The 56,296-nt window shown below is 70.7% G+C and carries 52 protein-coding genes and 1 tRNA gene (2 of these 53 only partly in view); 40 read left to right on the top strand and 13 right to left on the bottom strand.

What is annotated here, in order from left to right; translation table 11 throughout:
• Together xdhC and BJ986_RS05460 are read left to right on the top strand one after the other, a co-directional pair.
• Positions 1-81 carry the 3' portion of a xanthine dehydrogenase accessory protein XdhC gene (gene xdhC, locus BJ986_RS05465; protein WP_179423519.1) on the top strand. The gene continues 735 nt to the left of window position 1, outside the view, so 81 of the gene's 816 nt are visible here — the last part of the coding sequence; its start codon lies beyond the left edge, outside the window; its stop codon occupies positions 79-81.
• Positions 78-1,388 carry a guanine deaminase gene (locus BJ986_RS05460; RefSeq protein ID WP_179421072.1) on the top strand — a complete coding sequence of 437 codons (1,311 nt, stop codon included), beginning with the start codon at positions 78-80 and terminating at the stop codon, positions 1,386-1,388. Before xdhC ends, BJ986_RS05460 begins: the two co-directional genes overlap by 4 nt.
• Positions 1,389-1,550: 162 nt before the next feature.
• Here the strand turns inward: BJ986_RS05460 and aceB are convergent, their stop codons facing one another.
• Complete coding sequence (gene aceB / locus BJ986_RS05455) at positions 1,551-3,197, bottom strand: malate synthase A (RefSeq protein WP_420372036.1); 1,647 nt, start codon at positions 3,195-3,197, stop codon at positions 1,551-1,553.
• A 108-nt stretch (positions 3,198-3,305) separates the two neighbouring features.
• On the opposite strand from aceB, the gene BJ986_RS05450 reads away from it, so the two are divergent.
• From BJ986_RS05450 to BJ986_RS05440, 3 genes are all read left to right on the top strand, one after another.
• Positions 3,306-4,121, top strand: coding sequence for an IclR family transcriptional regulator (locus BJ986_RS05450; protein ID WP_179421070.1), 816 nt, complete (start codon positions 3,306-3,308; stop codon positions 4,119-4,121).
• A gap of 182 nt (positions 4,122-4,303) precedes the next feature.
• Entirely contained in the window at positions 4,304-5,095 is a 792-nt protein-coding gene (locus BJ986_RS05445) for a glycerophosphodiester phosphodiesterase family protein (RefSeq protein ID WP_179421069.1), read from the top strand.
• Positions 5,096-5,134: 39 nt separating this feature from the next.
• Positions 5,135-5,491 (top strand): VOC family protein, encoded by a 357-nt coding sequence (locus BJ986_RS05440; RefSeq protein ID WP_179421068.1) that lies wholly within the window; start codon positions 5,135-5,137, stop codon positions 5,489-5,491.
• 40 nt (positions 5,492-5,531) lie between these two features.
• Here BJ986_RS05440 and BJ986_RS05435 read toward each other — a convergent pair whose 3' ends face one another.
• Together BJ986_RS05435 and acs are read right to left on the bottom strand one after the other, a co-directional pair.
• Positions 5,532-6,041, bottom strand: a complete 510-nt coding sequence (locus BJ986_RS05435; RefSeq protein WP_179421067.1) for a hypothetical protein — start codon at positions 6,039-6,041, stop codon at positions 5,532-5,534.
• A 59-nt stretch (positions 6,042-6,100) separates the two neighbouring features.
• A complete protein-coding gene (acs, locus tag BJ986_RS05430; RefSeq protein ID WP_179421066.1) occupies positions 6,101-8,155 on the bottom strand; it encodes an acetate--CoA ligase in 2,055 nt (684 codons plus the stop codon).
• Between the two features lie 67 nt (positions 8,156-8,222).
• Between acs and BJ986_RS05425 the strand changes: the two genes are divergently transcribed.
• Entirely contained in the window at positions 8,223-9,131 is a 909-nt protein-coding gene (locus tag BJ986_RS05425) for a hypothetical protein (protein WP_179421065.1), read from the top strand.
• Here the strand turns inward: BJ986_RS05425 and BJ986_RS05420 are convergent.
• Positions 9,106-9,672 carry an AMIN-like domain-containing (lipo)protein gene (locus tag BJ986_RS05420; RefSeq protein ID WP_179421064.1) on the bottom strand — a complete coding sequence of 189 codons (567 nt, stop codon included), beginning with the start codon at positions 9,670-9,672 and terminating at the stop codon, positions 9,106-9,108. The genes BJ986_RS05425 and BJ986_RS05420 overlap by 26 nt on opposite strands.
• 104 nt (positions 9,673-9,776) lie before the next feature.
• The gene (locus BJ986_RS05415) at positions 9,777-10,229 is read right to left on the bottom strand and encodes a LytTR family transcriptional regulator DNA-binding domain-containing protein (protein ID WP_179421063.1); all 453 of its coding nucleotides are present in this window, start codon (positions 10,227-10,229) and stop codon (positions 9,777-9,779) included.
• Positions 10,230-10,296: 67 nt separating this feature from the next.
• Between BJ986_RS05415 and BJ986_RS05410 the strand changes: the two genes are divergently transcribed.
• The 8 genes from BJ986_RS05410 to BJ986_RS05375 all read left to right on the top strand — a co-directional run bounded on the left by BJ986_RS05410 (position 10,297) and on the right by BJ986_RS05375 (position 16,177).
• The gene (locus BJ986_RS05410) at positions 10,297-11,139 is read left to right on the top strand and encodes a Fic family protein (protein WP_179421062.1); all 843 of its coding nucleotides are present in this window, start codon (positions 10,297-10,299) and stop codon (positions 11,137-11,139) included.
• A gap of 603 nt (positions 11,140-11,742) precedes the next feature.
• Positions 11,743-12,483 carry a CpaE-like family protein gene (locus tag BJ986_RS05405; protein WP_179421061.1) on the top strand — a complete coding sequence of 247 codons (741 nt, stop codon included), beginning with the start codon at positions 11,743-11,745 and terminating at the stop codon, positions 12,481-12,483.
• A 4-nt stretch (positions 12,484-12,487) separates the two neighbouring features.
• The gene (locus BJ986_RS05400; protein WP_179421060.1) at positions 12,488-13,615 is read left to right on the top strand and encodes a TadA family conjugal transfer-associated ATPase; all 1,128 of its coding nucleotides are present in this window, start codon (positions 12,488-12,490) and stop codon (positions 13,613-13,615) included.
• Between the two features lie 263 nt (positions 13,616-13,878).
• Positions 13,879-14,403 (top strand): type II secretion system F family protein, encoded by a 525-nt coding sequence (locus tag BJ986_RS05395; RefSeq protein ID WP_179421059.1) that lies wholly within the window; start codon positions 13,879-13,881, stop codon positions 14,401-14,403.
• Entirely contained in the window at positions 14,400-15,026 is a 627-nt protein-coding gene (locus BJ986_RS05390) for a type II secretion system F family protein (RefSeq protein WP_238338250.1), read from the top strand. Before BJ986_RS05395 ends, BJ986_RS05390 begins: the two co-directional genes overlap by 4 nt.
• A 271-nt stretch (positions 15,027-15,297) precedes the next feature.
• Complete coding sequence (locus BJ986_RS05385) at positions 15,298-15,435, top strand: DUF4244 domain-containing protein (RefSeq protein WP_202881184.1); 138 nt, start codon at positions 15,298-15,300, stop codon at positions 15,433-15,435.
• 14 nt (positions 15,436-15,449) lie between these two features.
• On the top strand, positions 15,450-15,815 hold the full coding sequence (locus BJ986_RS05380) for a TadE family type IV pilus minor pilin (RefSeq protein WP_179421056.1): 366 nt from the start codon (positions 15,450-15,452) through the stop codon (positions 15,813-15,815).
• Positions 15,812-16,177 (top strand): Rv3654c family TadE-like protein, encoded by a 366-nt coding sequence (locus BJ986_RS05375; protein WP_179421055.1) that lies wholly within the window; start codon positions 15,812-15,814, stop codon positions 16,175-16,177. Before BJ986_RS05380 ends, BJ986_RS05375 begins: the two co-directional genes overlap by 4 nt.
• Before the next feature lie 28 nt (positions 16,178-16,205).
• Here the strand turns inward: BJ986_RS05375 and BJ986_RS05370 are convergent, their stop codons facing one another.
• Positions 16,206-17,078 carry a hypothetical protein gene (locus tag BJ986_RS05370; protein ID WP_179421054.1) on the bottom strand — a complete coding sequence of 291 codons (873 nt, stop codon included), beginning with the start codon at positions 17,076-17,078 and terminating at the stop codon, positions 16,206-16,208.
• An 84-nt stretch (positions 17,079-17,162) separates the two neighbouring features.
• Complete coding sequence (locus BJ986_RS05365; protein WP_179421053.1) at positions 17,163-19,550, bottom strand: DEAD/DEAH box helicase; 2,388 nt, start codon at positions 19,548-19,550, stop codon at positions 17,163-17,165.
• Positions 19,551-19,623: 73 nt separating this feature from the next.
• Between BJ986_RS05365 and BJ986_RS05360 the strand changes: the two genes are divergently transcribed.
• The 10 genes from BJ986_RS05360 to BJ986_RS05315 all read left to right on the top strand — a co-directional run bounded on the left by BJ986_RS05360 (position 19,624) and on the right by BJ986_RS05315 (position 32,182).
• A complete protein-coding gene (locus tag BJ986_RS05360; RefSeq protein WP_179421052.1) occupies positions 19,624-19,968 on the top strand; it encodes an anti-sigma factor antagonist in 345 nt (114 codons plus the stop codon).
• Between the two features lie 151 nt (positions 19,969-20,119).
• Entirely contained in the window at positions 20,120-22,588 is a 2,469-nt protein-coding gene (locus BJ986_RS05355; protein WP_179421051.1) for a sodium-translocating pyrophosphatase, read from the top strand.
• A gap of 138 nt (positions 22,589-22,726) precedes the next feature.
• Positions 22,727-23,203: a GNAT family N-acetyltransferase gene (locus tag BJ986_RS05350; protein WP_179421050.1), complete on the top strand. Its 477-nt coding sequence runs from the start codon at positions 22,727-22,729 to the stop codon at positions 23,201-23,203.
• A gap of 9 nt (positions 23,204-23,212) precedes the next feature.
• The gene (locus BJ986_RS05345; RefSeq protein ID WP_179421049.1) at positions 23,213-23,926 is read left to right on the top strand and encodes an AIM24 family protein; all 714 of its coding nucleotides are present in this window, start codon (positions 23,213-23,215) and stop codon (positions 23,924-23,926) included.
• Positions 23,923-25,422 (top strand): N5-glutamine methyltransferase family protein, encoded by a 1,500-nt coding sequence (locus BJ986_RS05340; RefSeq protein ID WP_179421048.1) that lies wholly within the window; start codon positions 23,923-23,925, stop codon positions 25,420-25,422. The genes BJ986_RS05345 and BJ986_RS05340 overlap by 4 nt, the downstream gene beginning before the upstream one ends.
• A 134-nt stretch (positions 25,423-25,556) precedes the next feature.
• Positions 25,557-26,213, top strand: a complete 657-nt coding sequence (locus BJ986_RS05335) for a TetR/AcrR family transcriptional regulator (RefSeq protein ID WP_179421047.1) — start codon at positions 25,557-25,559, stop codon at positions 26,211-26,213.
• The gene (locus tag BJ986_RS05330) at positions 26,213-27,949 is read left to right on the top strand and encodes an ABC transporter transmembrane domain-containing protein (RefSeq protein WP_179421046.1); all 1,737 of its coding nucleotides are present in this window, start codon (positions 26,213-26,215) and stop codon (positions 27,947-27,949) included. Before BJ986_RS05335 ends, BJ986_RS05330 begins: the two co-directional genes overlap by 1 nt.
• Complete coding sequence (locus BJ986_RS05325) at positions 27,946-29,979, top strand: ABC transporter ATP-binding protein (RefSeq protein ID WP_179421045.1); 2,034 nt, start codon at positions 27,946-27,948, stop codon at positions 29,977-29,979. Before BJ986_RS05330 ends, BJ986_RS05325 begins: the two co-directional genes overlap by 4 nt.
• A 105-nt stretch (positions 29,980-30,084) precedes the next feature.
• Positions 30,085-31,851, top strand: coding sequence for a sodium:solute symporter family protein (locus tag BJ986_RS05320; RefSeq protein WP_179421044.1), 1,767 nt, complete (start codon positions 30,085-30,087; stop codon positions 31,849-31,851).
• 13 nt (positions 31,852-31,864) lie between these two features.
• The gene (locus BJ986_RS05315; protein WP_179421043.1) at positions 31,865-32,182 is read left to right on the top strand and encodes a hypothetical protein; all 318 of its coding nucleotides are present in this window, start codon (positions 31,865-31,867) and stop codon (positions 32,180-32,182) included.
• 27 nt (positions 32,183-32,209) lie between these two features.
• Here BJ986_RS05315 and BJ986_RS05310 read toward each other — a convergent pair whose 3' ends face one another.
• Both BJ986_RS05310 and BJ986_RS05305 read right to left on the bottom strand, forming a co-directional pair.
• A complete protein-coding gene (locus BJ986_RS05310; RefSeq protein ID WP_179421042.1) occupies positions 32,210-32,611 on the bottom strand; it encodes a VOC family protein in 402 nt (133 codons plus the stop codon).
• The gene (locus BJ986_RS05305) at positions 32,608-33,342 is read right to left on the bottom strand and encodes a TetR/AcrR family transcriptional regulator (protein WP_337794870.1); all 735 of its coding nucleotides are present in this window, start codon (positions 33,340-33,342) and stop codon (positions 32,608-32,610) included. The genes BJ986_RS05310 and BJ986_RS05305 overlap by 4 nt, the downstream gene beginning before the upstream one ends.
• A 132-nt stretch (positions 33,343-33,474) precedes the next feature.
• Between BJ986_RS05305 and BJ986_RS05300 the strand changes: the two genes are divergently transcribed.
• Positions 33,475-34,506, top strand: coding sequence for an NAD(P)-dependent alcohol dehydrogenase (locus BJ986_RS05300; protein WP_179421041.1), 1,032 nt, complete (start codon positions 33,475-33,477; stop codon positions 34,504-34,506).
• 3 nt (positions 34,507-34,509) lie between these two features.
• On the opposite strand, the gene BJ986_RS05295 is transcribed toward BJ986_RS05300, so the two are convergent.
• Positions 34,510-35,313 carry a dioxygenase family protein gene (locus BJ986_RS05295; RefSeq protein ID WP_179421040.1) on the bottom strand — a complete coding sequence of 268 codons (804 nt, stop codon included), beginning with the start codon at positions 35,311-35,313 and terminating at the stop codon, positions 34,510-34,512.
• A 179-nt stretch (positions 35,314-35,492) separates the two neighbouring features.
• Between BJ986_RS05295 and topA the strand changes: the two genes are divergently transcribed.
• The 7 genes from topA (at position 35,493) to BJ986_RS05260 (ending at position 44,572) form a co-directional block, all read left to right on the top strand.
• The gene (gene topA, locus BJ986_RS05290) at positions 35,493-38,309 is read left to right on the top strand and encodes a type I DNA topoisomerase (RefSeq protein ID WP_179421039.1); all 2,817 of its coding nucleotides are present in this window, start codon (positions 35,493-35,495) and stop codon (positions 38,307-38,309) included.
• A 6-nt stretch (positions 38,310-38,315) separates the two neighbouring features.
• Positions 38,316-39,674, top strand: coding sequence for a serine hydrolase domain-containing protein (locus BJ986_RS05285; RefSeq protein ID WP_179421038.1), 1,359 nt, complete (start codon positions 38,316-38,318; stop codon positions 39,672-39,674).
• A 19-nt stretch (positions 39,675-39,693) separates the two neighbouring features.
• Positions 39,694-40,287, top strand: coding sequence for an ABC transporter ATP-binding protein (locus BJ986_RS05280; RefSeq protein WP_179421037.1), 594 nt, complete (start codon positions 39,694-39,696; stop codon positions 40,285-40,287).
• Positions 40,288-40,374: 87 nt separating this feature from the next.
• Positions 40,375-41,148, top strand: coding sequence for a MerR family transcriptional regulator (locus BJ986_RS05275; protein ID WP_179421036.1), 774 nt, complete (start codon positions 40,375-40,377; stop codon positions 41,146-41,148).
• 94 nt (positions 41,149-41,242) lie between these two features.
• Complete coding sequence (tmk, locus tag BJ986_RS05270; RefSeq protein ID WP_179421035.1) at positions 41,243-41,860, top strand: dTMP kinase; 618 nt, start codon at positions 41,243-41,245, stop codon at positions 41,858-41,860.
• Positions 41,857-42,996, top strand: coding sequence for a DNA polymerase III subunit delta' (locus tag BJ986_RS05265; RefSeq protein ID WP_179421034.1), 1,140 nt, complete (start codon positions 41,857-41,859; stop codon positions 42,994-42,996). The genes tmk and BJ986_RS05265 overlap by 4 nt, the downstream gene beginning before the upstream one ends.
• Before the next feature lie 34 nt (positions 42,997-43,030).
• Complete coding sequence (locus tag BJ986_RS05260; protein WP_179421033.1) at positions 43,031-44,572, top strand: alpha/beta hydrolase; 1,542 nt, start codon at positions 43,031-43,033, stop codon at positions 44,570-44,572.
• Between the two features lie 26 nt (positions 44,573-44,598).
• On the opposite strand, the gene BJ986_RS05255 is transcribed toward BJ986_RS05260, so the two are convergent.
• A complete protein-coding gene (locus BJ986_RS05255) occupies positions 44,599-45,390 on the bottom strand; it encodes an SIMPL domain-containing protein (RefSeq protein WP_179421032.1) in 792 nt (263 codons plus the stop codon).
• Between the two features lie 151 nt (positions 45,391-45,541).
• On the opposite strand from BJ986_RS05255, the gene BJ986_RS05250 reads away from it, so the two are divergent.
• From BJ986_RS05250 to BJ986_RS05215, 8 genes are all read left to right on the top strand, one after another.
• Positions 45,542-45,615 (top strand) — tRNA-Thr (locus tag BJ986_RS05250).
• Positions 45,616-45,824: 209 nt separating this feature from the next.
• On the top strand, positions 45,825-46,433 hold the full coding sequence (locus tag BJ986_RS05245) for a hypothetical protein (RefSeq protein ID WP_179421031.1): 609 nt from the start codon (positions 45,825-45,827) through the stop codon (positions 46,431-46,433).
• Between the two features lie 54 nt (positions 46,434-46,487).
• Positions 46,488-46,796 (top strand): nuclear transport factor 2 family protein, encoded by a 309-nt coding sequence (locus BJ986_RS05240; RefSeq protein ID WP_179421030.1) that lies wholly within the window; start codon positions 46,488-46,490, stop codon positions 46,794-46,796.
• Between the two features lie 81 nt (positions 46,797-46,877).
• On the top strand, positions 46,878-48,359 hold the full coding sequence (locus tag BJ986_RS05235) for a GMC family oxidoreductase (protein WP_179421029.1): 1,482 nt from the start codon (positions 46,878-46,880) through the stop codon (positions 48,357-48,359).
• An 88-nt stretch (positions 48,360-48,447) separates the two neighbouring features.
• Positions 48,448-51,396: a helix-turn-helix transcriptional regulator gene (locus tag BJ986_RS16595; protein ID WP_179421028.1), complete on the top strand. Its 2,949-nt coding sequence runs from the start codon at positions 48,448-48,450 to the stop codon at positions 51,394-51,396.
• 141 nt (positions 51,397-51,537) lie between these two features.
• Positions 51,538-52,800 carry an RNA polymerase sigma factor gene (locus BJ986_RS05225; RefSeq protein WP_202881182.1) on the top strand — a complete coding sequence of 421 codons (1,263 nt, stop codon included), beginning with the start codon at positions 51,538-51,540 and terminating at the stop codon, positions 52,798-52,800.
• Positions 52,801-52,917: 117 nt separating this feature from the next.
• Positions 52,918-53,121 (top strand): hypothetical protein, encoded by a 204-nt coding sequence (locus BJ986_RS05220; RefSeq protein ID WP_179421026.1) that lies wholly within the window; start codon positions 52,918-52,920, stop codon positions 53,119-53,121.
• A 99-nt stretch (positions 53,122-53,220) separates the two neighbouring features.
• Entirely contained in the window at positions 53,221-55,026 is a 1,806-nt protein-coding gene (locus BJ986_RS05215) for a GAF domain-containing SpoIIE family protein phosphatase (RefSeq protein WP_179421025.1), read from the top strand.
• Positions 55,027-55,030: 4 nt separating this feature from the next.
• On the opposite strand, the gene BJ986_RS05210 is transcribed toward BJ986_RS05215, so the two are convergent.
• Together BJ986_RS05210 and BJ986_RS05205 are read right to left on the bottom strand one after the other, a co-directional pair.
• Positions 55,031-55,714, bottom strand: a complete 684-nt coding sequence (locus BJ986_RS05210) for a phosphatase PAP2 family protein (RefSeq protein WP_179421024.1) — start codon at positions 55,712-55,714, stop codon at positions 55,031-55,033.
• Between the two features lie 124 nt (positions 55,715-55,838).
• Positions 55,839-56,296, bottom strand: the 3' portion of a protein-coding gene (locus BJ986_RS05205; RefSeq protein ID WP_179421023.1) for a DUF4118 domain-containing protein. 286 nt of this gene lie beyond the right edge of the window; the window shows 458 of its 744 coding nt (coding positions 287-744); its start codon lies beyond the right edge, outside the window — the gene reads right to left on this strand; its stop codon occupies positions 55,839-55,841.

The following is a 56,296-nucleotide window of genomic DNA, read 5'->3' as shown; positions in this document are numbered from 1 at the left end:
GACCCCGCCACGATCGCACTCAGCGTCGCCGCCGACCTGGTCCGCGTCGTCGAGTCCGAGCGGTCGCAGGTTGCGCGATGACCCTCTTCCGGGCCACCGTGCTCGACACCCCGGACGACCCCTTCGAGGGAGGGGCACTGCGCGCCCAGGAGGACTGCGGGCTGCTCGTCGAGGGCGGCGTGATCGTCGCGCGGGGAGACTTCGCGGAGCTGCGCGCCCTGCACCCCCACGCGGACGTGATCGACCTGCGCGAGGGCATGGTGCTGCCGGGTCTCGTGGACACGCATGTGCACTTCCCGCAGGTGCGCGTGATCGGCGGACTCGGAATGCCGCTGCTCGACTGGCTCGACCAGTGTGCGCTGCCCGAGGAGATGCGGCTGGCCGACGTCGACATGGCACGTGGGGTGGCCAGGGACTTCGTCACCGGCCTCGTCGACGCCGGCACCACCACCGCTCTCGTCTTCGGATCGCATTTCGCCCCGGCGGTGGACGTGATGTTCGAGGCAGCGGACTTGTGGGGCCTGCGGGTCACCACGGGCCTGGTCACCTCCGACCGGATCCTGCCCGAGCCGCTGCTCACCACGCCGCAGCGCGCCTACGAGGAGTCGCGTGACCTCGCCTCCCGCTGGCACGGCAAGGGCCGCCTGCGGTATGCCGTGACACCTCGCTTCTCGTTGTCCGCCAGCGACGCGATCCTCGAGTCGTGCGCCACGACGTTCCGTGAGGTGGAGGGATCCTGGTTCACGTCCCACGTCAACGAGAACACCGCCGAGGTCGCGGAGGTCGCACAGCTGTTCGGCGGCGCGGCATACGTCGACACCTATGACCACCACGGGCTGCTGAGCCCCCGCTCGGTGCTGGCGCACAACGTGCACCCCACCGACCCCGAGCTCGCGACCCTCGCCGCACGTGGGGCATCGGTCGCGCACTGCCCGACCAGCAACTCCGCGCTGGGGAGCGGGCTGTTTCCGCTGCGCAGGCACGTCGAGGCCGGGGTGCAGGTCGCGATGGGCTCCGACGTCGGCGCCGGCACGGGCTTCTCGATGCTCAAGGAGGGTCTGCAGGCCTACTTCATGCAACGCCTACTCGGCGACGTCGGGCTGCCGCTGACGTCCGCGCACCTGCTCTGGCTGTGCACGTCCGCGGGCGCCCGCGCGCTCGGCCTGGGTCACGAGGTCGGGGACCTGTCGGTGGGCAAGCAGTTCGACGCCATCTGGCTGCTGCCGCAGGCGGGGGACCCGCTCGCCGTCGGGATGGGCAACGCCAAGTCGGCCGACGACGCGCTCTCCAAGGTGTTCGCCCTCGGCACGACCTCCGACATCGGTGGCGTCTGGGTGGGCGGCGACCAGATCGCGGCCGGCCGCTGGCGGATGCCCCGCCGCACCTGACGCACCCACCCGTCCCTCGGTCCCCGCCCTCCGCCCCGCCCCTCCGCTGCTCCGTCCCCTGCCCCTAACCTCTGCTAGCAGAAGTTCGCCGACTCAGCAGAGGTTGCAGCTTCTGCCGAGCCGACCCAGGTCTGCTAGCAGAGGTTAGGTGTGGGGTCGTTGTCAGGCGCGTTCGGCGCGAAGGACCTCGGCGTATGCCGGGAGGGTCAGGAAATCGGGGAAGTCGGGGTCGAGGGCGCACTCGACGAACAACCGGCGCGCCGTCTCCAACGCACCACGCGCGGTCTCGTCGTCGGCCACGGACTCGGCCAGGGCGGCATACTCGCTCTCCACCACCTGGTCGACGAGCTCGCGGGTGACGGTCTCACCCGAGGCGAGCGTGGCGCCGGAGTTGAGCCACTGCCAGATCTGGCTGCGGGAGATCTCGGCGGTCGCGGCGTCCTCCATGAGGTTGTGGATCGCGACCGCGCCGTTGCCGAGCAGCCAGGCCTGGAGGTACTGGATGCCCACGGAGACGTTGCCCCGCAAGCCATCCAGCGTCCGGTCGCCGGGAGTCGAGGCCGCGTCGAGCAGGTCAGCGCCGGTGACCGAGACCTCGTCGCGCTGCTTCCCGAGCTGGTTGGGCGAGTCGCCGAGGACGCCGGTGAAGATCTCCTGGCAGAGCTCGACCATGCCGGGGTGAGCGACCCACGACCCGTCGAACCCGGCGCCGACTTCACGCTCCTTGTCGGCACGCACCTTGGCGAACGCTGCCTCGTTGACGGCCGGGTCCTTGCTGGGGATGAACGCCGCCATGCCACCGATCGCGAAGGCTCCGCGCTTGTGGCAGGTCTGCACGAGCAGGTCGCTGTAGGCCTTCATCATCGGCGCGTTCATCGTCACGGCGTTGCGGTCGGGGAGGGTGAACGACGGCCCGGAGTCCCTGAAGTACTTGATGATCGAGAACAGGTAGTCCCACCGGCCGGCGTTGAGCCCGGCCGCGTGGTCGCGCAGCTCGTAGAGGATCTCGTCCATCTCGAAGGCCGCGGGGATCGTCTCGATGAGCACCGTCGCGCGGACCGTGCCGTGCGGGATGCCGAGCGACTCCTGCGCGAAGGTGAAGACGTCGTTCCACAGCCGGGCCTCGAGGTGCGACTCCATCTTGGGCAGGTAGAAGTACGGGCCGCTGCCGCGTGAGAGCAGCTCGGCGGCGTTGTGGAAGAAGTAGAGGCCGAAGTCGACGAGCGCACCGACCAGCGGCCGCCCGTCGAGGGTGAGGTGCTCCTCGTCGAAGTGCCAGCCGCGCGGGCGAGGCACGATGACCGGTATGCCGTTCGGATCGGTGAGCTCGTAGTGCTTGCCCTGCGGGGTGGTCAGGGAGATGGTGCGGCGGACCGCGTCGTAGAGGTTGACCTGACCGCCGATGACGTTGTCCCAGTGCGGGGTGTTGGCGTCCTCGAGGTCGGCGAGCCAGACCTTGGCGCCGGAGTTGAGGGCGTTGATCGCCATCTTGCGCTCGGTCGGTCCGGTGATCTCGACCCGACGGTCGGCGAAGTCGGCAGGCGCGGGGGCCACCGTCCAGTCACCTTCGCGCACCTCTCGGGTCTCGTCGAGGAAGTCCAGCAGGCCTGTCCGCGACACTTCCTCGCGGCGGGTCCGACGCGCCTCGAGGAGCTCGTCCCTGCGGGCCCCGAACCTCGTCTGGAGCCCAGCCAGGAAGGCCAGGGCTTCGGGGGTGAGGATCTCTGAGCTCCGCTCCACCTCGTGGGGGGCGTCGACGACGACGGCGGCCGGGTGCGTGGTGGGCGCGGCGGACTGGGACATGCGCATCCTCGGGAGAAGTCGGTGGTGTCGCGTGCCGCAGCGGCGGCTCGCAGACTAGGATTGTTCCATGATACGAAATCTTCTTCTCATTCGGGAAGGACTGGGGAGAGATATATGAGCGCCGACCACCCTGTCGCAGACCTGGCCGAACCCCCCGCACTGGCCCCTCCCAAATCGGCCGGTGGTGGCGTCCAGTCACTGGAGCGTGCCTTCGCCATCCTCGAGACCATGGCCGACGCCGGCGGTGTGATCAGCCTGTCCCAGCTCGCGAACGACGCCCAGCTGCCGCTACCGACGATCCACCGGCTGGTACGCACCCTGGTCGACCTTGGCTATGTCCGGCAGGAGGCCTCCCGTCAGTACTCGCTGGGACCGCGGCTGATCCGGCTGGGGGAGACCACCTCGCGCATGGTCAGCCGGTGGGCTCGTCCGCACATGGAGCGGCTGGCCCACGAGCTCGGGGAGTCGGTCAACCTCGCGATGCTCGACGGCGACCAGGTCGTCTACATCGGCCAGGTGATGGCCAGTCGCAACTCGATGCGCATGTTCACCGAGGTGGGTCGTCGGGTGCTCCCGCACTCCACCGGTGTCGGCAAGGCGATCATGGCCGACATGGACCCCGAGGCCGTGCGCGCGATCCTCGCCCGCACGGGCATGCCGGCCGGCACCGAGCACACCATCACCGACCCGGAGGCTTTCGCGGCCGAGCTGGGTCGCACCCGTGAGCGCGGCTACGCGCTCGACGAGGGCGAGCAGGAGGTTGGCGTCCGCTGCGTGGCCGTCGCCATCCCCGGGTCACCCCAGCCGTTGGCGCTGTCCGTCTCCGGCCCGCTGCCGCGCATGACGGACGCGTTCATCGAGAGCGCGACGACGCCGATGCACGCGGTTGCGGCAGCGATCTCGGCCGAGATGCGGGGCGCGACCTCCTAGCCGGCGCGACCGGCGGCCGCCGCAGGCGCCGAGCCAGGTGCCTGCCGCAGTCATCGGCGGCCGGCGCCTGACAGGTGGCCGCACGTCAGCATCGGGCGAACGGTTGCCCTCCGTGGGGTGAACAGTGGTGCCAGAGGCCGTTTCCTGCGCCGGAGCCCGCAGGCGTTCGGCAGGCTGGGGCCATGCCCTACGGCACGGAGTCCGTCCCGCTCGCCCTCGCCCACCGCGGGGGTGCCGCCCTGGCCCCCGAGAACACCATCGCCGCGTTCGCCCTCTCGTCGGCCCTGGGGGTGAGGTACCTGGAGACCGACGTGCGCCTCACCGCCGATGGCGCGCTGGTCTGCTTCCACGACTCGACCCTCGACCGGGTGACGCAGGCCCGCGGCCCGCTCGCGCGGCATACCCTCGGTTCGTTGCGCGAGGTGCTCGTGGACGGCCGCGAACCGATCCCGACGCTGGCCGAGGTCCTCGAGATGTTCCCGGACGCCAACATCACCGTCGACCTCAAGGGCCGTGAGGCGATCGGTCCGTTGGGGAAGCTGTTGCGGCACAAGGACTTCCGAGACCGGGTGTGTGTCGCGGGCGCGTGGGACGGGTGGCTCGACGTGGTGCGGGCGGCGGTGCCGGGGGTGCGGACCGCGCTGGGCTGGCGCTCCCTGACCGCCGTGGTCACCACGGCTCGAGCCGGTATGCCGCCGGCGCGCCGGTTCGCGACGGCGGAGTTCGCCCACGTGCCGCTCAAGCTCGGCCGGGTGCCGGTCTTCGTCGAACGGCTCGTGGATGGCGCGCACCGGATCGGCGTGCGGGTCGTGGTCTGGACGGTGAACGACCCCGCGACGATGGGGCTGCTGCTGGACGCCGGGGTCGACGGGATCATCACCGACCGTCCCGACCTGCTACGCGAGGTGCTGGTCGCCCGCAACCAGTGGCTGCCCATGCCCGGCACCGCGGTCGCGCGGACCCTGGCGCTGTGAGGCTGCCGGTTGTCAGAGCCTGGCCGTAACGTGCCCGGCATGGCTATCGCACGCTTTCCCACCATCGTCCTCGACTGCCCGGACGCCGCCGCCCTCGCGACGTTCTACGGCACGATGCTCGACTGGACCATCAAGGACGACGGCGACTGGTTCGAGGTCCGCGCCGACTACGGCCAGTGCATCTGCTTCCAGCAGGTCGCCGACTACCGCGCCCCTGTCTGGCCCGGCCAGGACGTCCCCCAGCAGATGCACCTCGACGTGGTGGTCGACGACCTCGACACCGGCGAGGCCGAGGTCATCGCGCTCGGCGCCACCAAGCACGACCACCAGCCGGGGACGACGTTCCGGGTCTTCCTCGACCCGGCCGGCCACCCGTTCTGCCTCTGCACCAGCTGAGCAAGGGCACCCGCCCGGCTGCGGGTCGGTCGTCCATGGGTCACCAGTAGCGTCCGCCGAACGTGTCGTTCATGCCGGGCGTTCTGTGGTCGCGGGCTTCCTTGTACGCGTGCCAGCGTTCGCCGTACTCGCTGTCGTCGTGCTCCACAGGCGGTTCGGGGTCGATACCGTCCCACGACGCGTAGCCGGAGAACAGGCCGAACGCAGGCTCGCTCAGGATGACGGCACGGGCCAGCCCGGACAGGGCCGGATGCGGGATCGACGAGGTGAGCACGCCCGGGCTCCTGCGCTCGCCCAGGGTGATCAGGTGCGCCAGCGGGCCGACATCGTCCTCGTGGAGGTGGGCACCCGCCACGAGCTCGTCCTGAACCGTCCGCAGGACGGTCTCCCGGTGGAGCGACCCCAGGGCCGAGAGCGCCTCGACGTGAGCGGCCTCGAGCGCGTCGAGCGGCGCGGTTCGGAGCAGGTACCGGTACTGGCGGACCGTCTGGTCCTCCGATCCGTCATGCAGTGGTGCCCCGCTCCGTCGGCGCGTGGGCTTGAGGCCCATGGGTGCCACGATAGAACGGCGGCGCGGTCCGGCATACCGGGTCAAGCCGGTCGCGGTGCTCAGTCCTCCGCGCCGGAGCTCATGCCCTCCTTGATCAGGCCCATGACGGACGAGTCGGCCAGCGTCGTGACGTCGCCGACCTCGCGGTTCTCGGCGACGTCGCGCAGCAGCCGGCGCATGATCTTGCCGGAGCGGGTCTTGGGCAGCTCGGACACGACCATGATCGAGCGCGGCTTGGCGATGGGCCCTATCTCCTTGGCGACGTGGTTGCGCAGCTCCTGGACGGTGGCGTCGCCGTCGTCGTGGGCGCCGCCGCGCAGGATGACGAACGCCACCACCGCCTGGCCGGTCGTGTCGTCGCTGGCCCCGACCACGGCCGCCTCCGCGACGGACGGGTGCGACACGAGCGCTGACTCGATCTCGGCGGTCGAGAGCCGGTGGCCCGACACGTTCATGACGTCGTCGACGCGACCGAGCAGCCAGATGTTGCCCTTCTCGTCGTACTTGGCGCCATCGCCGGCGAAGTAGTACTTCGGCCCGAACCGCGACCAGTAGGTCTCCTTGTAGCGCTCCTCGTCGCCCCAGATGCCACGCAGCATGCCCGGCCACGGCTTCGTGAGGACGAGGTATCCCACCGCCTCGGGGTCGTGCAGCGGCTGGCCCTCGTCGTCGAGGATCTCGGCGCTGATGCCGGGGACGGGTCGCTGGGCGGAGCCGGGCTCGAGCGTCGTGACGCCGGGCAGCGGGCTGATCATGATGCCGCCGGTCTCGGTCTGCCACCAGGTGTCCACGATGGGGCAGCGGTCAGCGCCGATGTGCTTGCGGTACCAGAGCCACGCCTCGGGGTTGATCGGCTCCCCGACCGAGCCGAGCACCCGCAGCGACGACAGGTCGAACTTCGCCGGGATGTCGTCGCCCCACTTCATGAACGTCCGGATGGCCGTGGGCGCGGTGTAGAGGATCGAGACCTTGTACTTGTCGATGATCTCCCACCAGCGGCCGTGGTGCGGGGTGTCCGGAGTGCCCTCGTAGATCACCTGGGTCGCGCCATTGGCCAGCGGGCCGTAGACGATGTACGAGTGGCCCGTCACCCAGCCGATGTCGGCGGTGCACCAGTAGACGTCGCTCTCCGGGTGCACGTCGTGGACGACCGAGTTCGTGTATGCCGCCTGGGTCAGGTAGCCGCCGGTGGTGTGGAAGATGCCCTTGGGCTTACCGGTCGTCCCAGAGGTGTAGAGGATGAACAGCGGGTGCTCGCTGTCGTGGGGCACCGCCTCGTGCTGGTCGCTCGCCGCGTCGACGACCTCGTGCCACCACACGTCGCGGTCGTCGTCCCAGGCCACGTCGTCGCGGGTCCGCTGCACGACCAGGACCTTCTCGACGGTCGTCTCGCCCTCGACGGCCGCGTCGACGGCGGGCTTCAGCGGCGCCGACTTGCCGCGCCGGAACTGGCCGTCGGCGGTGATGACGAGCTTGGCCTCGGCGTCGGCGATCCGGGTGCGCAGGGCATCGGCCGAGAACCCGCCGAACACCACCGAGTGAGGGGCGCCGATCCGGGCGCAGGCGAGCATCGCCGCCACCGCCTCGGGAATCATCGGCAGGTAGATCGCCACCCGGTCACCCTTCGAAACCCCTAGGGACTCAAGGGCATTGGCGGCCTTGGCCACGTCACGCTGCAGCTCGGCATACGTGATGGTGCGGGTGTCGCCACCCTCGCCCTCGAAGTGGATGGCGACGCGGTCGCCGTTGCCCGCCTCCACGTGCCGGTCCACACAGTTGTATGCCGCGTTGAGCTCACCCCCCACGTACCACTTCGCGAAGGGCGCGCCGCTCCAGTCGAGCGTCTGGTCGAAGTCCTTGGCCCAGGTGAGGCGCTGCCGGGCCTGGTCGGCCCAGAAGCCCTCGAAGTCCGCGGCTGCTGCGTCGTAGAGGTCCGCCTGACCGTTGGCGTGCGCGGCGAACTCGGGAGTCGGGGACAGGTCCCGACCCTCGGCCTGGCTCGTGGACAGGGTGTCGGACACGGTGGCTCCTCCTGGCGGCGTTGGCAGGCGACTGCGTCGGCATGGCCGAGGTCGCGGTGACCCCCCAAGCCAACCCGCATCCGGCCCGCGCATCAAGGGCAGGGGTCGCCGTGTTCCGGACAACGGACGTCCGCGACGTGAACGGCTAGCCTCTGCAGACGTGAGCACCACGAGGAAGTCCCGTGCCGAAGCCCGTGCCCAAGCCCGTGCCGACGCTGCGGCGCAGACCCCCCTCGAGCGCGGGAAGGTCCTCCTGGTCGGCGTCTGGCCAGAGGTGGCCATGCTGCTCGCGGCGGTCCTGTGGTGGCCGGTGGGCTTCTGGGGGCTGACCTCCTGGCTGCACCTGCCACTGCGGGCTCTGGACGGGGACCTCGTGCTGCTCGGCGCCACGTCGGCCGCGGCGTCGGTCTCCCTACTGGTCCGGTCGGCGTGGCCCCGCTTCGTCATCGTCGTCGTGCTCTGCGCCGTCGGGTGGCTGCTATCGGCTCCCGCCGTCGACACCTACCCCGACGAGCGGGTGGTGCTGGCGATCCTGCTGGGCGTCGCGGCGTTCCTCGGCATCGCGCTCGGGGTCCGGGGGCACCGAGGGCCACTGGGCGCCGCCACCGTCCTCGCCGTGGCGGCCGGCCTCTCGCCCGCCACCTGGCCGCACGGACTCCCACTGGCCGTGGCCCTTGCCCTGCCGTTCGCGGTGGCCTCGGTGCAGCGGGTTGCGCCGACCCTCCTCGGCGTGGGCCGAGTCCTGCTGACCTGGCTGGTGTTTGCGCTCGTGGCCAGATCGATCAGTGCCGGCTGGGACACGCTGCACCCTGGCAAGAAGGCGGGGTTCAAGCACGAGGAGCTGCCGCTCGTCGTCCGGGCGGCGTGGGGCTTCCTTCGCACGCACTGGTGGAGCTACTCCGAGAGCCTGCTCCGGTCCACGAGCGGGTGGTTCGTCGTCGCCCTCGTGCTGGCCGTGCTGATCGCGGCAGCGCGGGCGCTGCTCGGCGGGATGCGTCGCCGGACAGCGTCCGCACAGACGGCTCGCGGAGAGCGGACCGTCCCTACCAGTGGTGGGCCACGTCGATGACCAGATGGCTACCGGTGGCGTCGTGGATCGTGAACGCCCGGAAGGGCAGTCGGGCCCTGACCCCGAGCCCGATCGACGTCTGACCCTCGAACGTCCCGGCCCACGCGACCTGCCGGAACGTCGTGTAGCCCGTGACGTCCACCAGCTCTCGACGGTTGGCGGGGTGGTAGCTCGAGGCTCCCGTGCTGGTGTAGGCCGGTGCCCGCGTCACGACGAGGAGCTTGGCCCCGCCTCGAAGAGGCACCACTGTGCCCCGGCCCTCCGTGAAGACGTTGGAGACGTACTTCACCGTGTAGCCCGGCGCGCTTCCCCTCACGTCGACCACGAGGCGGTCGAAGCAGGTGTGCCGACCCGCCCGGACGTTCGTGAGCGGGCCGGGAACCATCGTGGCGGAGCTCTTGGCCGCCGAACCCCAGGTGATCCCGCAGTATGGTGCGGCCTCTGCGGCGGTGGTCGCCGCGACGACGGGGACCAGCCCGGCCGCCAGGGCGATCACGAGCGACCGGATGGCCAGTCGCGTGGTGTGCTTGGTGACATTCATGATGTCCTCCCTTCGGACACGCCACTGACGCGCCCCACTGCACTGGGGTTGACCCGGGGGTTGACCCGGTCAGCCTCGCGACCGTGTCGTCCCGAAACGTCCGTTCACGAGGTGGCGGGAGGAGCGGCCCCCAGCAGGCGGGCTCGCAGCTCGCGGCCCTGTCGCCGGCTGACCTGGAGCTCGGCGTCCTTGAGGACCACGCTGACGCGGCCGCGCTCCGTGCGCACCTCCCTAATGTGGGCCAGCGACACCAGTGTGCTGCGGTGGATGCGGACGAATCCCGCTGACGCCCACCGCTCCTGGAGCGCGGTCAGGGGGATGCGGACCAGGTGCGAGCCGGCCTCGGTGTGCAGGCGGGCGTAGTCGCCCTGCGCCTCGGCGTAGCGGACCTGGCTCCTGGTGATGAACCTGGTGACCCCGGCCAGCTCCACCGGGATGGTCTCGTCCTCGGCTGCGGCCGCTTCCGGTTCGGCCGCAGGGTCGGTCGCGCCCGGGGAGCCGGTGCTGGCCACCTTCGGGCGGCGGGGCTCCGCATCAGCGGGGGGCGCGCCGGCCATGGGGGAGAGCCTACGTCGTGGCGGGAGGGGGGCGCCCGGCGTCGCAGCCGGGACCTAGGCTGCTCCCGTGGTCGACGTCCTCGCTTCGCTCAGTTCCCTGGCCGACCTGCCCGGAGTGCCTGCCAAGGTGGCAGCCGCCCGCGAAGCCTGCGAGCAGCTGCGCTGGCACGAGGCCCTGCGGCGGCGCATCCCGGAAGCGGCCGCCGAGTCGCGGGTCCGGGGGGCCCAGGCCAGCGCCGCGCTCGAGGGGGCGACAGTGCCCCTCGACCTGGTGCGTGACGTCATGCGCGGTGCGGCGCAGTGGCCCCTGGAGCCCGACCCTGTCGAGCGGGTGGCCCGCGGAGCAGTGACCGCGACCGCGGAGACAGAACACGTGCGGGGCCTGGTCTCCAGTGCCCCGCTGCAAGCCCTCGCACGACTTCACGTGGCAGCTGCCTCGGGGCTCCTCCCATCAGACCAGCTCGGTCGCCCACGGGTCGACGGCGAGCCCAGCGAGGAGCTTCTCGACCTCGGGGAGGCGCCGAGCGCGAGTGCCATGCGTGACCGGCTCGAGCTCCTCGTCGCCGTGATGACGGCGGGGTCGGTGGTCCCCGGCCTGGTCGTGGCGGCGGTGGCGCACGCCGAGGTCGCGACCCTGCGCCCGTTCGTGCGCGGCAACGGTGTGGTGGCCAGGGCCGTCGAGCGGGCCCTCGTGCAGGGCACCGGCCTCGACCCCACGGGGGTCGTCGTCACCGAGGCCGGGCACGCCACCCAAGGGGGGCCGGCCTACCTCGGTGCCCTCGCGGCATACGGGACGGGCACCCCGCAGGGGCTGGCGCTGTGGATCGGGCACTGTGCCGATGCCGTCGTTGCCGGTGCTGCGCAAGGTCAACAGATCTGCGACGCGGTGCGGGCGGGACGGCTCAGCTAACCCGGAGGACCGGGACACGCGCAGCCCCCACTGACGGGTGAAAGTCAAGGGTTTCCTTTGCGCCGGAGCGGGGGTACACATGGAGGCAAGTCGACGGTCGTGAGACCGACGACCACCGTGACTCCATCGGGCACCCACGCGCGGGCAGTCCACTGGTGGACAGATCGTGGCGGGCTTGCCCCGCTGCGACAACTACAGAATGCACGCCTGGTAACCCGTGGCGGATCACGGTGCGATGGCACCCCGCGGCGCGGGGTGCCATCCTTCGGTTGACGGCGGGTTGCACTCGCTCGGTGCACATCGCGAACTTTCCGCGCCGAAGTCGCCATCGAAACGCGCCGGAGCGAGTTGCGATTGATGGGTAAATGGGCCACCATGAAGACGTCCGCTCCCCCTTGTGGGTAGAGCGGATCGGCGCACCGGCTCCTCCCCCCCGGAGCTTGGCGCGTCGACGGCCCCGGTTGTCCCCCCGACCGGGGCCGTCCCCTTTCCTCCTTCAGTTCTGGCGCCGCTCTTCCACAGCTGACGCTGAGACGGCCGGATGTCCACAGCACGTCCCGGGCGGTCTGGGCCCCTGGCCGGTTTCGACGCAGGCTGACCCTCATGGACCACAGGGTGATGGGCGTGATCGGCGCGTCGGGCGGCGTGGGAGCGTCGACCCTCGCGGTCGCACTCGCCGTGCGGGCCGGCCCGCAGGTGGGCGCCACGGTCGCCATCGACGGAGCACCCGACGGCGGGGCGCTGGACGTGACTGCCTGCCTCGAGCACCTGCCCGGCCTGCGTTGGCCCGACCTTGCCGCGGCGCAGGGTGCCCTGGACGGTGCAGCGTTGCTGCGGTCCCTGCCGACTGAAGGGGCGACCAGGGTCCTTGCCGGCGACCGCCCGGACCTGGACCGCAGTGTGGTTGCCGCCGCAGTGACGGCACTGGCGCGAGTATGCGGTGTGGCCGTGGTCGACCTCGGCCGCTCGCTGTGGTTGGCGGACCGCTGCGATGAGCTGGTGGTCCTGGTGGGCACCTCGGCCCGCCAGCTCGCCGACGCTGCTGCGCTGGTCGACAGGGTCCACGAGCTCCGTTGCCGTGCGGTGCTCGTGGTGCGCCAGGGCCGGGGTGACCCGGTCAGCCCCGAGGAGGTGGCGGTGCACCTCGACCTGCCCCTGGCCGGAACGCTTCGCGACGACTCGCGGATCCAGGCCGACGCCGATCGCGCTCGGACTCCGGGCACTCGCTCCCGCGGCGGACTCGGGGAGCTGGTCGACGACCTGTTGACGGCCGCCCCCGCCGCGTTCGGCACGGGACCGGAGCTCGCGGCGCCCGCACGGGGCGTCGGCGCAGGAGGGGCGTGAGCCGATGAGCCAGGAAGCGCTGATCGCTGACCGGATCCGCCGCGGGCAAGGCCCCGACCCGGCCGCGGTCGCCGACGTCGCCATCGCCGACGTCGCCCGGCTCGGTGAGCGCGGCGTCGAGATGGCGCGGACCCTGCTGGCTTCGGAGGTCCTGGGGCTGGGTCCCTTGGAGGCCTTCCTGACCGACCCTGACGTCACCGACGTCCTCGTCAACGGTGACGGCTCGGTGTGGCTCGACCGAGGGTGCGGCGGGGTGGAACGGGCCGAGCTCGTGCTCGCGCCGTCTGCCGCCCGGCGGTTGGCCGTGCGCCTGGCCGGGCTGGCGGGGCGGCGACTCGACGAGAGCCAGGCCTGGGTGGACGGACTGTTGCCCAACGGCCTCCGGCTGCACGCGATCCTGCCGCCCCTGGTCGACGGCGGCGCCCACGTCAGCCTGCGGGTCCCCCGAGCCGGTGGTGTCGGCCTGTCGGGTCTGCGGGAGCGGGGGATGTTCGATGCAGTGGTCGAGGAGCTGCTTCGGGCGCTCGTGCGGGCACGATGCTCGTTCGTGGTGAGCGGGGGGACCGGCTGCGGAAAGACGACCCTGCTCGCGGCCATGTTGGCCGAGGTGCCCGTGGTCGAGCGGATCGTCGTCGTCGAGGATGTGCGCGAGCTGGCGGTGTCGCACCCCCACGTGGTGCGACTGCAGGGCCGTGGGCCCAACGTCGAGGGCCAGGGTGGGGTCGGACTGGTCGACCTCGTCCGCCAGGCGCTGCGGATGAGGCCGGACCGGCTCGTCGTGGGTGAGGTGCGGGGAGCCGAGGTGCGAGAGATGTTGGCTGCGCTCAACACCGGCCATGAGGGCGGCTGCGGCACGCTCCACGCGAATGCCCCGGCGGACGTTCCACGCCGGTTCGACGCATTGGGTGCCTTGGCCGGGATGCCACGGGACGCCGTCCAGACCCAGCTGTCCAGCGCCGTGCAGGCGGTGGTCCACGTCGATCGTGGAGCGAGAGGGCGCCGCGTCGCCGCAGTGTCCGTGATCCGGTGGACGGGCGCAGAGGTTACCTGCGACCTGGCTCTGGATGCGGAGTCCGGTACGCGGGGACCCGGGTGGGCCCGGCTGACCACCTTGACCGGGGGCCCGGTGTGAGTGTCGCCCTGACGGTCGGGCTCCTGGCGGCCGCGCTGGTGCTGTGGCCCGGGTCCGGTGTGCGACTCCCGGCGCGCGAGGAGAGCTCGTCGCGTCGGAGCGACCCGTCGCGCGACCAGTCGGGTCACCGGTCTGGGCAACCGTCTGGGCAACCGTCTGGGCAACCGTCTGACCACCCGATGGCCCGCGAGGGGCGGCGGACACGCAGGTCCACGCTCCTGGCCCGGCGTGGCCGCTCCCGCTCCCGGGCGTTGGACATCGCCTTGGCCGAACTCGTGGCCACCCTGGCTGCTCCTCTGCGTGCAGGGGTCGTTCCCTCGGCAGCGCTGGCTGCCGCCGAGCCGAGCTTCGCCGATGACCCCGCGCTCGCATCCCTGCTCGCGGAGCTGGTTGCGGCCGCGAGAACGGGAGCACCGGTGGCCGAGGTCTGGTTGGGCCATGTCGACGCGAACCGCAGCCCGGATCTGCAGTTCGTTGCGCAGGCCTGGGCGCTCACGGAACGCACCGGGGCGCCGCTGGCCGATGCCCTCGACTCGTGCGAGGCAGTCCTGCGAGCCAGGGAGCGAGGTCGTGCACGGGTCGCCAGCGCTGCGGCGGGCCCGCGAGCCTCGATGGCCGTGTTGTGCCTGCTCCCCGCGAGCGGTCCGGTCGTGGGGGCGGCTGTCGGGGTCGACCCCGCCACGTTGTACTTCTCCTCGACGGCCGCGACAGTCAGCCTCGCTCTCGGACTGGTGCTGGCCGCCGGGGGCTGGTGGTGGAGTCGGCGGATCCTCCGGTGCGCAGCATGACCGTGCTCACCTGCCTCCTGCTGGCGCTGGCCACCGTCCTGTGGCCCTCGCGCTCCCCGGGTTCCGGCGCGCCAGGACGGCTCGGATGGACGCCACCACGGGGTCAGGTCGAGAGGGCGGGGGGCAGGGCGCCGCCTCTGGCGGCCTTCCGCACGCGTTGGCCAGTGCGTCAGCGAGACCTCGCAGCCACCGAGGACGTGGCAGACGCCCTGGTCCTCATCAGCCTGGCCCTTCGAGCTGGCCTTCCGTTGGTCGAGGCCCTGCAGCACGTCCAGTCGGGCGCGGTCGGCCGGGTCCGTGTCGAGCTGGGGGCCGTCGTCGCGGCGTTGCGCTGGGGATGCTCAGCACACGAGGCCTGGTCCTACGCGGGGGCCCGATGGCGTGCGGCGGCGTTGGCGACCCACCTGGCCGAACAGACCGGGGCCGCCCCTTCGGCGCTCATCGAACGCGCCGCCGGACGTCTTCGCGAGGAGCGTGAACGCGAGCGCGAGCGAGCCGCAGCTCGGGCCGGGGTGCTGCTCGTGCTGCCCTTGGGGCTTGGCTTCCTGCCGGCCTTCGCCTGCACCGCCGTGGTGCCCGTCGTCCTGAGCCTGGCCACGGGTGTCCTGGAGTCTGGGGCGTGACCAGCCGCCCTCGTGATCGCCGGGGGCTCCCCGAGCGCGCGCCTCGTGGCGGATCCCGCTCGGATGCGGGCCCGGGCTGGTGTGCACTGTCCACAGGACCCGCCTCCCGCGGATCGCCTCCACAGGGTGGGACGCAGTCGTGGCGGCTGACTTGCCGTTCCGCTGGACTCGGTGGACCAGGGCTCAAGGCCCGACCCACCACTGAGGAGTCAGCGTGAGATGCAAGCTGGTGCACCGAGTTTCGACCCTGCGACGACGCGCCGAAGCAGGCATGACCACCGCGGAGTATGCCGTCGGCACGCTGGCCGCATGTGCCTTTGCGGCCGTCCTGCTCGCCGTCGTCAGGTCGGGGACCGTCAAGGCGGCCCTCGCGTCCGTGATCGCCGCCGCCCTCAGGTCGGCCGGATAGCAGGCGAGAGGGGGATGGCCACGGCCGAGTTCGCCTGCGCCGTCCCCGCCCTCATCGTCGTGGTGGTCCTCGCGTTGTCGGCCATCACCACGGTGACCGACCAGGTGCGCTGCGTGGACGCGGCGCGTGCCACGGCTCGCGCCCTGGCGCGCGGCGACAGCGAGGCCGGCGCGTTGCTGGTCGGCCGACGGCTGGCGCCTGCGCAGGCGACGTTCTCGCTGGCAGGGTCCGGGCGAGAGGTGTCCGTCGTGGTTCGGGGAAGACCATCGCCGGGACTTGGCTGGCTGGGCTCTCGGGCGTCCCCGACCGGACGTGCGGTGGCCGTGCGCGAGGACGTCGACCCGGTGGTCGGACTACCTCCTCCGCAGGCCGTTCCGTGAACAGGCGGGGGGAGGACGGCACCGTCACGGTGGTCGTCGTGGCTGTCATGGGGTTGGCGCTGACCCTCCTCCTGGGCGGACTGGCGCTGGCGAGTGCAGTCATCGCAACGCACCGTGCGCGGGCGGCCGCAGACCTGGCCGCCCTGGCCGCGGCGCAGGCCCTCCAAGCGGGTGCGGCCCCGCGGGAGGCGTGCGCCGTCGGGGCATCCATCATGGGGAGGAATGGCGCCCGAGCTCAGCGGTGTCTGGTGGCGGCGGACGGTTCCGTCACGGTCTCGGCGACCACCACTGCGGGCTTCGCACTGCCGGGGATGCCGCCGGGGATCACCACGGCGACGGCCCGCGCTGGGCCGTCGCCGTAAGTGTGTCGCTGGTCAGTCGCGGGCCGAGTCAGTCGCGGGCGACCGGGTCACGACCCATGATCTTGTCGGCCACGGTCCGGTATCCCGGCTCCGGCGACTCGTCGGAGGGTAGGCCACCCTCGGCGGTCTCGTCCCTCGACCCGTCCGCGGTCTCGTCCCTCGAACCGGCGTCGCCTTCGTGGAGCAGTTGGGTGGAATCCGTCGTGGGCTGGTCTGAGCCGAGGTGGTCGGCCGTGTCGGCATCGGCCGCGTGGCGACCGGGGGTCTCGACCGATGCCGCATCCGTGGTCGGTGAGGCCGCCGAGGTCTCGGCGGATCCAGCGGCAGCGCCCATGCCGACGCCGGTGGCAGCCGCGGTGCCCACACCAGCGCCAGCCGCGGCGCCTGCACCCGGCCCGGCCGCGCGGGAGGCGAACTCCTGCTCGACCTTTCGGCGTTCGTCAGCTCGCACCCGCTCCTCCGTCGCCCGCTCGCGAGCGGCGAACTCCTCCTCGCGCGAGGCGAGCTCGCTGTCGCGCTCGCGGTCACGGTCGGCCAGGCGGGTCTGGTACTCCTCGTCCCGGACGCGGTCCCGTTCGGCGAGGGTGCTCTGGTGGGTCTCCTCGGCGCGGGCCCGCTCGTCGGCGCGGATGCTCTCCTCGAGCTTGGCCTGCCGTTCGGCGTCCTTTGCCTCACGGATCGGGCGACGCCGGCGCACGACACTCCCACGGATGGCCGCCAGCCCGAGCCAGAACAGGAGCATCGCCACGGCACCCGTCACGAGCAGCGCCAGCGGGGTCATCCCCCAGTGGTAGCCGGCGAGCTCGAGGTCCACCGGGTGGGTGATCGACCGGGTCGCGAGGAAGAGCACGACACCTGCCGCGAGAGCGAGCAGAGCAAGGATCAGTCCGAACACGATCACGGGTCGAAACCTCCGACACATCAAGGGTGCGTGGTGCACCGTCCGCTTCGACCCTAGCCGCTGGCCTGCGGTTTGCCCCTTTCGTCACCTCTGCGCTTCCGGCTGAAGGGCATCGCCCGCCGCGCCATGCGCACCCCTTGGTGCGTGGGCCAGCACGGCCCGCAGCAGGCTCACGGCCTTTGCCTTGTCCAGCGGCTCGTTGCCGTTGCCGCACTTGGGTGACTGGACGCAGGCCGGGCAGCCGCTCTCGCAACGGCACGAGCGGACGGTCTCCAAGGTCGACTGAAGCCAGACCTCGAACGAGTCGAAGGCCCGCTCGGCGAAGCCCGCCCCGCCGGGGTGTCCGTCGTAGACCATGATCGTCGGCAGCCCCGTGTCGGGATGCAGGGCGGTCGAGACGCCCCCGATGTCCCATCGGTCGCAGGTCGCCACGAGTGGCAGCATGCCGATCCCCGCATGCTCGGCCGCATGCGCGGCGCCAGGGATGTCGGCCTCCTCCACGCCCACCTCCCCCAGCCACTCGACGGGCATGGTCCACCACACGGCGCGGGTGGTGAGTGTGCGTTGGGGCAGGTCGAGCGGGTGGGTGCCGATCACCTCGCCGCTGGCCAAGCGGCGCAGGAACGAGGTGACCTGGGTGTGCACCTGGACCGTCCCGAACGAGACGCGCACCGGACCCCAGTCCTCGCTGCGTTCGGCCGCGACGATGTCGAACGCGCTCACCGACTGGGCGAACGTGCTCCAGCCGGGGTCGCCCCTGACCACCGTGGCTGTTCCGTGGGCGAGGTCGAGGTCGGTCACGACATAGCTGTCGCCCTGGTGCACGTGCACGGCACCGGTGTGCACCTGGGTGTGCGCCGACGCCTCGTCGATGGTGCCCAGCACCCGCCCGGTGCGCTGGTCGACGATCCCCACGACCTCACCGGCTCCCCGCAGCGACACGTGGTCCGTGGCGCGGTCGGTCCTGGCCCAGTACCAGCCGGTCGGTCGCCGGCGCAGGATCCCCCGTGCCACCAGGGCGTCGACCAGCCCACGTGCGTGGTCGCCGAACATCGGGAGGTCCTCCTCCCGCAGCGGCAGCTCGGCCGCCGCCGCGGCGAGGTGCGGCCCCAGGACGTGCGGGTTGTCGGGATCCAGGACGGTGGCCTCCACCGGCTGCCCGAAGACCACCTCGGGATGGTGCACGACGTACGTGTCCAGCGGGTCGTCGGCGGCGACGTAGATCGCCAGTGACCGGGTGCCGTCCCGACCGGCGCGACCGGCCTGCTGCCACAGCGATGCCCGCGTGCCGGGCCACCCGGCGAGCAGCACGGCGTCGAGCCCGCTGATGTCGATCCCGAGCTCCAGCGCGTTGGTCGCCGCCAGTCCCAGGATCGCGCCCGAGCGCAGCGAGCGTTCCAACGCGCGCCGCTCCTCCGGCAGGTAGCCGCCGCGGTATGCCGCGACGGCACCTCCCAGCGCGGGTTCCAGGTCCATCAGGGTGCGCCGGGCACTGGTCGCCAATGCCTCCACGCCGGCACGGGACTTGGCGAACGCCACCGTCTGCACGCGCTCGGAGACCAGGGACGCCAGCAGGTCGGCGGCCTCCGAGGTGGCCGAGCGGCGACCAGCCCCCTCGCCGAGCAGTCCCGGTTCCCACAGGGCGAACGTCATCGCCTCGCGAGGGGAACCGTCGTCGGTGACGGGCGCGACCGGCATACCGACGAGGCGCGAGGCGTGGGCGCCGGGGTCGCGCACCGTGGCCGAGGCGAGCACGAACGTGGGGTGGGAGCCGTAGCGCGCGCACACCCGTCGCAGCCGGCGCAGCAGCGCCGCAAGATGGGAGCCGAAGACGCCGCGGTAGGTGTGGCACTCGTCGATGACGACGTAACGCAGCGCTCGCAGGAACGGCGCCCAGCGCTCGTGCAGCGGTAACAGGGAGTGGTGCACGAGGTCGGGGTTGGTGAGCACGAGATGGGCGTGGTCGCGGATCCAGCGCCGCTCCTCGGTGGCCGTGTCGCCGTCGTAGGTCGCGGCCCGCACGCCGGGGACGGCCATCGCCTGCACGCGGGCGAGCTGGTCGGCCGCGAGGGCCTTGGTGGGGGAGAGGTACAACGCCGTGGCACCGCGACCCGACGGTGCGAGGGCCCCGTCCACGACCGCGGACAGCACGGGCAGGAGATAGCCGAGGCTCTTGCCCGACGCGGTGCCCGTGGCCATCACCACGTGCGAGCCCTGATGGGCCAGGTCGGCCGCCTCCCGCTGGTGCGACCAGAGCGAGGTGACCCCTGCCCCGGCGCACGCGGCATACACGCTGGGGTGGACCCAGGCAGGCCACTCGGCGAGCGCCGCGGACCTCGCGGGCACCTCGTGGACGTGCAGCAACCTCTCTGAGCGCGCTCCGGCCGCCAGGGTGGCCAGCACCGACTCCGGGTCGAACGCGGGGCGACTCGCCGCCGCCGAACCGGGTGCGATGGGACCGGAGGTGGACATTGCCGCTACCGTAATCCCGAGGGCAGACGGTGCACCCGTCTGCTCAACGTCGATCGCAACCAAAGGGGTGAGCGTGGACCTGTCGGTCTCCAGCAGCGAGCAGGGCGCCGTGACGATTGTCCACGTGGCAGGCGAGATCGACGTGTACACCGCTCCGCTGCTCCGCGAAGTGCTCGACAAGCAGGTTGCCGCGGGCCGCACCGACCTCGTCGTCGACCTCGAGAAGGTCACGTTCATGGACTCCACCGGGCTCGGCGTGCTCGTCGGGCGCCTCAAGCTGGTCCGTGGACAGAACGGCACGCTGCGCATCGTCAGCGCCCAGGAGCGGATCCTCAAGGTCTTCAAGATCACCGGGCTGGACAAGGTGTTCCACATCTACCCCACCGTGGACGACGCCGCCGCGGCCTCCAGCGCCTGAGGCTGCCGGAATCGAATTTCTGTGACCCTGCTCACGCGGCGTCACATAGGCTGTGACGTGCATTACCCTCGCCACCAACGTCCCCTCTGCGGTGTGCCGTCGTGGCGCGCCTTTGGGCGGTCCTGAATGATTCCCCATCGAGGAGGATGGAATGTCGCGCCTCGCGCCTGCCGCCACAGCTGCCCTGCAGCTTGACGGCACCAATCTCACCCTGGTCATCGCGGTGCTCGCGATCGCGATCATCGCGCTGGTCATGGGTGTGTTCTTCCGTCAGCAGGTCCTGGCGGCCGACCCCGGCACCGAGAAGATGCAGGAAATCGGCGCTGCCGTGGAGGAAGGCGCCCAGGCGTACCTCGCCCGCCAGTTCAAGACCCTCGGCATCTTCGTCGTCCTGGTCTTCGGCCTGTTGCTCCTGCTCCCCGCCGACACGGCCGGCGTCCGGTGGGGCCGCTCCGGCTTCTTCGTCGTCGGCGCGCTGTTCTCCGCCGCGATCGGCTACTTCGGCATGAGCCTGGCCGTCAAGGCCAACGTCCGCGTGGCGTCCGCAGCCCGCGAGGGCAGCCGCGACAACGGCATGCGGATCGCCTTCCGCACGGGTGGCACCGTGGGCATGGCGACCGTGGGCCTCGGCCTGCTCGGCGCCTCCGTGGTCGTCCTGCTCTACCGGGGCGACGCCCCCAAGGTCCTCGAGGGCTTCGGCTTCGGTGCCGCCCTCCTCGCGATGTTCATGCGTGTCGGCGGCGGAATCTTCACCAAGGCCGCGGACGTCGGCGCCGACCTCGTCGGCAAGGTCGAGGCCGGCATCCCCGAGGACGACCCGCGCAACGCCGCCACCATCGCGGACAACGTGGGCGACAACGTCGGCGACTGCGCCGGCATGGCGGCCGACCTCTTCGAGTCGTATGCCGTGATGCTGGTCGCCGCCCTGATCCTGGGTTCCGCCGCGTTCGGCGCCTACGGCCTGGTCTTCCCGCTGATCGTGCCTGCCATCGGTGCGGTCACCGCCCTCATCGGTGTCTTCATCACACGGGTCAAGCCCGGCGAGAACGCGCTGTCGGCGATCAACCGCGGGTTCTACATCTCGGCCGTCATCGCCGCCGTGCTCTCCGGGGTGGCCGCGTACACCTACCTGCCGGACACGTTCAAGGCGCTCGGCTCCACCGACCAGACCGTCACCGCGCTCACCGGCGACCCGCGTCGGTCGGCCATCCTCGCCGTGGTCATCGGCATCGTGCTGGCCGCGGTCATCCTCTGGCTGACCGGCTACTTCACCGGGACCGACAAGCGCCCCACCAAGGACGTCGCGCGCACCTCGCTGACCGGCGCGGCCACGGTCGTCCTGTCCGGTATCGGCGTCGGCCTCGAGTCTGCCGTCTACACCGCGGTCATCATCGGCGCCGCCGTGTACGCCGCGTTCCTGCTCGGTGGCGGCTCGGTCATCCTGTCGCTGTTCCTCATCGCGCTGGCCGGCTGTGGCCTGCTCACCACGGTGGGCGTGATCGTGGCGATGGACACCTTCGGCCCGGTCTCCGACAACGCGCAGGGCATCGCCGAGATGTCCGGTGACGTCGACGGCGAGGGCGCCCAGATCCTCACCGACCTCGACGCCGTGGGCAACACCACCAAGGCGATCACCAAGGGCATCGCCATCGCGACGGCCGTGCTTGCGGCCACCGCGCTGTTCGGGTCCTACTCCGACGCGTGGCAGACCAAGTACCGCCCGATCCTGCAGGGCCTGGAGCAGAAGGCACAGGCGGGGGCCCTGTCTCCGCAGCAGATCGCCGAGATCCGCAGCCAGCTCACGCAGTTCGACCTCCAGATCGTCACGCCGAGCGTGCTGGTGGGCCTGCTGCTCGGTGCGGCCGTCGTGTTCCTGTTCTCCGGCCTCGCCATCAACGCGGTGACCCGCGCTGCCGGCGCCATCGTCTTCGAGGTGCGTCGCCAGTTCCGCGACCACCCCGGGATCATGGACTACACCGAGAAGCCCGAGTACGGCCGCGTGGTCGACATCTGCACCAAGGACTCGCTGCGTGAGCTCGCGACGCCGGGTCTGCTGGCCGCGCTCACCCCGGTTGCCGTCGGCTTCGGCCTCGGCATCGGGCCGCTCGCCGGCTTCCTGGCCGGTGCCATCGGCACCGGGTGCCTCATGGCGGTGTTCCTCGCCAACTCCGGTGGGTCGTGGGACAACGCCAAGAAGATCGTCGAGGACGGCACGCACGGCGGCAAGGGCAGCGACGCCCACGCGGCCACCGTCATCGGTGACACCGTCGGCGACCCGTTCAAGGACACCGCCGGTCCGGCCATCAACCCGCTGATCAAGGTCATGAACCTCGTCTCGGTGCTCATCGCGCCGGCGATCGTGACCCTGTCCATCGGCGACGACGCCAACAAGGTGGTCCGTTACGGCATCGCCGCCGCCGCGATCATCATCGTCATCGCGGCCGTCGCGGTGTCCAAGGCCCGTGACCTGGCGATCGGTGGTGACGAGGACGGTGCGGCCGCCGCACGGTACGACGCCGCCGCGCCGGACTCCGGCGAGGCCGAGACCGCGCCCGGCCGGGCCGTCGACGCGGCCACCGACCCGGCCACGGACGTGGTCGAGGAGCCGGTCAACCGCTAGCTCCGCACGGCATACGGGCCAGTCTCGTGACACCGCAGGGCCGGCTCACCCACTCGGGTGGGCCGGCCCTGCGGCTTCTCCAGAGGCCTTCCGCCGCAGGTATGCCGCGGGGTCCACGACCCCGCGTAGGGTCGCGCCATGGACCCGGAGCGTTCGTTCCACATCGAGCCGGTCGCGCCGGATGACCTGGCGGACCTCCTGCCCCTGATGCGGGCCTACTGCACGTTCTACGAGAGCGAGCCGCCGGACGAGGCGCTGGAGGCGATGAGCCGGGCGTTCCTCGAGGAGGGCTCCGGCGGCACCCAGCTGATCGCCCGCGACGACTCGGGTGGGGCGATCGGCCACGCCACGATGCTCTGGAGCTGGGACACCACCCTCGCGCAGCCGCTCGCGGTGATGGAGGACCTGTTCGTCACCGAACGCGCCCGGGGGGCAGGGGTGGGCGCGGGCCTCATCGAGGCGTGCCGGCAGCTCGCGGCCGACCGCGGGATGCAGTGGTTGGCGTGGGAGACCGCCCCCGACAACGAGCCGGCGCAACGGCTCTACGACCGGCTCGGGGCGCAGCGGGGCACCTGGTACGCCTATCGCCTGTCGACGAACGGGCCCGCATCCTAGGCTGGGGCCATGCAGAGTCCGCTCTTTGACCAGGCCAACCTCGAAGTCCAGGCGCAGCAGCGGTTCGCGCTGCAGAACCCCCAGATGCTGCGGGTCCACCTCGGTGGCGACGTGCTCGCGGTCAAGGGGGCGATGGTGTCCTACCAGGGCCAGATCCGCTTCGACCACGAGAAGGCCGGCAGCGTCGGCAAGCTGTTCAAGAAGGTCGTGACCGGCGAGGACGTCTCGTTGATGCGGGTGTCCGGCGAGGGCGACGTCTTCTTCGCGTCCGAGGCAGGGTTCGTCTTCCTCATCGACCTCGCCGGGGATGCGCTGTCGCTCAACGCGCGCAACCTGCTGGCCTTCGACTCCAGCATCGCGTGGGACATCAAGCGCGTGCAGGGGGCGGGCATGCTCAGCGGCGGCCTGTTCAACACGACCCTCCAAGGCAACGGCACGGTCGCCATCCACACCGTCGGGCAACCGGTGATCCTCGACTGCAGCCAGCAGCCCACCTACGTCGACGTGCAGGCCTGCGTCGGCTGGTCGGCCAACCTCGTGCCGCAGGTGGTCTCGAGCATGAACGTGCGGTCGATGCTGCGCGGCGGCTCGGGCGAGGCCTTCCAGTACGCCTTCTCCGGGCCGGGTTTCGTCATCGTCCAGCCGAGCGAGTGGACCCCGCCCGCCCCCCAGGGCGGTAGCGGCGGAGGCGGCTTCAACCTCGGCGGCCTGCTCGACGGATGAGCGCTCCCACGCCGGTCGCCGACCCCGAGCTGGTCGCCCGCCTGCGGGCCGACCTCGGCGCCGCGGCATACACGGTCGAAGCGGTCGGCGAGCTGCTGGGACCGCTCGCAGCGGCCGCCCTCGCCCGTGAGCAGGTGCTTCCAGCCCAGCGGGTCACCGTCGACGTCGACACCCCGCTCGCGACCCTGGTGCGGCTCTTCGCGCTCGGGGATGCGGTCGACAGCGAGGAGGCAGCTGCGGCACTGCCCACGCTGGGGGTGGTCGGCGCGACCTCGCTCGGCCTGGTGCGCGACCAGGGCCCCGGGGTGGTGGCGACCTGCGACCTACGTCCCTACGGGGATGACAGCCACGAGTGGTGGGTCGCCTCCGACCTCACCGAGCTGCAGACCCGGGCGCCCCTGCGTGAGGACCACGTCCTGGGCATCGGTGGTGCCTCGACGACCTTGGCGTCCTGGACGCCGCGGCCCGCCGTCGAGCGGGCCCTCGACCTCGGGACCGGGTGCGGGGTCCAGGCGCTGCACCTGGGTGCCCACGCCCGGCAGATCACCGTCACCGACATCTCCACCCGGGCGCTGGACTTCGCCCGGTTCAACGCCCTGCTGAACGAGTGCGCCTGGGACGTCGTCGAGGGTTCGATGCTGGATCCCGTGTCAGGACAGCGGTTCGGGCTCATCGTCAGCAACCCGCCGTTCGTCATCACACCCAGGACCCCCGACGTCCCGCTGTTCGAGTACCGCGACGGTGGGCAGGCCGGTGACGCGATCGTCGCCGACCTCGTGCGCTCGATCGGCGCGCACCTCGAACCGGGTGGGGTCGCGCAGTTCCTCGGCAACTGGGAGGTGGTCGGCGACGCCGACTGGCGTGACCGGGTGCGTGGCTGGGTCGCCGGCACCGGGCTCGACGCGTGGATCGTGCAGCGCGACGTGCAGGACCCGGCGGAGTATGCCGAGACCTGGTCGCGAGACGGAGGTCACCACAGTGCCACCACCGAGTTCGCGACGATGTATGCCGCGTGGCTCGACGACTTCGCCTCCCGCGGCGTGACTGCGATCGGCTTCGGCGTCATCACCCTGCAGCGCCCCCTGGAGGAGCGGACCCCCTTCGTCGAGCTCACCGAGGCGACGGGCCCGGTGGCTGCCCCGATGGGTCCGCACGTCCTGTCGGGGCTTCGTGCCCGCACCTGGCTCGCGGAGCACACGGACGACGAGGTCCTGGCGGTCGCGTGGCGGTGCGCCGACGACGTGACCGAGGAGCGCCACGGCCGGCCCGGGGCGCAGGACCCGTCGGTGATCCTGCTGCGGCAGGGTGGCGGGCTGCGTCGGGCGGTCCGGCTCGACACGGTCGGGGCCGCGCTCGTCAGCGTGTGCGACGGGACGCTGACCGCGGCGGCTGCCCTGGCGGCGATCGCGGAGCTGCTCGGCTCCGAGGTGGGCGCAGTCCGGGCTGAGGCAGTCCCGTTGGTGCGAGAGCTCGTGGCCGACGGCCTCCTGGTCTGACCTGCCCAGCCCTGCCCCACCCCCTGCCCGGTCGATGTAAACGCGCCGGGGATCGCCGGCGTGGTGACATCGAACCGGCGAGGAAGTGGAGAAAACCGGTTGTGAGTGAGTGCTCACTCACTTAAGGTGTGCACATGACACCACGCGCCGCTGCCATGGCCCCGGACGAGCGCCGGGCCTCCATCGTCGCGGCAACGATCCCGTTGCTCCGGGACAAGGGTCAGGGGATCAGCACCCGCGAGATAGCCAGGGCGGCAGGCATCGCCGAGGGCACCATCTTCCGGGTCTTCGAGAGCAAGGACGAGATCATCCACGCCTGCGTCCACCAGGCGTTCGACACCACGATGGTCCGGGTGGAGCTGGGGGCCATCGACCCGCGGCTGCCCCTGCGCGAGCGGTTGGCGGCGGCGGTCACGGTGATGCAGACCCACCTGCAGGGGGTCTTCTCCCTGATGAGCGTGCTGCACTCGTCCGGTCAGCCCCTCCACCGCCCGACCGGCGCGGACGCTGTCCGTCGCCGACAGCAGGGGACCGCCGAGCTCGACGAGGCCTTCGTCGCCCTGATCGGTGACGATGCCGCCCTGCTGCGGATCCCCGTCAGGAACTTCATCGGCTACCTGCGCATGCTGACGCTCTCCAGCGTCCACCCGATGCTCGACGGCCAGGACTCCACCGCGGCGGAGCTGGTCGACGTCCTCCTCGAAGGCGCCCTGGCGCGCCCGACCACCGAGAACCACGCGACCAGCGCGCCCACCAGGCCCATGTCATCCATCTCACGGGGGAAGAAGTAGTGCTGATCCGGATCATTCGTGACTACCTGGGGCCGTACCGGGGCCAGGTCGCGGTCCTCGTGGGGCTGCAGCTCGTCGGGACCATGGCATCCCTCTACCTGCCCAGCCTCAACGGCAAGATCATCGACCAGGGCGTGGCCACCGGCGACACGGGCTTCATTGTCAGGACCGGCGGCTGGATGCTCGCCGTGTCGCTCGTGCAGATCGTCGCGACCGTCGCGGCGACCTACCTCGGGGCCAGGTCGGCCGCCGGCCTGGGCCGCGACCTGCGGGCGGGGATCTTCGCCCGGGTGGGCGACTTCTCCGCTCAGGAGGTGTCGCGGTTCGGCGCTCCGACCCTCATCTCCCGCAACACCAACGACGTCACCCAGGTGCAGACCGTCGTCTTCATGGGCGCCGCGATGATGGTGTCGGCGCCGATCATGATGGTGGGCGGGATCTTCATGGCGCTGCGCGAGGACGTCGGTCTGTCGTGGCTGGTCGCCGTCGCCGTGCCGCTGCTGGCCCTGTCGGTGGCGCTGGTGATCCGCAAGATGATCCCGAACTTCCGCCTCATGCAGGAGTCGGTCGACTGGGTGAACCGCGTCCTGCGCGAACAGATCACCGGTATCCGTGTGGTCCGTGCCTTCGTCCGCGAGGACCACGAGCGGTCCCGGTTTGCCGACGCCAACACGCAGTACACCGGGACGGCGCTCGCGGTCGGCCGGCTGATGGCGTTGGTCTTCCCGATCGTCATGGTGATCTTCAACGCCTCGACCGTCGCGGTCCTGTGGTTCGGGTCGCACCGCGTCGAGAACGGACAGATGCACATCGGCGAGCTGACCGCCTTCATGAGCTACCTCATGCAGATCCTCATGTCGGTCATGATGGCGACCTTCATGTCCATGATGATCCCTCGCGCGACGGTCTCGGCCGGACGCATCGGCGAGGTGCTCGACACCGGCTCGACCGTCGTCCAGCCCGAGCGCCCGGTCGCCATTCCGTTGACCGGCACCACCGTGGAGCTGCGTGACGTCGAGTTCCGCTATCCCGGCGCGGATGTGCCTGTCCTGCAGCGCGTCTCGCTCACCGCCGAGCCCGGGCGCACGACCGCCATCATCGGGAGCACCGGTGCCGGAAAGTCCACGCTGCTGTCCCTGATCCCCAGGCTCTACGACGTCACCGGCGGGTCCGTCCTGCTCGGTGGTGTCGATGTCCGTGACGCCACGCTGGAGGACGTCTGGTCCCGGATCGGGCTGGTCCCCCAGAAGCCCTACCTGTTCACCGGGACGGTCGCCTCCAACCTGCGCTACGGCGACTCCGACGCGACGGACGACGAGCTCTGGGAGGCTTTGCGCATCGCGCAGGCGGCGGACTTCGTGCGCGCCATGCCGGGTGGACTCGACGCGCCCATCTCGCAGGGCGGCACCAACGTGTCCGGCGGACAGCGCCAGCGTCTGGCCATCGCTCGCGCACTGGTCTCCAGGCCGGAGGTCTTCCTCTTCGACGACAGCTTCTCGGCCCTCGACCTGTCCACGGACGCAAGGCTGCGGTCGGCCCTGCGACCGGTCACCCGGCATACCGCGGTGATCGTGGTGGCGCAACGGGTCTCCACCATCATCGACGCGGACCACATCGTCGTCCTCGACGACGGCGTGGTGGTCGGCGCCGGACGCCACGACGAGCTGCTCGAGACCTGCCCGACGTACGTGGAGATCGTCGAGTCCCAGCGATCCGCAGAGGAGGCCGCGGCATGAGCGAAGGAGTGAAGACCGAGGAGGAGAAGGCTGCCGAGGCCAGGCGCGGGCCGGTGGCGAACGCCGCCCAGCGGCGTGGACCGATGTCGATCGGCCTGCCGTCGGAGAAGTCGAAGAACTTCGGCCCGTCGGCGAAGCGGCTGCTGTCCCTGCTGGCCCCCGAGCGGACCGCCCTGTATGGCGTGGTGGCACTGGCGGTGTGCAGCGTCGCGCTGAACGCCGTCGGACCCAAGATCCTCGGCAGGGCGACCGACCTCATCTTCGCCGGAGTGATCGGGAAGATGTTGCCGCCCACCGCAACTCGCGAGCAGGTCGTCCAGGGACTGCGGGCCACCGGTCAGGGCACCCGCGCCGACATGGTGGCCAAGATGGACCACCTGGTGCCCGGATCGGGGATCGACTTCGGGGCCGTGGGACGTGTGCTGTTGTTCGTCCTCGCCCTCTACGCGGTGGCGAGCGTGCTGTCGTGGGCCAGTGGCTGGGTGCTCACGGGTGCCGTCAACCGCACCATCTTCATCCTGCGACGCGACGTCGAGGACAAGCTCAACCGACTGCCGTTGCCCTACTTCGACGCGCAGCCCCGCGGTGAGCTGCTCAGCCGGGTCACCAACGACATCGACAACGTCGCCCAGAGCCTGCAGCAGACGATGAGCCAGCTGCTGACCTCGCTGCTCACGGTGGTGGCGATGGTCGGGATGATGCTCTACATCTCCCCGCTGCTGGCGGTGATCGCGCTCGTCACCATCCCCGTCTCGATGTTCGTCACGGCCACGATCGGCAAGCGGTCGCAGAAGCACTTCGTCCAGCAGTGGAAGAGCACCGGAGAGCTGAACGCGATCGTCGAGGAGACGTTCACGGGTCACCAGCTGGTCAAGGTCTTCGGCAGGCAGGACGAGGTCCGAGCCGCGTTCCGAAGCAAGAACGACGACCTGTTCGACGCCGGCTTCGGCGCACAGTTCATCAGCGGCATCATCATGCCGACGATGATGTTCATCGGAAACCTCAACTACGTCGTCATCGCCGTGGTCGGTGGGCTCCGCGTGGCCAGCGGGTCCATGAGCCTCGGAGACGTGCAGGCCTTCATCCAGTACTCGCGGCAGTTCACCCAGCCGCTGACGCAGGTCGCCTCGATGGCCAACCTGCTGCAGTCCGGGGTCGCTTCTGCCGAAAGGGTTTTCGAGGTCCTGGATGCCCCCGAGCAGCGGCCCGACGCGGCCCGGCCGACCGCTCTGGACGATCCCCACGGACGGGTGGAGTTCGAGGACGTGTCGTTCTCCTACGACCCTGCCAACCCACTCATCGAGCGCCTGGACCTCACCGTCGAGCCCGGTCAGACGGTGGCCATCGTCGGTCCCACGGGTGCCGGCAAGACCACGCTCGTCAACCTCATCATGCGGTTCTACGAGCTCGACTCCGGCCGGATCACGCTCGACGGCGTGGACATCACCGACCTGACCCGGCACAACCTGCGCAGCGAGATCGGGATGGTCCTGCAGGACACCTGGCTGTTCGGCGGCACGATCCGCGAGAACATCGCCTACGGCAGGCCGGGCGCCAGCGACGAGGAGGTGATGGCTGCCGCCACGGCGACCTACGTCGACAGGTTCGTCCACTCCTTCCCCGACGGCTACGACACGGTGCTGGATGCCGAGGGTGGCAACGTCAGTGCCGGAGAGAAGCAGCTCATCACCATCGCGCGGGCGTTCCTGTCCGACCCGGCCCTGCTCATCCTCGACGAGGCGACGAGCTCGGTGGACACGCGCACCGAGCTCCTTGTCCAGAAGGCGATGTCGGCGCTGCGACACGACCGCACGAGCTTCGTCATCGCGCACCGGTTGTCCACCATCCGCGACGCGGACGTCATCCTCGTGATGCGTGACGGGCAGATCGTCGAGCAGGGTTCGCACGACGTCCTGCTCGCCCGGGGCGGCGCCTATGCCGAGCTGTATGCCGCCCAGTTCAGCGGCGCTGCCGTGGACGTCGACACGGGGGAGGCCCCGGCGCCCGACCTGGCCGGCGCCAGGGTCTGATCCGAGGTTCGGGGCCGCGGTCCCGCTGACCCCTCGGGGTGCCGGTTTGCGGCATACGCCCTAGGTTGGTGCGGAGGTCCGCCGACGCACCCCAGGAGCCCATCGATGTCCCTGCTCGCCCCCCTGGCCGCTCCCGCGGCGGCCGGCACGTTGATCAATGCCACCTGGCTCGACTACCTGCTCGTGGCGCTGTACTTCGTCTTCGTCCTCGGCATCGGTTTCATCGCCCGCCGGTCGGTCTCGGACTCGATCGACTTCTTCCTCTCGGGGCGCTCGCTCCCCGCCTGGGTGACCGGTCTGGCGTTCATCTCGGCCAACCTCGGTGCCGTCGAGATCATGGGCATGTCGGCCAACGGCGCCCAGATCGGGCTCCCGACGGTGCACTACTTCTGGGTCGGCGCGATCCCCGCGATGCTGTTCCTCGGCGTCGTGATGATGCCGTTCTACTACGGCTCCAAGGTGCGGTCCGTCCCCGAGTTCATGCTGCGGCGCTTCGGCACCGGCGCCCACCTCGTCAACGCGATCAGCTTCGCGCTGGCCCAGCTGCTCATCGCCGGCGTCAACCTCTACCTGCTGGGGTCGATCGTGCACGCGCTGCTCGGCTGGCCGCTGTGGGTGGCCCTGCTCGTGGCTGCCGCGATCGTGCTGTCCTACATCACCCTCGGCGGGCTCTCGGCCGCGATCTACAACGAGGTTCTCCAGTTCTTCGTCATCGTCGCGTCGTTGTTGCCGCTGACGCTGATCGGGCTGCACCGCGTCGGAGGGTGGAGCGGCCTGCAGGACAAGATCACCGCGTTCGCGAGCTCGGCGCCCGCCAAGGCCGCCGTCGCTCCAGCCGGCCAGCAGCTGCACTCGTGGCCGGGCCAGGCGCTGTCCGGGTTCAGCTCCGGCTTCCTCTCGGTGATCGGCATCGTCTTCGGGCTGGGTTTCGTGCTCTCCTTCGGCTACTGGACGACCAACTTCGTCGAGGTCCAGCGTGCGATGGCGTCGAAGTCGATCTCGGCTGCCCGCAAGACGCCGATCATCGGTGCCTTCCCCAAGATGTTCGTGCCGTTCATCGTCATCCTCCCCGGGATGATCTCGGCGGTCCTCGTCAAGGAGATGGTGCAGCTCAAGAGTGGCGGCACCCCTCCCGGCGGCGCGTCGGGCCAGGGCGTCAAGTACAACGACGCGCTCCTGCTGCTCATGCGTGACGTCCTGCCGAACGGCCTGCTCGGGCTGGCCATCGCGGGACTGCTCGCCGCCTTCATGGCAGGCATGGCCGCCAACATCTCGGCGTTCAACACGGTGTTCAGCTACGACCTCTGGCAGCGCTACCTGCGCAAGGACCACAGCGACGACTACTACCTGCGCATCGGTCGGCTGGCCACCGTCGCGGCGACGATCATCGCGATCTTCACCGCCTCGATCGCGAGCAGCTTCTCCAACATCATGGACTACCTCCAGACGCTGTTCGGCTTCTTCAACGCCCCCCTGTTCGCCACCTTCATCCTCGGCATGTTCTGGAAGCGGATGACGCCGGCCGCCGGGTGGATCGGCCTCGCCAGCGGCACGGTGTCAGCCGTGGTGGTGGCCTTCCTCAGCAAGGACGCCTTCGGCACCGCCAGCCTCGGCGTCCTGCCGCTGTCCGGGCAGGGGGCGAGCTTCGTGGCCGCGTCCACGGCGTTCGTGGTCGACATCGTCGTGTCGTATGCCGTGTCGCTCGCCACCGAGCCCAAGCCGGCTTCCGAGCTGCGGGGCCTGGTCTACTCCGAGACGCCCAGGGAGGACCTCGTCGACCCGGAGGAAGCGAGCCACCCGTGGTTCCAGCGCACCATGCCGCTCGCAGGCATTGCGCTCGTCCTCGTCCTGATCCTCAACTTCGCGTTCTAAGAGGAGTCCTGCCATGAGCCAGAAGACCACTGAGACGACGGCCCCGTCCCCCAAGAAGACCGCCGGTGCGTTCGACATCCGCAACATCATCGGAGCGTTGCTCGGCCTCTACGGCGTGATCCTGCTGCTCGCCGGGCTGTTCGGAGACACGGCGTCGGCCAAGACGGGAGGCATCAACGCCAACCTCTGGACGGGGCTGGCCCTGGCGATCGCGGCGGTCGTGTTCCTGACCTGGGCTCGGCTGAAGCCGATCGTCGTGCCCGAGCACGTCGAGCCGGTCGGGGACGATCCCACCCGGCCCGCACCGCGCCGCCGCCCCGGCGACCACTGAGGCCTCACCCCTGACGGCGCGCCTGGGTCACCACATGGCCTCGAGGTCGGGGTGGCCAAGGGCTGGCGGGTCGTACGCGGGCTGGTAGAGCGTCATCGTCCCGGCGCCCGGCACGACCAGCTGGATCGTGGAGCCCCACCGTTGCTCGACGACGTCACCGTCGAACTCCGCACCGCGACCGCGCAGCTCGGCGACGGTGGCCGCGAGGTCGTCGCACATGAGGGACAGGTCGAAGCGCTGGTCGGTGCCGCCCGCCTGGCCCTCGTGCTCCCACGATGACGGGTGGACGCCGAGCTCGCTCGGACCGGTGGCGAAGATGAGCCATCCGCCCCCGGTGTCGGACCCGGGGAACTGGAGGACGTCACGGAAGAAGGCGCGGGCGGCGTCGGGGTCGTCGGCGTAGACGAGGGTGTGCAGTGCGGTGATCATGGCCCAACGGTAGAAGCCCTGCGACGCTCCAGCCCGTCGAGCAGCACATCGAGTCCGAACTCGAACTCGCTCTGGTCGTCGCACCAGCCCAGGGTCGACCCGGGGTCGTCGTGCGCGACCTCGCCGAGCATCTCGACGAGGTGCGGGACCTGTGCCGCCATGGCCACGAGCAGATCCTCCGAGGCGGTGTCCGCAGCGGCGTCGCCGGGGTTGAACAGCTCCTGCGAGAAGCCGATCACCCGGCTGCCGAGGGCGTGCAGCGAGTGGTGCGTCAGGTCGTTGCTGAAACCCCCGGCACGCAGGATCGCCACGACACCGTCGAAGTAGCGGACGACGTCGAGGTTCATGGTGGTGCGGGTCTCCAGGACGCCCGGCGCCCAGCGGTGGCGGAGCATCACCTCGCGTGCGGCCAGCGCCCGGGCGCGCAGGGCGCCGCGCCAGTCGATCGCGGGGTCGGGGGAGTCGAGCGCGGACACGGCGGCGACGAGCTCGGCGGCGACCTGCTCCACCATCGCGTCGAGCATGGCTTCCTTGCCGGCCACGTGGTTGTAGAGGGACATCGCCTCGACCCCGAGCTCCTGGCCGATCCGCCGCATCGAGACCGCGGCGATGCCCTCGGCGTCCGCAACGTCGACGGCCGCGCGCATGACGCGCTCGCGACTGAGCGGCGTGCGGGTAGGGCTCGTCGCGCCGTCGGTGAGGACGGCGTCGCTCTCGACGGTGTCGGTCACGCGGGTCCCTCCGGTTCGGCAAACGCGGTCGTCCGTCCCGAATGCTAGCTCTCCACCATTGACAGACTTACGACGTAGGTCTAACTTACACCGTATATTTACACCGTAAGTTCGACGACACCGGGAGCCAGGATGACCGACATCGACCATGCACCAGCCCAAGCGCCGAGTGCGCTCCCCGCGACGATGCGTGCCGCGGTGTACGAGCGCTACGGCCCTCCGCAGGAGGTCGTCACGGTGCGGACCGTGCCCGTGCCGGAGGTGGGGGCCGACGACGTGCTGGTGCGCGTCGGGGCGGCGTCGGTCAACGCGCTCGACTGGCACCTCGTCACCGGGCTGCCGATGTTCGCCCGGCCGGCGCTGGGGCTGCGCCGTCCGAAGCGCCAGGTGCCTGGCGCCGACGTCGCAGGGGTCGTCGAGGCAGTGGGCTCGGCCGTGACCCGGTTCCAGCCCGGCGACCGGGTCTTCGGTGAGGTCTCGGGTGGCGCGTTCGCCGAGTTCCTCGTGGCGCCGGCCGAGTGGCTGGTGCCGGTGCCCGACCGCATCCCGATCGAACAGGCGGCCACCATCGGCGTGGCCGCCGAGACCGCCCTCCAGGGCCTGCGCGACTGGGGCCGGCTGCAGGCGGGTCAGCGGGTGCTGGTCAACGGAGCCTCCGGAGGGGTCGGCAGCTTCGCGGTCCAGCTCGCGAAGGCGCTGGGCGCGGCCCATGTCACGGCGGTCTGCAGCACGGGCAACGTCGAGGCTGCCCGTCGGGGCGGCGCGGACCGCGTCGTCGACTACACCCGCGAGGACGTGCGATCGCTGGGCGAGACGTTCGACCTCTTCTTCGACAACGCGGGCAGCCTCACCCTGCGTGACAGCCGCCGCCTGGTGTCACCCGGCGGGAGCTATGTGATGGTCACGTCGCCGAAGTCCAGGTGGATGCGTCCCCTGCCGAGGATGCTCAGCCTGCCGGTCTACTTCGCGGTCGGCAGCCAACGAGCGCCGGCGTTCAAGGTCGCCTCACGCAACCGGGCCGACCTCGAGCTCCTCATCGACCTGGTGGCGACGGGTGCCGTCAGCCCGGTCGTGGACCGTCGATGGGCACTCGCGGACGCGCCGGAGGCACTGCGCGTGCAGGGCGAGTTCCACTCGCGGGGCAAGTCGGTGGTCGTCCCCTGACGGTCAGTTGAACTGCCAGGACCGCTTGCTCAGGCCGAACCAGAATCCGTCGATGACGCTCTCGTTGTCGAGGCTGCCCGACTCGTATGCCGCGCCGAGGCTGACGTAGAGCGGCGCCCAGTGCTCGGTGCGGGGGTGTGCCTCCCGGGCGGCCGGGGCCTTGTGCATGAAGTCGAGGATGGCATCGACGTCCTGCCGCTCGAGTGCCTCGGCGGCCCAGTTGTCGAACTCGGCAGAGGCGGCAGGCGGAGTGCCGTCCGGGCCCGCGGCAGGGTTGAACCAGCGCAGGTTGTGGGTGGTGAAGCCGGACCCGACGATCAGGGTGCCCTGGTCGCGCAGGGGTGCGAGCTTGCGGCCGAGGTCGAACAACGCCCGCGGGTCCAGGGTCGGCATCGACATCTGCAGGACGGGGATGTCGGCCTCGGGATACATCTCGACGAGGGGGACATAGGCCCCGTGGTCGAGTCCGCGCGTCTCGTCCCGGTGCACCGGGGTGTCGGCGGCGTGCATGAGCCTGGTGACGTCGGCCGCGAGGTCGGGCGCGCCCGGCGCGGCATACGTGACCTCGTAGTAGTGCCGCGGGAAGCCGTAGAAGTCGTAGACGAGCGGGACGTCGCCCGTGGTGGCGGACAGCGACAGGGGGGCTTCCTCCCAGTGCGCCGAGACCATGAGGATGTTTGCCGGCTTGCGGAACCTCGTCGACCAGCTCGCCAGCTGGTCGGTCCACACCGGGTCGTCGGCCAGCGGCGGTGCGCCGTGGCTGAGGTAGAGCACCGGCTGACGGGTGGTGGTCGCGGGCTGGGTCATGGCCACAGCCTACACCTAGGCAGTTGAACATTAAACTAATCACGGGAGCCGCCCGCCGCACCCCACGGAATACGGACCAGACGCAGCGAACTTGACCCTCTCGGATACCGTCATCGGCGATGCCTTGTCCATGCAGCGACGAATCCGCTGCACAGGGGATCAGGAACTGAGGTTGAACCATGAGCGAAGGGCGCAAGCTCGTCATCGTCGAGTCGCCGGCCAAGGCGAAGACGATCGGCGGCTACCTGGGCAAGGACTGGGACGTCGAGGCGTCCGTCGGTCACATCCGCGACATCCCGACGCCGTCCGAGATGCCGGCCGAGATCAAGAAGGGCCCGTTCGGCCGGTTCGGCGTCGACGTCGACAACGGCTTCGAGGCCTACTACGTCGTCGACTCGGACAAGAAGAAGAAGGTCTCCGAGCTCAAGCGGCTGCTCAAGGGTGCCGACGAGCTCTACCTGGCCACTGATGAGGACCGCGAGGGCGAGGCCATCGCCTGGCACCTGCTCGAGGTGCTCCAGCCCAAGGTCCCGGTCAAGCGGATGGTCTTCCACGAGATCACCAAGGAAGCCATCCAGCGCGCGGCCAACACCACCCGCGACCTCGACGTGGCGATGGTCGACGCCCAGGAGACCCGGCGCATTCTCGACCGCCTCTACGGCTACGAGGTGAGCCCGGTCCTGTGGCGCAAGGTCAAGGCAGGCCTGTCCGCCGGTCGCGTGCAGTCGGTCGCGACCCGCATGGTCGTCGAGCGCGAGCGTGAGCGGATGGCCTTCGTGCGGGCGTCCTACTGGGACGTGGTCGGTGACTTCACCCCCGACGGTGCCGCCAACCAGTTCGGCGCGCGCCTGAGCGCGGTCGACGACGCCCGCGTCGCCACCGGTCGCGACTTCGCCGACGACGGCACGCTCAAGTCCAAGAACGTCGTCCACCTCGACGAGGAGACCGCGAACTCCATTGCGCGACAGGTGATCTCGGCTCAGGTCAAGGTCACCGGCGTCCAGGAGAAGCCCTACACGCGGCGCCCGTCTGCCCCGTTCACCACGAGCACCCTCCAGCAGGAGGCGTCGCGCAAGCTGCGCCTGTCGTCCAAGAACGCGATGCGGGTCGCCCAGCGGCTCTACGAGAACGGCTACATCACCTACATGCGTACCGACAGCACCACGCTGTCGGAGGCTGCCCTCACCGCGGCCCGACAGCAGGCGCGCGACCTGTATGGCGCGGAGTACGTCCCCGACTCCCCTCGCCGCTACGAGAAGAAGGTCAAGAACGCCCAGGAGGCGCACGAGGCCATCCGTCCGGCGGGGGACCGGTTCCGCACGCCGGCCCAGGTCGCGGGTGAGCTGCGTGGCGACGAGTTCGCGCTCTACGAGCTGATCTGGAAGCGCACGGTCGCCTCGCAGATGGCCGACGCCCGCGGGTCCACCGCCACCGTCAAGCTCGGCGCCACCCTCGACGACGGCCGGGTCGTGGAGTTCAGTGCCTCGGGCACCGTCATCACCTTCCGCGGGTTCCTCGCGGCCTACGAGGAGGGTCGCGACGAGGAGCGGGCCAGCAAGGCAGCCGAGGCCGAGGAGGAGCGCCGCCTGCCCAAGCTCAGCGAGGGCGTGGCGATCACCACGCTGCGCGCCGAGGCCGACGGGCACGAGACCTCACCGCCGCCGCGTTACACGGAGGCCACGCTCGTCAAGGCCATGGAGGAGAAGGGGATCGGCCGACCGTCGACCTATGCCTCCACCGTCGGCACCATCCAGGACCGTGGCTACGTCAACACCCGGGGCAACGCCCTGATCCCGACCTGGCTGGCCTTCGCGGTCACCCGGTTGCTCGAGGAGCACTTCACCGAGCTGGTGGACTACGACTTCACCGCGTCGATGGAGGAGGACCTCGACCGCATCGCCGGGGGCGATGAGCAGCGGGCGCGGTGGCTGCACCGGTTCTACTTTGGTGGCGATCTCGGCGGGGTCCAGGGTGCCGGGGCCGGCGGACTCGTCGGAGGCCCCGGTCAGGGACTCAAGCACCTGGTCGAGGACCTGGGTGAGATCGATGCCCGAGCGATCTCGACCATCGACATCGGTGACGGGATGGTCGTGCGCGTGGGCCGGTACGGCCCGTACGTCGAGGAGACCGTGCCGCAGGGGGTCGACCTGGCCACCGGCGAGATGACCGACGACGCCGCGACGACCCCGCGGCGCGCCACCATCAACGACGACATCGCCCCCGACGAGATGACTCCGGCCAAGGCCCGCGAGCTGCTCGAGCAGTCCGCGGACGACGGCAAGGTGCTCGGTCAGGACCCGGCCACCGGCCGCGACATCGTCGCCAAGGCCGGTCGCTACGGTCCGTACGTCACCGAGGTCCTCGACGAGGAGACCGCCGCCCTCAAGGGGAAGGCGAAGGTCAAGCCGCGCACGGCCAGCCTGTTCAAGGACATGGACCTCGCGACGCTGGACCTCGACACCGCTCTCAAGCTGCTCAGCCTGCCCCGGGTGGTCGGCACGTCCACCGAGGAGGACGGCACCGAGGTCGAGATCACGGCGCAGAACGGTCGCTACGGTCCCTACCTGAAGAAGGGCACCGACTCGCGCTCGCTGGCCACGGAGCAGCAGCTCTTCGACATCACGCTCGAGGAGGCGCTGGCCATCTACGCCCAGCCCAAGCAGCGTGGTCGGGCCGCCACCGCTCCGCTCAAGGAGCTCGGCAACGACCCCGTCTCGGGCAAGCCGATGGTGGTCAAGGACGGCCGCTTCGGGCCCTACGTCACCGACGGCGAGACCAACTCGACGCTGCGCAAGGGCGACGACCCCGAGTCGATCACCCCCGAACGTGGCGCCGAGCTGCTCGCGGAGAAGCGCGCCAAGGGGCCGACCACCCGCAAGCGGGCTGCGAAGAAGACGACGAAGAAGGCTGCGACGAAGACCGCGGCCAAGAAGTCGACTGCCAAGAAGTCGACTGCCAAGAAGTCCGCCGCCACGAAGACCGCCAGCAAGCGCTAGGCACCGATGTCGATCGAGACGACCACTGCCCGCCGGCTCGACCACCGCCTCGCGACCGAGCAGTCCGAGCACCGGCTGCCGTCGGTGTGCGCGGGGGTGGTGCGTGGTGGCGAGCTGGTGTGGTCGGGGGCGGTGGGCACGCTCTCCGGCCGCGCCGACGGTGTGCCGGCCACTGCTGACACGCAGTACCGCATCGGCTCGATCACCAAGACGTTCGTCGGGGTCGAGGTGATGCGGCTGCGCGATGAGGGACGGTTCGAGCTCAACGACCCGATCAGCAGCCACCTCGGCGAGACGGCCTCCACCGACTTCGGCGGCGTCACCATCGCCCAGCTGCTCTCGCACACGTCGGGTCTGCAGGCCGAGACGTCCGGTCCCTGGTGGGAGCGGACCCCCGGTGGCACGTGGTCCGACCTGCTCGCCAGCCGGCCGGCCCTGCGGTTCCGACGGGGCGCGCGGTTCCACTACTCCAACGTCGGGTATGCCGTGCTGGGCGAGCTCGTGGCCCGGCTCCGCGGCATGCCGTGGGGCGAGGCCGTCCAGGCGAATCTCCTTGACCCGCTTGGTATGCCGCGCACGACCCTGCGTCCCGTCGCGCCCTCGGCGCCGGGCTGGGGAGTGCACCCCCTGGCCGACCTGTTGCACGTCGAGCCCGAGCACGACGCCGGCGCGATGGCTCCGGCCGGGCAGCTCTGGTCGACCGTCACCGACCTGAGCCGCTGGGCGACGTTCCTCGCCGGCGACACGGCCGGGCTGCTCAGCCCGCAGACTCTCGACGAGATGTGCCTGCCCATCGCCGTCAACGACAACCCGCGCCAGGCCTGGACGGGAGCGCACGGGCTGGGCTGGCAGGTCTGGAACCTCGACGGCGTGCGGTATGCCGGTCACGGCGGCTCGATGCCCGGGTTCCTGGCCGGGCTGCGGGTCAACCGCGACACCGGCGACGGCTGCGTGGTCTTCGCGAACGCCACCTCGGGGATGGCCCTCGGCAACGACCTGCTCGACCTGCTCGCGGAGCACGAGCCCCTGCCCGTGACGCCCTGGTCGGCCGACGCCGACCAGGCGACCGGGCTGGAGCTGGTCGGTGACTGGTACTGGGGCACCACGGCATACGACCTGCGCCTGTCGGCTGACGGCCACCTCGTCCTGGGGGAGCCCGGTGCCCAGCGTGGCTCCCGGTTCCGGCCGACGGAGAACGGGTGGGTGGGCCTCGACAGCTACCACGAGGGTGAGCCGCTCGTCGTCGTCCGCGACCCGCAGGGGCGGCCGAACCACCTGGACCTCGGGTCGTTCCGCTTCAGCCGGACGCCGTACGACCCCGCCGCCGACATCCCCGGCGACATCCACCCCGACCGCTGGCACTGACCACGATGCAGGAGGTGGCATGCCCAACGACGCCACTGCGCAGCCGGCAGCCCTGCTCCAGACCCGGGCCCTGACCAAGGAGTTCCGTGGGTTCCGGGCCCTGTCGGACGTCAGCCTCAGCGTCGCAGAGGGCACGGTCCACGCCCTGGTCGGACCCCGCGGTGCGGGCAAGTCGACCGTGCTCAACCTGCTGACCGGGTTCCTCGCGCCCACGTCGGGCCGGATCCTCTTCCGCGGGGAGGACATCGCCGGTTGGCAGCCGGAACAGATCGCCCGCCTCGGCATCGCCAGGCCCCTCCGGATCACGAGCCTGGTCGACCAGCTGGGCGTCGTCGAGCACATCGAGCTGGCCCTGGCCCGGGACCCGCGGCTGTTGCTGCTCGACGAGCCGACGGCCGGGATGGGCAGGGAAGACGTCGACCGCATGATCACCCTGGTCAGCCAGGCCGCCGTGGGACGTGCCGTCGTCCTGGTCGACCACAACATGCGCGTGGTCCGGTCGCTGGCCGACACGGTGACGGTGCTGCAGGCGGGCCGGGTCCTGGCGGAGGGCAGCTATGACCAGGTGCGTCACGACGAGCGCGTCATCGCCGCCTACCTCGGACAGGGATGACCCGCGTGGCCGGTGAGGGACTCGAGGTCGGCGCAGCCGGCGACGGGGCTTGACCCTCACGCGGCGTGAGGCGTCACAGTGGTGCCCATGACCGAGAGGACGCAGACCCTGCTCACCGTGGGGCAGGTGGCCGAGCGGCTCGACGTGACGGTGCGGACCTTGCACCACTACGACGAGATCGGGCTGCTGCGGCCGAGCGAACGGTCGCCCGCGGGCTACCGGCTCTACACGGCGGACGACCTCACGCGCCTGCAGCACGTGGTGGTCTATCGCCGCCTCGGGTTCGCCCTGGAGGAGGTCGCACTCCTGCTGGCGCACCCCGAGAGCGTCGAGCAGCACCTGCGTCGTCAACGCGCAGCGGTCCAGCAACGGCTCGACGAGATGAAGGACCTCGTCGCGGCCATCAACCGAGCACTGGAGAGAGAGATGAACGACGAACACGCCACCGCCGAGGACATGATGGAGCTCTTCGGCGACGGCTTCGAAGACGCCCAGGCGGAGGCGGAGCAGCGTTGGGGTGACACCGATGCCTGGCAGCAGTCGCAGCGGCGCACGAAGAGCTACACGAAGGCCGACTGGGAGGCCGTCAAGGCGGAGAGCGACGCCCTGCACAAGGGTTTCACCGACGCCATGGACGCAGGGGAGCCGCCGACGAGCGTGGCGGCGATGGATGCGGCCGAGGCCCACCGGCTCAACATCGACCAGCGGTTCTACGACTGCCCGCCGCAGTTCCACCGCAACCTCGCCGACATGTACACCAGCGACCCGCGGTTCACGGCGACGTACGACGAGATCCGCCCGGGGATGGCGCAGTACGTCCGGGACGCCATCTACGCCAACGCGGATCGCCAGGAGCAGTAGCCCCACCGGCGCGGACTCCAGGGATGCCGCCTGGCCGTCCGCGGCATACCTCGCGGATGAGGGGCGTGTCCCCCCGCTGGCCTAGGCTCGGCCCGTGACCGACGGACTCTTCATCGCCTTCGAGGGCGGCGACGGCGCGGGCAAGTCCACCCAGGTGGCCCTGCTCCGCGAGGCCTTCGAGACCGCCGGTCGCACCGTGACCGTCACCCGCCAGCCCGGGGGCACGCCCCTGGGGCGCGAGATCCGTGACCTGGTGCTGCACGGCGCGCACGTGGCACCGCGTGCCGAGGCGCTGCTGTTCGCGGCAGACAAGGCACACCACGTCGACCAGCTCATCCGGCCCTCGCTCGAGCACGGCGAGGTGGTGCTGACCGACCGGTACACCGACTCCGCCGTCGCCTACCAGGGGGCCGGGCGGGACCTCGGCGCCCAGGAGATCCACGACCTGAACATGTGGGCGGTCGACGGGCTGGTGCCCGACCTGACGGTCGTCGTGGACGTGTCGGCGGAGGAAGGACGGCGCCGTCGCGGTGACGTGCACGACCGGCTCGAGGCCGAGCAGGACACCTTCCACGAGGCGATCCGTGCCCACTACCTCGCGATGGCCCAGGGCAACCCGGAGCGGTACGTCATCGTCGACGGCACGCTCTCGGCCGAGGCGATCCACGCCCAGGTCGTCGAGCGGCTGCGCACCATGGGGGCGCTCCCGTGACGGTGTGGCGCGACGTCATCGGCCAGGACACGGCGGTCGCGACCCTGCAGCGCGCGGTCACCGACACGACTGCCATGACGCATGCGTGGCTGCTGACCGGCCCACCCGGGTCAGGACGATCGGTGGCGGCCCGCGCATTCGCCGCAGCGCTCGAGTGCCCGCAGCACGGTTGCGGTGAGTGCCGCGAGTGCCGCACCGCGGTGGACGGCACCCATGCAGATGTGGATGTCATTGCCACCGAAGGACTGTCCATCAAGGTCGAGCAGGCTCGGGAGCTGGCGGCCATGTCGGCCCTGCGGCCCTCCGTCGGTCCGTTCCGGGTCATCATCGTCGAGGACGCCGACCGGCTGACGGAGCGGGCCGCCGACGCCCTCCTCAAGGCCATCGAGGAACCGGTGGCGCGCACGGTGTGGATCCTGTGCGCGCCGTCGCTGGAGGACGTCGTCATCACGATCCGCTCGCGCTCGCGGCACGTCCGGCTGCGCACGCCGCCGGCCGAGGCGGTCGCCGAGCTGCTGCACCGACGCGACGGCGTCGAGATGCCGATGGCCATGTATGCCGCGCGGGCGGCGCAGAGCCACGTCGGGCTCGCCCGGCGGCTGGCCCGGGACGAGGGAGCCCGGATCAGGCGGCGCGACGTGATCAGCCTGGCAGGGCGGATCCACGGTGTCGGCGACGCGATCGGCGCGGCCGCCGACCTCGCCTCCATCGCGGACGAGGAGTCCACGGCGGCTGCGGCGGAGCGTGACTCGGCGGAGCGCCAGCGGCTCATGGAGGTGCTGGGCGCCGACCCCTCGGCCCGCACGCAGCCACCTCACATCCGCAGCCAGCTCTCGGGGCTGGAGAAGGAGCAGAAGGCACGCGCCACCCGGCACTCCCGCGACGTCCTCGACCGGTCGCTCGTCGACCTCCTGTCGGTCTATCGCGACGCCCTCATCCTGCGCAGCGGAGCGGCGATCGGCCTGGTCAACCAGGACAGCCTCCCCATCGTCCAGGGGGTGGCTCGCTCGATGAGCGCCGAGCAGCTGCTCCACTCGATGGACGCGATCGGCACGGCGCGCGAGCGGATCGGGCTCAACGTCGCTCCCCTGCTCGCCCTCGAGGCCATGGCGATCTCCTTGCGTGTGCCGCAATGAGTGGTCCACGGACGCTCGGGATACGGTCGGACGCATGACGGTGAACGGACGAGTCCTGCTGGCGGCTGCCGCTGCGCTGGCCATGGGGCTGTCCGGGTGTTCCCTGCTCGGCGACGGGCCCAACACGGCTGTGCCGCCCGTGCCCCAGGCCAAGCGCACCGCCCCGACCGGGTCGGAGGCGCTCGCCACGTTCTACGGGCAGAAGCTCGACTGGAAGCGCTGCGGAGCCGGACAGTGCGCCGGGCTGTCGGTCCCGATGGACTACGCCAAGCCGGACGGCGCTGCGATCACCATCCAGGTGCTGCGGATGCCGGCCACCAAGCAGTCGCAGCGGATCGGGTCCCTCGTGGTCGACCCCGGCGGCCCGGGAGCCTCCGGCATCGACTACGCCCGGGCCGCTGACTTCATCGTGGGCAAGCCGGTGCGGCAGCGCTTCGACATCGTCGGGTTCGACCCCCGCGGGGTGCATCGCTCCCGCCCGGTCGACTGCCTCAGCGACGCCCAGATGGACACGTTCCTGGCGCAGGACCCCACCCCTGACACCCCGACCGAGGTGCAGTCCTTCATGGCGTCCATGAAGGACCTGGGCGCTGAGTGCCTCGCCAGGACCGGTCCGCTGCTCGCCCACATCTCCACCGAGGACTCCGCCAAGGACATGGACATCCTGCGGTCGGCCCTCGGCGACGCGAAGCTCAACTACCTCGGCAAGTCCTACGGCACCCAGCTCGGCGCGGTGTATGCCGGCCTGTTCCCTTCGCTGGTGGGCCGGTTCGTCCTCGACGGGGTCCTGCCTCCCGACCTGACCTGGGAGGAGACGGCGGTCGGCCAGGCCGACGGGTTCGAGCGCGCGGCGCACGCGTGGGCCCGGGACTGCGTCGCCCAGGGGGGCTGCCCTCTCGGTGACAGCGAGTCCGCCGTGATGACCCGCGTGGGCGGCCTGCTCAAGCAGCTCGACAGCTCGCCGGTGCCGATGAGGGACGGCCGCGAGTCGATGCTCACGGAGGGGTGGGCGAGCCTCGGCGTGGCCCAGGCGATGTACGACCAGGGGTCCTGGGGTGCGCTCACGGCAGCGTTGCAGCAGGTCCTGGTCAACGGCGATGGCACCAAGCTGATGCTCCTCGCCGACGAGTACGCGCGGCGCGTCCCCAGTGGCAGGTACACCGACAACCTGCTCGAGGCCTTCTATGCGATCAGCTGCCTGGACACCCCGGGGACCCCGGACCCGAAAGCCTACGAGGACGCGGTGGCCAAGGCGAGTGTCAAGGCTCCGGTGTTCGGTCCGGCGCTGGCGTGGGGTGCGGCAACGTGCAGCCAGTGGCCGGTCAAGGCGGGCCAGGGACCGCACAAGATCAGCGCCGCGGGCAGCGGACCGATCGTCGTCATCGGCACCACGCGTGACCCGGCGACCCCCTACGAGTGGGCGGTGCGCGAGCGAGAGCAGCTCGCGAACGCACGACTGCTGACCTTCGACGGCGACGGGCACACCGCCTACACGCGGTCCAACTCGTGCATCGACAACGCCGTCAACGACTACTACACGAGCGGCAAGGTCCCAGCCGACAAGACCTCCTGCTGACCGTTCCCGGCATACCTGAATCGTGGTCAGCTGAAGGCGTAGACGACGGTGATCGTCACGCCGACGGTGTCGCTGCCGGCCTGGATCGGTACCGGCGACGAGGCGTCCTTGGCGGAAACAGCGCGCAGGTCGTAGTTGATCGGCACGGGGTCGGCGACCGTCTCGGTGATGCTGACGACGCCACCCAGACCGCGACCCGCTGCCCTGGCGTACTGCTCGGCCTTGGTCCTGGCGTTCGCGACGGCTTGGTCGCGGGCGGCCGTGAGGAGCTTGCCGTTGTCCTCGAGGTCGAGGCTGATCCCGTTGACCTGCACGGCATTTCCGCCGGCGTTGATGGCTGCGGTGATGGCGTTGCCGGCGCTGCCCAGGCTGCGGAGAGTGGCGGTGACGCCTTCGCTGACCACGTAGCCCTTGATGACCGGGGTGCCGTTGGTCGGGTAGGAGTAGTCGGGCTGGACCTGAAGGTTCGAGGTCTGGATGTCCTTGGCGGCGGTGCCGCTGCGGCTGAGCGAGGACTGGACGCGACCCGTGAGCGCGTTCGCCGCGTCGAGGGCCTTCCCGACGGTGGCGCCACGGGTCTGGACGCTGAGGTCGAGTCGCAGGGTGTCCGGTTTGCCGGCGACGCGCGCGGTCCCTGTGACGGTGATGCCGGGACTGCTGCCGGTGGCCGCGGTGCCGGGCGTGGTCGGGCTGGGGTACGTGACGAGGGTCGCGGCGGAGGCTTCGCGACCGGAGTGGGAGCCGACCCAGAAGGCGCCTCCCAGCAACACGGCGGTCGCGACGGCGACCGCTCCACGGGACATCGGCTGGCTGGTCATGGGGATGGGACGGTATGCCGCGTGGCCGGGTTCCGCGGGTGGCGTTGCGAGTTGGGGCGGCCCTGCGGCGCACGCTTCCCGGTAGGTGCACGGCCGGTTCGGAAATCTGCGGGGTCATCCGTATACTCATCGTCCGTGCCTTCGGGCACCCGCCGCCTTAGCTCAGTCGGCCAGAGCGATTCACTCGTAATGAATAGGTCATCGGTTCGATTCCGATAGGCGGCTCGGCGAACGCCCTCCAGGCAACTGGGGGGCGTTTCTGCTGGTCAGAGTGGATGTTGCCTCGTGCGGAGGCGTCGTCGTGAAGCCACGCCAGGATCAGCCTGACCAGCGCGCAGAGCTGGCTGACGACGACGGGGCCGCCAACAACGCGGGGCCGAGCGAGGGTGCGAGTCCCGGGATGCCACGGCTCCGGATGCGGCACGATGGTTGCCGTGAGGACCCACCAGAATTCGCTCACCTTCGAGCAGGCGGTACCGAGGCGGGTCAGCGTCAGCCGGATGGCCTGCTGCCTCGTGCTGATCGCCTTCGGCGCCTACGTCATCTACGTGGGGATTCAGTTCCGGCACACGCTCGCTGGGGGCTACGAGGTTCTCGCGTTCGCGGTGCCCGTGGCCGCAGGCTTGGTGTTGGTGGCCGCAGGTTTGCTCTTCGCCGACCGGGTTGGCCGAGCTGCTTGGGTCTTGATCGGCAACGACGCGGTGACTCTGCATTCGCGTGGCGTCCTCTGTAGGGACGTGATCCTGCCGATGACCGAGATCACTGGCGTCCAGAGCTACCCCTGGCAGTACGCCTCCGCGGAGCTGCCTCGGGGAGCGGTCTCGGTCACGCCGCTCTCGATGGGGCCGTGGCTCGCCCTCTCAGTGGCCCCCCTCGTCCTTCCGGCCAGGCGAACCAGTTGGATGTGGCACTCGCTGTTCCGGGCGACGGACTTTACCCAGGTCCGGACTCCCTCATCGCGCCGAACCTGCTCCATGATCCTGTTCGGGACGACAGAAGCAGAGCAGGCCCTGGAGGCCATCCGTGACCACCTGCCCGCATAGTGCCTAGCCCGCAGGCGGAATCCGCCGCCAGCGACGGCGCGGGCTCGCCGGGCCATGTGGTCGAGCGTCGAACCGGTCACCGTGCTTGGCGCCTGGCGCAAGGCCAGTGGACAGCACGAGCTGGATGAGCTGTTCACCTCCCTCGGTGCAAGCTTCTCGGACTGCACCTCCTGCGCCGTCGAGGTGCTGTCATACGACGTGGTCGAGGACATGGCATACACCGCCGGGCTTGAGCACACCTCCGTCTCCGTTGACGGAGAGGCGCGGACGTACACGTTGCGCGTAACTCAGGTGTACCGACGCGAGAACGGCCAGTGGAAGCTCGCGCACCGACACGGCGACACGCTGGTGCCTGACGTTTAGGACCAAGCCCCAGACGGCCACGTCGCCCGTACCCGGTTCGGAATCGTTGCTGTCGTTTGACACGATGGGCATGCTGACCTCATGGCGGCAGTCGCATCGGCGGTTGTTGTCGGCGCGGGGAGCGCCGGGTGCATGGTCGCTGCGCAGATGGCCCGAGCCGGCCGAGACGTGGTTCTCGTCGAGGCCGGGGCCGACCTCCGCGGCCGTGAACCACCGCAGCTGCGCGATGGCTGGGGGCTCTACCGCGAGCATGCGTGGGGCTACGTCAGCGAACCAGACGCAGCGGGCGCGATGACCACCGTGTTGCGCACCAGGCTGGTGGGGGGCACGGCGTGGCTGACGCGCTTCGCGCTGCGAAACCACCCGGCCGATTACAAAGATTGGGACCAGCTGATCGGCGGGGGTTGGAGCTACCCCGAGGTGGTCGACGCGTTCAACACCATCGAGCAAGACCTCGAGTTCGGCGACAGCCCGTGGCACGGACAGCAGGGCCCGATCCCGGTCACCCGATACCCGGACGTGCCGTCGACCGAGTTCGACGGCGCCGTTCAGCAGGGACTTCGCGAGAGTCAGTTTCGATGGGAGCCAGACCTCAACCGGCCGGGGGCCACCGGGTTCGGACGGATACCGATGAACTCGATCGCAGGGCGCAGGGTGACGACCGTCGACCTGCTGAACGAGGCACACCCGAACCTGGAGCTTCACGCTGAGTCGCTCGCGGCCGAGGTCGTCTTCGAGGGGTCACGAGCTGTGGGGGTCCGTTTGAGCGACGGATCGACCATCCATGCTGACACCGTCGTGCTCGCGGCCGGTGTGTACGGCAGCCCGTGCCTGCTGATGCGTTCGGGGATTGGCCCTGCCGCGAGGCTCGCCGACCTCGGCATACGCGTCGTGGTGGATCTCGCCGGCGTGGGGGAGAACCTCTGCGATCATCCCGCCGTCTCCCTGGACGTCGGCTACCGCGGCGTGCAGCGTCCAGGTCCGCTTCTGCACACGATCGCGAGCTTCGCCTCCCCGGCCGGGGACAGTGGGGATGGCCGTCCCGACCTTGGCCTGTGGGGCAGCGATCCGGAGGGCGAGCCTGCGGAGGGCTGGCTGGACGTGCTGTTGTGGCGTCCACAGGGGCGTGGACGAGTGCGACTCAACTCCCGAGAGCCGGCGGAGCTGCCGCTAATTCGCCTGCCCAGCCTCACTGACGAGGATGTAGTGGTGCTGTCCCATGGCGTGCGCCAAGCCCTCGACGTGATGGCAGCACCGGCCCTGCAGGCGCTCGCCACCCCTGCGCACACGGCCGTCCCGGAGGGGTGGGAGGCCCTTGGTGGTTGGGTCCGGGACAACGCCTACTCGCTACCTCACACTGTCGGCACGTGCGGGATGGGAGCCTCGCCGCAAGGTGGCGCCGTTGTCGACGCCGCCGGCCGGGTGTATGGCGTGGACGGGTTGTACGTTGCGGACGCATCTGTCCTGCCCGGCCCACCAACCGGATTCCCGCACCTGGTCACGCTGATGATGGCATCCCGGATAACCGACAAGATCCTGGCCCACGCAGGATCACCGCGCTGACAACATCTGCACGGATGGCGGCAGGTGCGCCCGGCTCCTGCCTCTCGGGCGGGGTGACAACGGTGAGGGCAAGCGGGACACTGCGCGCATGGGTTCAGCCCAGGCGGCTCAGCTGGTGCCGCTCGTCGGCCGAGGCGCGGAACAGGGGCGCCTAGCGGCGTTGCTTGACGGGGTTGCGCAGGGGACGCCGGGGGTGCTGCTGGTCGGTGGCGAGGCCGGGGTCGGCAAGACCGCTTTGGTGCGGGACGCGTGTGCGCGGTTCTCCGGGCAGGTGCTGTGGGGGACGTGCGTGCATTTCGTGGGCACGCCTGTCCCGTTTGCCGCCGTCGTGTCGGCGTTGGAGGGGTGGCTCGCAGCGGCCAGTGGGCCAGAGCGGGTTGAGGTGTTGTCCGGGCTCGACGCGCTGCGTGCCCTTCTGCCCAGCAGCCCGTCAGCGGGCGCCGTCGAGCCCGGTGTGCTGCTCACTCAGCTCGACGCCGCACTGCTGCGCATCGCGCAACGTGACCCGCTTGTCCTGGTGGTGGACGACCTGCAGTGGGCGGATCCGTCGACTCTTGACCTGCTCGCGTTCCTCGTCGCGGGGCTGGGGTCCGAGCGGGTCGGGGTCATCGCGACCGTTCGTGACGAGGACCGCCCGGACGGCCATCTGGTCAACGGGTGGGTGGCCGACCTTCGACGGATGCCGCCCGTGAGCGAGGTTCACCTGGAACGCCTGGGGGAACAGGACACTGCCGACCAGGTCGAGACCCTGCTGGGCGCCCAAGGCGCCGACCCCGGCTTGGGCGCGCGGGTGTACGCCCGCTCGGGCGGCAACCCCTACCTCACCGAGCTCATCGCGGCGGAGCCCGCCGAGCTGCTGTCCACGAGTCCAGTGGCTGAGGCCCTTCGGGCGGCAGTCCTGCTGCGCTGGCATGGGCTCAGTGAACCGGCGCGTGGGGTGACACGTGTCCTCGCGATCGGCGGCCGACCCGTGGGGGTCGACGTACTGGAGGGAGTCGTCGGGCTCCTCGGCGACCGCAGCGCGTTCGGCGCAGACGTGCGCGAAGGGCTGGCCGAGGGCGTGGCCGCTGGTGTGCTCGCCCACTGCGACGGCGGGCGGGTGTGGTTCCGCCACCCGCTCATCGCCGACATTCTGACTGGCGACGCAACAGGCCCTGACCCCAGCTCGGTCCATTCGGCGTACGCCAAGGTGCTCGCACATCGGAGCGGGTCCGAGCCTGGGGACGTAGCCAGTCACCACGAGCTGGCCGGGGAGTGGACCGAGGCATACCGGTGGTCGCTGACCGCTGCACAGTTCACCGCCGCAGCGCAGGGCTTTGTCGAACACCTGCAGCATCTGCAGCGGGCCTGCGGGCTGTGGCCACGCGTTCGAGCAGCGACGGCACCGACCAGCGAGTACGTGGACCTGCTCTTGCGCACCAGCCGGGCCGCCCAGTGCGTTGCCGAACCCGAACAGGCCCTGTCCCTGATCGACGAGGCGCTGTCGCTCACCGAGCGTGCGGACAGTCCCGCTCTGGCCTGCAGGCTGCTGACGTTGCGGCACCGGATGCAGGTCGAGGCCGAGCATCTGGCGTGGACCGGGGTCACGACCGCCCTCCGCGAGGCGGAGCAGATCGTGCAGTCGCTGCCGGGGACCGCGGAGCGGGCCATCGTGGACTCCTCGCTCGCCTGGACGGAGATCTGGGCGGGTCGCGAACGGGGCCGTGAGCTTGCTGACGAGGCCCTTCGGGCGGCGCGGGCGACGGGTTCCCCGGATGCGCTCATCCCCGCACTGGTCGTGAGCGCGTTGGCTCACCCGGCCAGCGCCGAGGCCCTCGGCTGGCTCGAGGAGGCGTACGAGCTGGCCAGGGTCAGTGGTGCTGCGGCCGAGATGGCCGATGCAGCCCTGGGCGTGCACAACCTCCACCAGGCGCATGGGCAGTATGCGGCGGCGTTGGAGTCTGGCCTGCGCCGGGGCGCTGACCTGTTCCTGGCCGGCGCGCCGGTCCTCGCAAGGTTCGTGCTGACCTCGGCCGCGTACTTCGCGCTGTGCCTGGGGCAGTGGGAGACGGCCCAGGCGAGCCTGCGTCCGGCGTTGGCTGCTGCTGACGGTGGACACCGGGAGGCCGTCGCGCGCGCAACGATGGCAATCCTGTGCGCCCGCCGAGGTGAGCTCGCGGCGGCGCAGCGACAACTGGACAGGGCGGCGCAGATCTCGACGACGCAGTACATGGGCACGGCGACCTACCCGTACGGGGCGGTGGAGCTCCTGCTGGCTCAACGCAAGCCCGATCTGGCCCTCGATGTGGTGGACGCCGAGATCGGTGCGGTCGTCCTCGGCGATCCGCGCGACAGTGACGAGCTCCTCGTTCTGGCGGCGCGCGCCGCGGCAGATCTCGCGCAGGACGGGCGTGACCGCGGGCAGCGGGACGTGGTCCAGGTGGCGCAGGAGCGCCTGCGTGCTGTCCTGGCTGCAGGCTGGGGCGATCGGAGGCCGTTCACGGCATGGGACGACGCGGACCTGCTGACCCCGGCCGTGCGGGCCATGTATGAGGCGGAGCTGGCACGCCTTGACGACCGACCTGACCAGGCGCATTCCTGGGCTCGCGCGCACCGCGCTTGCCAGCGAGCCGGGCGGCGTTGGGATGAGGCGGTGGCCGCCGCCCATGAGGCGCATGCCGCGTTGCGCGCTGGCCAGCCTCGGCCGCGGGCGGCCGAGCTCCTGCGTGAGGCCATGGGCATCGCCCTCGAGCTGGGCGCGGCGCCGCTGCGTCGCCGTGTCGAGACCACCGCCGCAGCAGCCCACCTTGTCCTCGAACCCATCGCCGAGGCATCACTGTCGGTCCCAGAAGGGCGGCCATGGACTGGGCTTACTCCCCGCGAGCAGGAGGTGTTGGCTCATGTGGTCGCGGGCCGCTCGAACACGGAGATCGCCAAGGCGCTGTTCATCAGCGACAAGACCGTCAGCGTGCACATCTCCAACATCCTGCGTAAGTCCGGCACGACCAGTCGCGTCGACGCGGCTGCGTGGGCGACCCGGCTCGCTGACGCGCCCTGACGGTAGCAGTCCGAATGGCCCGGTAGCGCCCGCCCACGTCCAGGTCCTTGAAACGCATCCCGGACGGGTGTCGGATCGGGGCAAGGCCGTTCGTGGACCAGGTGAGCGGTCGCCCACCGGGGGCGCCCCCAACCGCAGGAGATGACTCGAGATGCAGCACCGGCCGTTCCTGTGAGCGACGTCGACGCGCGGGAGGCGGTCGCCCGATCCCACCGTGAGGAGTGGGCGCGCCTGGTGGCCTCGCTGACACGGCGGTTCGGTGACCTCGACATCGCCGAGGAGGCGGTGGCCGAGGCGTTCGCGACCGCCCTCGAGCGGTGGCCAGCCCACGGCATACCTCCGAATCCGGGTGGGTGGCTGACGACCACCGCCAACCGCAAGGCCATCGACCGGATCCGGCGCGAGAGCAAGCTGGACGGCAAGGTGAAGGAGGCCCAGAGGGTGTTCGACGACGACCCGCCTGAGCCTCTCGGCGCCATCGACGACGACCGGCTGCGGCTGCTCTTCACCTGTTGCCACCCGGCGCTGGCGATGGAGGCGCGGGTGGCCCTGACGCTGCGCATGGTCGGTGGCCTGACCGTGCCCGAGATCGCCCGGGCCTTCCTCGTGCAGGAGACCGCGATGGGGCAGCGGGTCACCCGCGCGAAGGCCAAGATCAAGGCGGCACACGTCCCCTACCGGGTGCCCGCCGCCGAGGACCTCCCGGCACGGGTGTCAGGGGTGCTCGCCGTCCTCTTCCTCGTCTTCAACGAGGGGTACCTGTCCACGGGCGCCGACACCGACCCGGTCCGGCACGACCTCACCGGCGAGGCGATCCGGCTGGGTCGCCTGCTCCGTGCCCTCCTGCCGCAGGACGGCGAGGTGGCCGGGTTGCTGGCGCTGATGCTCCTCACCGAGGCGCGCGGCGCCGCGCGGGTCTCGGCGAGCGGTGAGCTGGTGACGCTGGGCGAGCAGGACAGGGGCACCTGGGACGCGGCACTGGTCGCCGAGGGCCATCGACTGGTGCGCGAGCGGTTGGTCGCGGGAGTGGCTCCGGGGCGCTATCAGCTCCTCGCCGCGATCAACGCCGTGCACACCTCGGCTCGTGACGTCCGCGACACCGACTGGTCTCAGGTCGTCGCGCTGTACGACCAGCTCGTGAGGCTCGACCCGTCGCCGATCGTGGCCCTCAACCGGGCCGTGGCGGTGGCCGAGCTCGACGGCCCCGAGGTCGCCCTCGCGGCGGTCGACCGCCTCGAGGACCGGTTGGCCGGCTACCACGCCTACCATGCGACCCGGGCCGACCTGCTGCGTCGGACCGGGCGCAGCCAGGCGTCCCGAGCGGCCTACGGGCGGGCCATCGAGCTGGCCGGCAACACCGCCGAGGTGGCCTACCTCAGTCGCCGCAGGGACCAGCTGGGGTAGTCCCGTCGGAAGGTGTCCAAGGGTGGCAATAGCTCGATGTGATGACGCTGGATGGCGTACGCCATACGCCTGTGTATGACGTACGTCCTTTGCGGCTGGGGCCCATAGTGTCGACGGATGGTCGACGATTCCGACTCGGAGTTGACCGACGCCGTGCTGCGTTCGGAGATCGAGCTGTTGGCAGAGCTGATCGCCGTCGTCAGTGAGGTTCCGGGGCGGCTCACGGACACCCAGGTCGACGTGGTCCTCGGCCTCCTCCCTCCGGTCCCACGGGCCGGCAGGGACGACGGCGGCGGCTCTCCCGCGCACACGGCGTCGTGACCACGGGCGCGGCCGCAGCGCCCTGACCTCGCACAATTCCCCGGATCGGGTTATCGGCGAACCTGCGCCTGACCGGGCGCTCACTGCCATCATGGCGACATGACGCAGGAGTCGGGCACGCAGACGCGCCTGGACCACCGGCTGACCGGACTGGCCCGCGTGACGGCAGAGCTCACCCGCGCGGAGAGTGCGGAGGGTGTCACGAGCATCGTCGTGGAGCACAGCTCTGAGGCAGTGGGAGCCACGATGGCCTCCCTCAGCCTCAGGGACGGACCCGACGTGATCCGGCTCGCGGGGCTGCGCGGTGGCAGTGACGAAGACGTCGAGGCCTACGCCACGTTCCCCTTGTCGATGCCAAGTCCTGCTGCTGACGTCATCCGCTCGGGGCGTCGGCTGCTGCTGGCCGGACGCAGTGCGATCCTCGACGCCTACCCGGACACCCCGCGGATCGACCGGGGTGACCGCCTGTTGCTCGTCCTGCCGTTGAACACCGCCACCGAAACCCTGGGCGCGATCGGGCTGTCCTTTCCGGCGCGGCGCTCGTTCGAGCCGTCCGAGCTGGACTGCCTCGACATCCTGGCGGACACCTGCGCGCAGGCCCTGCAGCGCGTCCAGGCCGAGCAGGAGTCAGCCGACCGCCAGGCCAAGCTGACCTTCCTCGCCGAGGCGTCGGCTGAGCTCGCCAGCAGCCTCGACTACGAGGCCACCCTCGCGCGGGTGGCCCAGCTCGCCGTGCCGACCTTCGCCGACTGGTGTGCGATCGACCTGCTCAAGGACAACCGCCTGCGCCGGCTGGCCGTCGCCCATGTCGACCCCGCCAAGGTGGCCTTCGCGCACGAGCTCGCGGAGCGGTATCCGTCGGACCCGGAGTCCACCAGCGGCGCCTGGCAGGTGATCAGGACCGGACGCAGCGAGCTGATCGCGGATATCACCGACGACATGCTCGTTGCGGGGTCGCGGGACGAGGAGCAGCTGCGGATCGCGCGGGAGCTGGCGTTGCACAGCGTGGTCACGGTGCCGCTCATCGCCCGAGGCCGGACCCTGGGGGTCATCACCTGGGTGAGCGCGGAGTCCAAGCGCCGCTACACCCGACGCGACCTCGAGTTCGCCGAGGACCTCGGTCGACGGGCGGCGGTGTCCATCGACAACTCCGAGCTGCACAGCGAGACGCTGGCGGTCGCGGTGCGGCTGCAGCATGCTGTCCTGCCTGCTGGCCTGCCCACGATCGCGGGATGTGACGTGGCGGCGCGCTACCTGCCGTCGGGTCGCACCGAGGTGGGTGGGGACTTCTACGACGTGATCGCCCTGCCGGACGGCCGGGTGGCCCTCTTCGTCGGGGACGTGATGGGACGTGGGGTGGCCGCCGCCGCATCCATGGCGCAGATGCGCGCCTCGGTGCGGGCCTACATCGCGACGGACCCGTCGCCCGAGGTGGTCCTCACCAAGCTGGACAGGATGCTCACGTCCTACGGGGACGACCATTTCGTCACGCTGGCCTACCTGCTGGCCGACCCGGCCCGCAACGAGCTGCTGATCGCGAACGCGGGCCACCCCGCCCCTATCCTGCTTCGCGCGGACTCGTCCGTCGAGCAGGTCCCCAGTGCGAATGGTGGTCCGCTGGCGATCGGGGGCGGACAGCGTCACCAGCACACGGTGCGGTTCGATGCGGGTGACACCGTCCTGCTCTTCACCGATGGGCTGATCGAGCGTCGCACCGAGGACATCGACACCGGCCGCGCCAGGCTCTCAGCTGCCGTCGGGGCCCTGGCGGACCCCGACCTGGACCAGGGTCTGGGGAGCACCATCGCTGGGGCCGCCGACGAGAGCCACGACGACGACGTGGCCGCGGTCGCGCTGCGCCGCCACCCTGCGGTGCCTCGCGTGCCGGACCCGCAGACCGCCTGACGAGCTAGGCGTTCTTGCGCCGCAGGTACGCCCAGGCCAGCAGCGCGCAGACGATGCCGTTGAGCGCGCCGACGATGATGTCGGTCAGGTGGTGCATGCCCCGGTAGAGACGGGCCCACGCCACGAGCAGTGGGATGATGAGGAACACCGTCGTCACGACGCGGCGCAGCACCGCGTGCTCGATCCGCTGCGCCAGCATCGCGAAGGTGAGGTACAGGGCGGTCGACGCGCCGACGTGGCCGCTCGGGTAGCTCGAGGTGGGGGGAGCCGGGTCGAGGTGCGGCACGTGCGGTCGCGGCCTGCCGACGATCGTCGTCGCGATGACGAACACCGTGGCCTGGAGGGAGATCGCGATGGCTGGGATGATGGCCACCCACCACTCGCGGGTGCGCCACCAGATCAGGCCGACGGCCAGCACGCACACCGCGATGACGTACTCGGTGTTGCCGATGTGCGACCACACCATGGTCACGCTGTCCCAGGTGGCAGTGCGCAGGCTCTGGGCGTCCTTGCTGACGGTCTCCTCCGACGGGAGGCCACCGAGTGGGCCCTTGATGAGGAAGCCGACCCCCACGATGGCCGCCCACAGGACCACTGCGGGAAGGATGGCCCGCAGGAACCCGTCCCGGAGTGCGGAGCCCGCCGTGGGCCTGGAGCGGTCATCGGTGTAACGCGTCAGGAAGCTCATGGTGTCCTACTCAGGGTCGGGTGCGCGGCTGCCCGAGCCTAGCGCCACAACGGCCACCGACAGGGCGCCTGACCTGCACCAATCCGCGCGGGAAGCGCCGTGGGGCCTCGCCAGCCGCCAGCGGTCAGGCCGTCGAGAGGGATGCCACCTGGTCAGCCAGCAGGGCGGCCACGCGTCGCTGGTCGAGGGTCGGCCGAGCCACGTGCGTGGCCGCCGTGAGCTGGAAGTAGCCGCTCACAACGGCTCCGCTGCGCACCGGAAGGACGACGATGCTGTCGACCGGCAGTCCGCCGCGTTCGACGTCGAGGCGGGTGCCGCCGCGGGTGATCGTTCCGTCGCGCCCGAGCACCGGCCCGGGAAGCAGGGTGCCACTCGCCACGAACTCGCACCGGTCGAGGTCGAGGAGCTCACGGATCCGATCCGCGACGGCACTCGTCACCGCCGGAGAACCGGCGTGGTGCGCGACGGACTCTGCGGTCGCGAGCACCCCGTCGAGGTAGCCCCGCTGCCGCCCGAGGGCCGCGCGCTGCCGTTGGCCCCACAGCGCCAGCTCGGTGACCGCCAACCCCACGACGAGCAGCA

It is taken from the genome of Pedococcus badiiscoriae (assembly GCF_013408925.1).
Taxonomy (GTDB): domain Bacteria; phylum Actinomycetota; class Actinomycetes; order Actinomycetales; family Dermatophilaceae; genus Pedococcus; species Pedococcus badiiscoriae.
The sequence above is the reverse complement of the archived record's forward strand: the minus strand, read 5'-3'. Positions and strand labels throughout refer to the sequence as shown.

Excerpts from the sequence above, each read along its gene's own strand:
- BJ986_RS05215 (WP_179421025.1), top strand. The coding sequence starts at position 53,221 with ATGACGCAGGAGTCGGGCACGCAGACGCGCCTGGACCACCGGCTGACC.
- BJ986_RS05450 (WP_179421070.1), top strand. The coding sequence starts at position 3,306 with ATGAGCGCCGACCACCCTGTCGCAGACCTGGCCGAACCCCCCGCACTG.
- BJ986_RS05345 (WP_179421049.1), top strand. The coding sequence starts at position 23,213 with ATGCAGAGTCCGCTCTTTGACCAGGCCAACCTCGAAGTCCAGGCGCAG.
- BJ986_RS05310 (WP_179421042.1), bottom strand. The coding sequence starts at position 32,611 with ATGATCACCGCACTGCACACCCTCGTCTACGCCGACGACCCCGACGCC.
- BJ986_RS05295 (WP_179421040.1), bottom strand. The coding sequence starts at position 35,313 with ATGACCCAGCCCGCGACCACCACCCGTCAGCCGGTGCTCTACCTCAGC.
- topA (WP_179421039.1), top strand. The coding sequence starts at position 35,493 with ATGAGCGAAGGGCGCAAGCTCGTCATCGTCGAGTCGCCGGCCAAGGCG.
- BJ986_RS05435 (WP_179421067.1), bottom strand. The coding sequence starts at position 6,041 with ATGGGCCTCAAGCCCACGCGCCGACGGAGCGGGGCACCACTGCATGAC.
- BJ986_RS05325 (WP_179421045.1), top strand. The coding sequence starts at position 27,946 with ATGAGCGAAGGAGTGAAGACCGAGGAGGAGAAGGCTGCCGAGGCCAGG.
- BJ986_RS05390 (WP_238338250.1), top strand. The coding sequence starts at position 14,400 with ATGACCGTGCTCACCTGCCTCCTGCTGGCGCTGGCCACCGTCCTGTGG.
- BJ986_RS05355 (WP_179421051.1), top strand. The coding sequence starts at position 20,120 with ATGTCGCGCCTCGCGCCTGCCGCCACAGCTGCCCTGCAGCTTGACGGC.
- BJ986_RS05440 (WP_179421068.1), top strand. The coding sequence starts at position 5,135 with ATGGCTATCGCACGCTTTCCCACCATCGTCCTCGACTGCCCGGACGCC.
- BJ986_RS05405 (WP_179421061.1), top strand. The coding sequence starts at position 11,743 with ATGGACCACAGGGTGATGGGCGTGATCGGCGCGTCGGGCGGCGTGGGA.
- aceB (WP_420372036.1), bottom strand. The coding sequence starts at position 3,197 with ATGCGCATGTCCCAGTCCGCCGCGCCCACCACGCACCCGGCCGCCGTC.
- BJ986_RS05335 (WP_179421047.1), top strand. The coding sequence starts at position 25,557 with ATGACACCACGCGCCGCTGCCATGGCCCCGGACGAGCGCCGGGCCTCC.
- BJ986_RS05415 (WP_179421063.1), bottom strand. The coding sequence starts at position 10,229 with ATGGCCGGCGCGCCCCCCGCTGATGCGGAGCCCCGCCGCCCGAAGGTG.
- BJ986_RS16595 (WP_179421028.1), top strand. The coding sequence starts at position 48,448 with ATGGGTTCAGCCCAGGCGGCTCAGCTGGTGCCGCTCGTCGGCCGAGGC.
- BJ986_RS05315 (WP_179421043.1), top strand. The coding sequence starts at position 31,865 with ATGAGCCAGAAGACCACTGAGACGACGGCCCCGTCCCCCAAGAAGACC.
- BJ986_RS05365 (WP_179421053.1), bottom strand. The coding sequence starts at position 19,550 with ATGTCCACCTCCGGTCCCATCGCACCCGGTTCGGCGGCGGCGAGTCGC.
- BJ986_RS05400 (WP_179421060.1), top strand. The coding sequence starts at position 12,488 with ATGAGCCAGGAAGCGCTGATCGCTGACCGGATCCGCCGCGGGCAAGGC.
- BJ986_RS05285 (WP_179421038.1), top strand. The coding sequence starts at position 38,316 with ATGTCGATCGAGACGACCACTGCCCGCCGGCTCGACCACCGCCTCGCG.
- BJ986_RS05350 (WP_179421050.1), top strand. The coding sequence starts at position 22,727 with ATGGACCCGGAGCGTTCGTTCCACATCGAGCCGGTCGCGCCGGATGAC.
- BJ986_RS05380 (WP_179421056.1), top strand. The coding sequence starts at position 15,450 with ATGGCCACGGCCGAGTTCGCCTGCGCCGTCCCCGCCCTCATCGTCGTG.
- BJ986_RS05235 (WP_179421029.1), top strand. The coding sequence starts at position 46,878 with ATGGCGGCAGTCGCATCGGCGGTTGTTGTCGGCGCGGGGAGCGCCGGG.
- BJ986_RS05320 (WP_179421044.1), top strand. The coding sequence starts at position 30,085 with ATGTCCCTGCTCGCCCCCCTGGCCGCTCCCGCGGCGGCCGGCACGTTG.
- BJ986_RS05210 (WP_179421024.1), bottom strand. The coding sequence starts at position 55,714 with ATGAGCTTCCTGACGCGTTACACCGATGACCGCTCCAGGCCCACGGCG.
- BJ986_RS05220 (WP_179421026.1), top strand. The coding sequence starts at position 52,918 with ATGGTCGACGATTCCGACTCGGAGTTGACCGACGCCGTGCTGCGTTCG.
- BJ986_RS05255 (WP_179421032.1), bottom strand. The coding sequence starts at position 45,390 with ATGACCAGCCAGCCGATGTCCCGTGGAGCGGTCGCCGTCGCGACCGCC.
- BJ986_RS05300 (WP_179421041.1), top strand. The coding sequence starts at position 33,475 with ATGACCGACATCGACCATGCACCAGCCCAAGCGCCGAGTGCGCTCCCC.
- BJ986_RS05460 (WP_179421072.1), top strand. The coding sequence starts at position 78 with ATGACCCTCTTCCGGGCCACCGTGCTCGACACCCCGGACGACCCCTTC.
- acs (WP_179421066.1), bottom strand. The coding sequence starts at position 8,155 with ATGCGCGGGCCGGATGCGGGTTGGCTTGGGGGGTCACCGCGACCTCGG.
- BJ986_RS05240 (WP_179421030.1), top strand. The coding sequence starts at position 46,488 with ATGTGGTCGAGCGTCGAACCGGTCACCGTGCTTGGCGCCTGGCGCAAG.
- BJ986_RS05385 (WP_202881184.1), top strand. The coding sequence starts at position 15,298 with ATGACCACCGCGGAGTATGCCGTCGGCACGCTGGCCGCATGTGCCTTT.
- BJ986_RS05280 (WP_179421037.1), top strand. The coding sequence starts at position 39,694 with ATGCCCAACGACGCCACTGCGCAGCCGGCAGCCCTGCTCCAGACCCGG.
- BJ986_RS05340 (WP_179421048.1), top strand. The coding sequence starts at position 23,923 with ATGAGCGCTCCCACGCCGGTCGCCGACCCCGAGCTGGTCGCCCGCCTG.
- BJ986_RS05445 (WP_179421069.1), top strand. The coding sequence starts at position 4,304 with ATGCCCTACGGCACGGAGTCCGTCCCGCTCGCCCTCGCCCACCGCGGG.
- BJ986_RS05275 (WP_179421036.1), top strand. The coding sequence starts at position 40,375 with ATGACCGAGAGGACGCAGACCCTGCTCACCGTGGGGCAGGTGGCCGAG.
- BJ986_RS05260 (WP_179421033.1), top strand. The coding sequence starts at position 43,031 with ATGACGGTGAACGGACGAGTCCTGCTGGCGGCTGCCGCTGCGCTGGCC.
- BJ986_RS05420 (WP_179421064.1), bottom strand. The coding sequence starts at position 9,672 with ATGAATGTCACCAAGCACACCACGCGACTGGCCATCCGGTCGCTCGTG.
- BJ986_RS05225 (WP_202881182.1), top strand. The coding sequence starts at position 51,538 with ATGACTCGAGATGCAGCACCGGCCGTTCCTGTGAGCGACGTCGACGCG.